A 57501-nucleotide genomic window follows, 5' to 3' on the forward strand; every position below is an offset into this window, starting at 1 on the left:
CGAAACCGCTCATCGTACTTCGTCATGAAAAACACCCCAAAGGTTGGATCGGTGTCCAACTTTTGGGGTGCAGTTCAGTCACGAATATGACGCCGGCTTTTTTATGAATAACGACAAAGCAGGCCGATAAGCCGGATTCTGTGCACGCGCCGCCCGAAGACGATCGCGCGTGGCAGCCATTCCTCTAGGCGCGCCATTGCTGACGCGCTCAAGCTTCCTACCCGCAGACGAAACGGGGGCCCCGTTCGGCATCGCGAGGATGCGCGCCTGCCTATTTGGAATTGCTCCGGGTGGAGGTTACCGTGCCGGAACGTCTCGCGACGTCCGCGGTGCGCTCTTACCGCACCGTTTCACCCTTACCTGATCTTCGGACTTGCGCCCGAAGCCATCGGCGGTTTGCTTTCTGTTGCCCTGTTCCGCGTGTTGCCACGGATGGCCGTTAGCCATCACCCTGCCCTGTGGAGTCCGGACTTTCCTCGCCCCCGACGCCCTGAAGCGCCGAAGCCGCGGCTGCCTGGCCTGCTTTGCGGAGTCGATTTTAGCACTGGATGCGCGTGCGGCGTCCGGGACGGAAGACAGTTGCGTCGCCGTAAAACTCGGGCGATTCGTTCGCGGGCCACCAGCCGGGCACGCCGAGAACCGGCAGCGGCGCGAACGCGCGGCTGTCGATCGGGCGCGCGAGCAGGCTCATCGACACGCTTTCGTCGAGCATCGCGCGGGCGGTGGATTCGTCGGCGGCGAAGTATTCCGGTGGAACGTCGACGATCCACGCGTGCCCCGTGCACGCCTTGTACGGCGCGACGAGCTTCTCCAGCAGCGCGTGACCGAAGAGGCGCGTCTCGCATCGTGTGCCCCATGACGCTCGTTCGTCGATGAACAGCGTGCGCCAGTCGAAGCGGCGCAGCGCATCCGCGAGTCGGGGGTCGGCGCATGGGAAGAGGACGGCGTTCTCGTCGAACAGCGTGAGCGCGTCGCGCATGCCGCCGCGCGTCGGGCCGACGCCGAGCGCGTCGATCTGATCGGCCTGACGTGTATTCAGCGCCGCCTTCGTGCGCGGATACGCAAACCACATCAGCGCGTTGAAGAAGTCGTGCAGATTGTGGCGCGTCGGCACGCGGCCGGTTTCCGCGATATGGCCTTCATAGGACGCGCCCGGCGGCAGTTCGTCCTGCGCGATGAATGCGAGCGGCTTGCCGCGGCCGGTGACGAGCGCGGCTTGCGTCGCGTCGCCGTTGAGTTCAGCGAGGTAGCTGGCGTAGCTATCGAGCGCGGCGGACTGCCAGCGCCTGCCGCGCGCTGCGACCGGCGCAAGCCACGGCCGCGTCCAGTCGATTGAATGAAACGCCACCGTCGCTCACTTCCCGTCGACGAACCGCCAGCCGATGGTCTCCCCGCCGCGCAACGGCACGATCTGCGTGTCGCCGGCATTGAATTCCGCCGGCAACGTCCACGACGCCCGCTCCAGCGTCACCGTCTCTGCGCTGCGCGGCAGCCCGTAGAAGTCCGCGCCGTGAAAACTCGCGAAGCCTTCGAGCTTGTCGATCGCGCCGGCCTTGTCGAAGGCTTCGGCGTAAAGCTCCAGCGCGTGCAGCGCCGTATAGCAACCGGCGCAGCCGCACGCGTGCTCCTTCAGTCCCTTCGGATGCGGAGCGCTGTCCGTACCGAGGAAAAAGCGCGGATTGCCCGATGTCGCCGCTTCGACCAGCGCCACGCGATGCGTCTCGCGCTTGATCACGGGCAAGCAGAAATAGTGCGGGCGGATGCCGCCGACCAGCATCGCGTTCCGGTTGAACAGCAGGTGATGCGCGGTGATCGTCGCGCCGATGGGTCCCTGCGCGTCCCGCACGTAGTCGGCGGCGTCCTTCGTCGTGATGTGCTCGAAGACGACCTTCAACTCCGGGAAATCGCGTCGCAGCGGCGTCATCACGCGGTCGATGAACACCTTCTCGCGATCGAACACGTCGATATCGCCGTCCGTCACTTCGCCGTGGATGAGCAGCGGCATGCCGCTTGCCTGCATCGCTTCGAGCGTTTTCGCGCACTTGGCGAGATCGGTCACGCCCGCGTCGGAATTGGTCGTCGCGCCCGCCGGATACAGCTTCACGCCGTGCACGAAGCCGCTTTCGCGCGCCCGATGAATCTCCTCGGGCGGCGTTTTGTCGGTCAGATACAGCGTCATCAGCGGCTCGAAGCGCGCCGCCGCGCCGTCCTTCGGCAGCGCCGCCAGGATGCGCTCACGGTACGCCGCGGCCATGTCCGTCGTCGTGACGGGCGGCTTCAGGTTCGGCATGATGATCGCGCGGCCGAACTGGCGCGCGGTGTGCGGCAGAACAGCCGCGAGCGTCGCGCCGTCGCGCACGTGCAAGTGCCAGTCGTCGGGGCGCGCGAGCGTGAGCGATGCGGGTGTCGTGGTCGAAGCGGTCGTGTCGGGCGAAACAGGAGTGGCGGACATGGCGTGATGACGGCGAAGACGTTGAAGGAGATGAGCAGACCGCAAGCAGGATGCGCCGAAACGATGCACCGTGAGCGGCGCGAGCCGGAAAAAATCGCCGTGGAAAACGCACAACGCGCGGCCGGCGCGTGGCGGTTCGATTTTTTCGACAATGGGCTCGGGTGATATGCTTGTCGGACGTATTGTAACAACCGGCCTTACGGCCCTAGCCCGTCTGCCTGAAGCAAATGTGCCAACTTCTCGGAATGAATTGCGCCGAACCGACCGACGTGACGTTCTCGTTCACCGGCTTCGCGGCGCGCGGCGGAGTGACGGACCATCACGGCGACGGCTGGGGCATCGCATTCTTCGAGGACAAGGCGTGCAGGCTTTTCATCGACCATCAGTCGTCCGCGAGTTCGCCGCTCGCCGAGATGGTGAAACGCTATCCGATCAAGTCGAAGAACACGATCGCGCATATTCGCAAGGCGACGCAGGGGCATATCCTGCTCGAGAACTGCCACCCGTTCCTGCGTGAACTGTGGGGGCGGCACTGGATCTTCGCGCACAACGGCGATCTCAACGGCCACGCGCCGGAACTGACCGGCGTGTATCAGCCGGTCGGCACGACGGACAGCGAACTCGCTTTCTGCGCGCTGCTGCAGGGCTTGCGCCGTGCATTTCCAAACTCGCAGCCGCCGCTCGACGAACTCTTCGATGCGCTCGCCACGCTCACGCGCGACATCACGCAATACGGCGTCTTCAATTTCTTGATGTCCAACGGGCAGGCGCTCTTCTCGCACTGCTCGACGCATCTGTACTACCTGGTGCGGAGCTGGCCGTTCTCGACGGCGCATCTGATCGACGCGGACATGTCGATCGACTTCGCAAAATATACGACGCCCGAAGATCGTGTGGCGGTCATCGCCACTTCGCCGCTGACGGACAACGAAGTCTGGACGCGCTTTGCTCCGGGCGACCTCGCGATGTTTCAGAAAGGCGCGCTCGCACGGACGGTCAATATTCCGGTGCCTGAGGCCGTGGCGAAGAAAGCCGCGGAACCGCTTGCGAAGGCGTGCGTCGGCTCGGCGTTGAAGATCGAAGAGATGCGGACGACGGCGGCGGTGGAATCGGAACTCGGCATCGAATAAAAAAGCGGCGTGTCCTTTCGAACGCGCCGCCCTTTTTTCTGCCGAAGCAGCACAACGCTCAGTGCAGAATCTTCGCCAGAAAGTCCTTCGCCCGGTCCGACTTCGGATTCGCGAAGAACGCTTCCTTCTGGTCGTCCTCCACGATCAAGCCCTTGTCCATGAAGATCACGCGATGCGCCACCTTCTTGGCGAAGCCCATCTCGTGCGTCACGCACATCATGGTCATGCCTTCCTGCGCGAGTTCGACCATCACGTCGAGCACCTCGTTGATCATCTCGGGATCGAGCGCGGACGTCGGTTCGTCGAAAAGCATCGCGATGGGGTCCATCGACAACGCGCGCGCAATCGCCACGCGCTGCTGCTGACCGCCCGACAACTGTCCCGGATACTTGTCCGCGTGCGCGCGCAGGCCCACGCGGTCGAGCAGCTTCAGACCCTTCTGCGTGGCTTCGTCGTTCGAGCGGCCAAGCACCTTGATCTGCGCGAGCGTCAGGTTCTGCACGATGGACAGATGCGGAAACAGCTCGAAGTGCTGGAACACCATGCCGACCTTCGAGCGCAGCTTCGACAGGTTCGTCTTCTTGTCCGTCAGCGACTGGCCGTTGATCGTGATATCGCCCTTCTGGAACGGCTCGAGTCCGTTGACGGTCTTGATGAGCGTCGACTTGCCCGAACCCGACGGGCCGCACACCACGACGACCTCGCCCTTCTTGACTTCGGTCGTGCAGTCGGTCAACACCTGAAACTGCCCGTACCACTTGGAAACGTTTTTGATGGAGATCATCTTGCGACCTTTTTCTGAAGACTTTTGACGAGGGCCGACGCCAGCACGCAAATCACGAAATAACACGCCCCGGCGAACAGGACCATTTCGACGGTCGTCCCGTCGCGGTCACCGATGTTCGTCGCCGTGCGGAAGAAGTCCGCGAGACTGATCACGTAGACGAGCGACGTATCCTGGAACAGCACGATCGCCTGCGTGAGCAAAAGCGGCACCATCGCGCGGAACGCCTGCGGCAGCACGACGAGCTTCATCGCCAGGCCGTAGTTCATGCCGAGCGCGAATGCCGCATTCACCTGCCCGCGCGGCACCGCCTGAATGCCGGCACGAATGATTTCCGAATAGTACGCGGCTTCGAAGAGCGAGAACGCGACCATCGCCGATGCGAGGCGAATGTCGATATCCGCCGACAGCCCGAGCACGTTCTGCAGCAGTTGCGGCACGATCAGGAAGAACCACAACAGCACCATCACGAGCGGAATCGAGCGGAACAGCGTGACGTACGCGCCCGCGAACCATTGCAGCGGCTTGACGCCCGACAGGCGGAACAACGCGATGACCGTCCCGAGCAGGATGCCGACGACGATCGCCAGCACCGTGATCTGAAACGTGATGACGGCGCCGGTCCACAGCGTCGGCAACGCGCCCGGAATACCACTCCAGTTGAACTGATGCATTACTTGCCTCCGATGTAGCCAGGCAGCCGCGTCTTCGCTTCGACCCAGCGCATCAACAGCATCACGATGAGGTTGATGAGCATGTAAGCGAGCGTCACCGCGATGAACGATTCATACGTCTGCGCCGTGTAGTCGACGAGCTGCCGCGCCTGCGCGGACAAGTCGAGCAGACCGATGGTCGACGCCACCGCCGAGTTCTTGAAGACGTTCAGGAATTCCGACGTGAGCGGCGGCACGATGATGCGGTAAGCCACCGGCATCAGCACATAACGATACGTCTGCCATTCCGTGAAGCCCATCGCGAGGCCCGCGTTGCGCTGTCCGCGCGGCAGCGCGTTGATGCCCGAGCGCACCTGCTCGCAGACGCGCGCGCCGGTGAAGAGTCCGAGACAGATGATCGACGACGAAAAGAACTGCGCGGAAGGCGGCAGTTGCTTGAACCAGTTGCCGATGGATGCCGGCAGCAGCTCCGGTATCACGAGATACCAGATGAAGAACTGCACGATCAGCGGGACGTTGCGGAAAATCGCGACGTAGACGGTGCCGATGCCCGCCAGCGTGCGATTCGGGACCGTGCGCAAGATGCCGAACAACGAACCGACCACCAGCGCGATCACCCAGGCCGCCAGCGACACGGTAATCGTCACCCAGAAGCCGGATATCAGCCAGCCCAGGTAAGTAGTGGGCTCGCCGGTGGAAACCGGACTCAGCAGGATGCCCCAGTTCCAGTGATAAGACATGGACATACTCCAAAAAGAAACGGAAGAAGCAAGGCTCCTTCCGTTTCGTTCGTTCCGCTAGCCGAACCGGTTAGTCGATCGCCTTGTCGTTCGGGCTCTTGTACAGAGCCTTCATGTCGTCGCTTTCCGGGAAGTTAAGGTTGAGGTTCTTCGGCGGAATCGGGCTTTCGAACCACTTCTTGTAGATCTTGTCGGCTTCGCCCGACGTTTCGACCTTCGCGATCGCGTCGTCCACCACCTTCTTGAACTCGGGGTCGTTCTTGCGAATCATGCAGCCGTACGCTTCATGCGATTGCGGCGCGCCGACGATCACGAAATCGTTCGGATTGTTCGACTTCGCGCGCTCGCCCGCGAGCAGTGCGTCGTCCATCATGAACGCGACCGCGCGGCCGGTCGACAGCGTCAGGAACGACTCGCCGTGATCCTTCGCGCTGATGATGTTCATGCCCATGTTCTTGTCCTGATTCATCTTGCGAAGCAGGCGCTCGGACGTCGTGCCGGCGGTCGTCACGACCGTCTTGCCCTTCAGGTCCGCCCAGTCCTTCACGCCGGAGTCCTTCTTGGTCATCAGGCGCGTGCCGATCACGAAGATCGTGTTCGAGAAGGACACTTGCTGCTGACGCTCGGCGTTGTTCGTGGTCGAGCCGCACTCGATGTCCACGGTGCCGTTCTGCACGAGCGGAATACGGTTCTGCGAGGTGATAGGCGTGAGCTTCACCTTCAGGTTCGGCTGATTCAGCTTCTGCTTGACCGCTTCGACGACCTTCAGCGCGAACTCGTGCGAATAGCCCACGACGTTTTGCTTGTCGTCATAGTACGAGAACGGAATGGACGATTCGCGATGCCCCAGCGAAATCACGCCCGTGTCCTTGATTTTCTTCAGCGTGCCTGCGTCCTGCGCGTAAGCGCCCGTGGCGAACATACCAAGCGCAGCGACGAGCAGCGCAGCCTTTTTAAGTTTCATTTGTTCGATCTCCTATGGCGAAAAACGGGCCAAGTTTAGCAGGGTAATTATTCTGAAAGAATGATTGTTAACCGCTAGTCGTCTGATCTACGAGACGGTTGGCTGCAACTCGGCGCAACTGCATGTAGGCGCGCATATTACGCGAAAAAAATGAAAAAGCGGGAGGCATTCATGCGAATGCCTCCCGCTCGATTCAAAGCTCGTTTTCACGGCCGGTCACGCGGCCCACAGGCCGCGCCGCGCCGCGATTGCAACGGATGCTCCGCCGCACGCGATGCCCGCCGATCAGGGGTACAGGCCGCGCATTTCGCGCGCCATCAGGATGCGCGTACACGCAACGATGAACGCCGCCGTGCGTACCGATACCTGTTGTTCACTTGCAACCTGCCACACCGCTGCGAACGCTTCGCGCATCACGCGCTCGAGACGCAGGTTGATTTCGTCTTCGGTCCAGAAGAAGCTGGAGAAGTCCTGCACCCATTCGAAGTACGAGACGGTCACGCCGCCTGCGTTCGCGACCACGTCCGGAATGACGAGCACGCCCTTGTCGTGCAGGATGTCGTCAGCGGCGGTGGTCGTCGGGCCGTTCGCGCCTTCGACGATGATCTTCGTCTTGATCTTCGGCGCGTTCTCCTCGGTGATCTGCCCTTCCAGGGCGGCCGGGATCAGGATGTCGCTTTCGATCGTCCAGAACTCGTCGCGCGAGACCGGATCCGCACCCGCGAAGCCGCCGACGCCGCCGGTTTCCGCAACGTGCGCAGCCAGCGCAACGGTATCCATGCCCTTCGAGTTGAACAGCGTGCCGGTGTGATCCTGCACCGCGATGACACGTGCGCCCGCCTCCTGGAACAGACGCGCCGCAATGCCGCCGACGTTACCGAAGCCCTGCACCGCGATACGAGCGCCTTCGATCTCCAGACCGACGCGACGCGCCGCTTCCGTGCCGACGACGAACACGCCGCGGCCCGTCGCTTCCTTGCGGCCGAGCGAACCGCCGAGCGAAATCGGCTTGCCGGTGACGACGCCCGTCGCCGTCTGCCCCTGGTTCATGGAGTAGGTGTCCATCATCCACGCCATGATCTGCTCGTTCGTATTCACGTCCGGCGCGGGAATGTCGGTGTTCGGCCCGATGATGATGCCGATCTCGCTCGTATAACGGCGCGTCACGCGCTCGAGTTCGCCGCGCGAGAGCGTGCGCGGATCGACGCGGATACCGCCTTTCGCGCCGCCGTAAGGGACGTTCACCGCCGCGTTCTTCACCGACATCCACGCGGACAGCGCCATCACTTCGGAAAGCGTCACGTCCTGGTGATAACGCACGCCGCCCTTGCCCGGACCGCGCGACGTGTTGTGCTGCACGCGATACCCCTCGAAGTGCGCGACCGTGCCGTTATCGAGTTCGATCGGGCAATCGACGATCAAAATGCGCTTCGGGCGCTTGAGCGTTTCGAGCCAGCGAGAGAGGGAACCGAGATAAGGCGCTACGCGATCGACCTGCCGCAGATAATTACCCCAGGGGCCGAGATCGTCGGCATGCAGATACGAGGGGATGGACTGGTCTTGCTTCGGGGAGGACATTGATGCTCCAGCGGTTGTGGAATGCATGCATTGTCGAAAAACGGCGTTTCCAAATCCAATGCCGTTTCCTTATCCCATCATGCGTTTTGTGCATAACGTCCAACAGGCCTACGCCGCAGGCGTTTCCGCCGATGCCTTCAGCAATTCTTCTCCGACCGCATCCCATAGCGCGCGCATCAACGCCTGGCGAGGTTCGTCGCCTTGCGAGGCGAACTTGTCGCGATAGAGGCGGATTTCCATCGTCAGCGTGAACTGGCCGGCAGGCGTTCCGCGCGTTCCCCGGTCGAGCCGGATGAGCCGTCCTTCATCGACGGCGTCTTCCACCGCGCTATGCGGAAGGAACGCGATGCCGTGGCCCGCAAGCGCCATCGCCTTGAGGCCTTCGGCCATGTCGGTCTCATAGACCTTGTCGAGATGAAGGCGCGCCGGCGCGGTCGCGATGATGACTTCCGTCATGCGCCCGAGATACGCGTTCGGCGTGTACGACAGATACGGCACGGGCGCATCGGCGGTGGCGGGCAGCGTGTAGCGCGCGCGGCCCGCCTTGTTCGCGGCGGAGAACGGGCTGATCGGTTCCGCGCCGAGCGTGAGCATGTCGTAGCGTGCGGGATCGAGCGCGACGGGATGACTCGGATGGTGGTAACCCATCACGAGATCACAGCCGCCTTCGACGAGCGACAGCACCGCGTCGTGCACGTTGAGCGCGCGCAGCCGCGTGCGGATGCGTCCGAGCCGCGCCTCGATATGCTGCAGCCAGCGTGGAAAGTACGTGAGCGATAACGTATGCGGCACAGCGAACTCGATGGTCGCCGCCGGCGCGCCTCCCTGTCCGCGCAAGAGCGTGCGTGCTTCGTGGAACTGCGAGAGCATCGCGAGCGCCTGCTCGTAGAACACTTGTCCGGCTTGCGTGAGCCGCGTCGGATAGACGGAACGATCAATCAGTTCGGTGCCGAGCCACGCTTCGAGCGCCTGAATGCGCCGTGAGAACGCCGGCTGCGTGATGTGCCGAAGCTCGGCCGAGCGGCTAAAGCTGCGCGTCTCCGCGAGCGAGACGAAGTCTTCTAGCCATTTCAGTTCCATGCTGGGTCGCGCCTCGATATGCGAATGCGGCATTTTAGCGGGCGCGGGCGCTTCATTCGATGGCGCGGACAAGCCGCAGCGCACCATCGGCAGGCACCGGGCACGCGCACGGTGCGGCGTCGCCAATCTCATGTCCAGCCGCAAACGCAAGCCAGGACTCGCGTAGCGTCATCCGTGAAAACGTGCATCCGATTGGCATGATGCTTGCAAAAATCCGGGCCGCCGCGAAGGCATCTCTCAAGCGCGCACTTCGCTTCCACCGGAACACGCAATGTCCAATCTGATCGCGTCGCTCAAGAGCGGCAACTGGCGCTCGCTGCTCGCCTGTTTCCTCTACTTCGATACGGGCTTCACCGTCTGGGTGCTGTACGGGCCGCTTGCGCCGTTCATCGGCCGCGACGTGACGATGTCCGCCGCGCAGCAAGGCTTTCTCGTCGCGGTGCCGGTGCTGGCCGCCGCGATCCTGCGCGTGACGCTCGGCAATCTCTATCAATCGACCGATGGGCGCCGCGTCGCGCTGATGGGCGTGCTGCTTTCGTCGATACCGTCGATCGTGCTGCCGCTCGTGCCGGGCGTGCCGTCGTATGCGCTGCTGCTCGTGCTCGGCGTGTTCCTCGGGATGGGCGGCGCGAGCTTCGCCGTCGCGTTGCCGATGGCCGGCAGCAACTATCCGCCGAAGGTGCAGGGACTCGTGCTCGGGCTCGCTGCGGCGGGCAATATCGGCGCTGTGCTCGACGGCTTCCTGTTTCCTCATCTCGCCGATGCCTTCGGCTGGAAGCTCTCGACCGCCGCCGCACTGCCGCTGCTCGCGATCACGGCCGTCGCGCTATATGCCTGGGCGTCGGACGCCGGCGAGAAAACCGGCAGCACGATGCGCGCGCTTGCCAGCTTCGCGGTGACGCTGGCAAGCCTAGTCGTGCTCGTGCTCGCGGTGCACGGCGGCGTGTTCGGCGCGGGCCGCGCGGGCGTTCTGCTGCTCCCGTTGATCGGCGCGCTGATCGCGATTGCCGTATTGCCGCGCCGATATCGTTCGGTGCTGGCCGAGCGCGATACGTGGGTCATCATGCTGATTTACAGCATCACGTTCGGCGGCTTTGTCGGCATGTCTTCGTATGTGACGCTGCTTTTGACGTCGCTCTATCAGATGCCGAAGCTCGAAGCGGGGCTCTTCATGTCGCTGCTCGCGTTTCTTGGCGCAATCGTGCGGCCGTTCGGCGGCTATGTGGCCGATCGCGTGACCGGCGTGCGCGCGTTGCTCGTGCTGCTGGCGGTCATCGCCGCCGCCGACTTCGCGTTCGCGATCTGGATGCCGCCCGTGACCGGCGGCCTCGCGTTGCTCGTATGCCTGTATCTTGCGTTCGGGCTCGGCAACGGCTCGACTTTTCAGCTGGTGCCGCATCGCTGGAAGGGCAAGACGGGCTTGTTGTCGGGGATCGTCGGGGCGGCGGGCGGTATCGGCGGCTTCTATCTGCCGGTGATCATGGGTATCGCGAAGGAAAGCACCGGCAGCTATCAGATGGGCTTCGCGACGTTCGGCGTGCTGGCCACGTGCGCGTTCGGTGCGCTATTCATGGTGCGCGGACAATGGCTGCGCTGGTCGGCGCTGTCGGCGCAAGAGCGTGATGCAGTTGCGCTCAACGGCGCGCACGCGATGGAGTGATGCGCGACGCTCAAGGCCGGCGATTACCGTCGATTGCCGGCCAGCGGGCGAAGGCGAAGACCCACAGCATGATGAGGTTGAGCACCGGGATCAGTCCTGCGAGCAGCCACCAGCCGGAATGCCCGGTGCGCCGAATGATGCGCACATACGGATCGCAGGCCAGGAAGCCAATGCCGATAACGATAAGCCAGTGCCAGATGCTGAGACTTCACATTATTTCCTCGCAGATTCGTGTGGCGAAGCGGCGCGCTCGTGCGTCATCGTTACGCATGCCTAACTAATGGGCAGCGACTATTACAGCTTCGCGCAGTCGCGCTGGATTCGCGACTGCGCGCTCGTTATCCGATGTCAACGCGCACCGCATCCCCCTGCTCGACGACCGGCTCCTCCGCCCGCTGCTGCTGCAACGCCCACATCTGGGCGAACAAGCCGTCTGCCCGCAGCAACTCCGCGTGCGTGCCGCGCTCCACCACGCGTCCGTGATCCATCACGATGATCTGCTGCGCATGCACGACCGTCGACAAGCGATGCGCGATGATCAGCGTCGTCCGCTCGCGTGCGATCGAATCGAGTTCGCGCTGAATCGCGCGCTCGGACTTCGAATCGAGCGCCGACGTGGCTTCGTCGAAGATCAGGATCGGCGGATTCTTGAGCAGGGTCCGTGCGATCGCCACGCGCTGCTTCTCGCCGCCCGACAGCTTCAGCCCGCGCTCGCCGACCGCCGTCTCGTAGCCCGCTGGCAGCCCTTCGATGAAGTCGTGAATATGCGCCGCCCGCGCCGCCGCGATCACTTCGTCACGGCTCGCGGATGGCCGTCCATACGCGATGTTGTAGTAGATGGAATCGTTGAAGAGCACGGTGTCCTGCGGCACGATGCCGATGGACGCCCGCAGCGAATCCTGCGTGACATCGCGGATATCCTGCCCGTCGATCACGATGCGCCCGCCCGTCTCGCGATCCAGATCGTAGAAGCGGAACAAGAGCCGCCCGAGCGTCGATTTCCCCGATCCGCTATGTCCGACGACAGCGGTCGTCGTACCCGCCGCGATGGTGAAATCGACCTCGTGCAGGATCGGCCGCGCCGCTTCGTACGCGAAGCTCACGCGCTCGAAACGCACCTCGCCACCGGTTACGTCGAGCGGCGCCGCATTCGGCGCATCGGGCACTTCGCGGCCCGCGCCGAGCAGGGTGAACATGCGGTCCATGTCGGTCAGCGCCTGCTTCAGTTCGCGATACACCACGCCGAGAAAATTCAGCGGGATATAGAGCTGCAGCATGAACGTGTTGATCAGCACCAGATCGCCGAGCGTGAGCCGCCCGGCCATCACGCCCTGCGTCGCGCGCCAGAGAATGAAGACGAGCCCGGTGCCGATAATCGCCTGCTGTCCGAAGTTGAGCATTGAAAGCGAACGCTGCGACTTGATCGCCGCCGCGCGATATCGCTGCAGATTCTCGTCGTAACGGCGCGTTTCCCATGCCTCGTTGCCAAAGTACTTCACGGTCTCGTAGTTGAGCAGCGAATCGATCGCGCGTGAGTTGGCCTTCGAATCCAGCTCGTTCATCGTGCGCCGGTAATGCGTGCGCCACTCCGTCACCTTCACCGTGAAGCCGATATACAGGCACAACGCGACGAGCGTGACGATCGCGTAATACGCTTCATATTTCGTCACGAAGAACGCGAGCACGAGACCGACTTCGACCAGCGTCGGCAAGATGCTGTAGAGCGAATACGACACGAGTTGCTGAATGCCGCGCGTGCCGCGTTCGATATCGCGCGACATGCCGCCCGTTTGCCGCTCCAGATGAAAACGCAGCGACAGCGAATGCAAGTGACGAAACACTCTCAGCGCAAGCTGGCGAACCGCGCTCTCCGTCACCTTCGCAAAGAGCAGTTCGCGCAGTTCCGTGAAGAGTGAAGTCGAGAGCCGAACGCCGGCATACGCGACCACCAGCAGTCCGATACCGCCGATCAGCACGATGCTTGGCGCATCGTTGGCGCGGCCGAGCGCGGTGAGATGTTGCACGGACGCCAGGCTATCGACGATGCGTTTCATCACGATCGGCACGCCCAGATTGGCGACTTTGGCGCCGATCAGGCACGTCAGCGCGAACACGACGCGCCATTTATAGGTGGTCAGATAAGGCAGCAGCGAGCGGATAGTCTGCCAGTCGTTGCGCGGACCTTGCGCGACTGGCCCCGGCTCGGAATTCGAAGAGCGGCGCATGAGTTCGAGTTGTGAAGGCGCGTCACGCGAAACATCACGTCACGGCGCGGCGTGCGGACGCCTTATGTGGAGCGGGCGCACGCCGTGCGTGCTTCCCGTACAATTTGTCGAAGGCCGCGTCGCTCATCCAGTGCCGATGCGCGCGGCCTTTCCCTATACATAAGCATTGTCGCAGAAGGTTCAGGGCCACGCTCGCGCCCGCCTTCGCATCGAGCGACAGCAATCGGACTGCCTTTCATGCCTGAAGAATCGAAACTTCCTCAAAAGCCCGTGACCCTGCGCGTCGTGCCGCAGCCCGCCGATTCCAACATGCACGGCGACGTGTTCGGCGGATGGATCATGGCGCAAGTGGACATTGCCGGTTCGATTCCGGCAAGCCGCCGCGCGAACGGGCGCGTCGCGACCATCGCGGTGAATTCGTTTCTGTTCAAGAACCCGGTATTCGTCGGCGATCTGCTGAGCTTTTACACCGACATCGTGAAGACGGGCAATACGTCGATCACCATCTACGTCGAGGTCTATGCGCAGCGCATGAGTCTCGCGGAAGAAGTCGTCAAGGTGACGGAAGCGACGCTGACGTACGTCGCGACCGACAACGATCGCCGGCCGCGTGCGCTGCCGCCGCTGGATTGAAGCCCGTTCACCGTTAATTCAATAGCACGCCCTGCTGCAGCAGCCCCGGAATGGCGTCATGCGGCATCGGGCGCGAGAACAGGAAGCCCTGCATTTCGTCGCAATCGCGCTCGCGCAGAAACTCATGCTGCGCGGGCGTTTCGACGCCTTCCGCGATCACCTGCAATTCGAGCGAATGCGCGAGCGCGATGATTGCCGAGGTGATGGTTTCATCGTCGCCCGACGAGCCGATATCCGCGACGAACGAGCGGTCGATCTTCAGCCGATGCACCGGAAAGCGCTTCAGATACGACAGGCTCGAATAGCCGGTGCCGAAGTCATCGATCGCAATGCCGATGCCGAGCGCCGATAGCTCCGACAGCATCGCCACCGCGTCTTCGGCGTTGCGCATGATCGCGCTTTCGGTCAGCTCCAGCTCCAGATAGCGCGGCTCCAGTCCCGTCTCTTCCAGCACGGAAGTGACGAGCGTCGCGATGTCGCGCTGCTGAAAATGCCGCGCCGACAGATTCACCGACACCCGCGCGGGCGGCAGACCCGCATCCTGCCACGCCTTGTTCTGCCGGCACGCCTCGCGCAACACCCATTCCGACAACGGCCCGATCAGCCCGCTCTCTTCCGCGACCGGAATGAACGACGCCGGCGACACGAGCCCCTGTTCGGGATCGTGCCATCGCACGAGCGCCTCGATACCGACGATCGCTCGCGTCGCCATATCGACTTGCGGCTGATAGTGCAGCAGGAACTCGCCGTCGCGCAGCGCGCGCCGCAGCCGCCGCTCCAGATTCATGCGCGCCCCGACGCTCGCGTTCATCTCCGGGTGATAGAACTGGTACGTGTTGCGCCCGAGATCCTTTGCGCGATACATCGCGAGATCCGCCTTCTTGAGCACGGTCTCGGCGTCGTCGCCATCTTGCGGGAAGAGACTCGCGCCCATGCTGCAGCCGACGTAAAGCTCGGTTTCGTCGAGCCAGACGGGTTCGGATATCGCCGCACGCGTGCGCTCCATCCAGGCGATGAGATCCGCTTCGTCGGTGATGTCCGGCAGCACGAACACGAACTCATCGCCGCCGTGGCGCGCGACGGTATCGCTCGATCGCGCCGAGCGCGCGAGCCGTTCGCCGATCACCGCGAGCAGGCGATCGCCGACGCTGTGCCCGAGGCTATCGTTGACGTTCTTGAAGCCGTCGAGGTCCATGAACACGACCGCGATCTTGGTCTCGCGCCGCCGCGCCTGTTCGATCGCCTGTTGCAGCCGGTCGCGCAGCAGGTTGCGATTGGGCAGCCGCGTGAGCGTGTCGTAGTTCGCCTGGTATTCGAGTTGTTCCTGATAGTCCATCAGGTCGGTCACGTCGTTGATGATGCCGATGTGATGCGTCGTCAGCCCTTGCGCGTTCGGCACCGGCGCGACGAAAAGCTGGTTCCAGAAAAGCGCGCCATCCTTGCGATAGTTCCGCACGACGACGCTCGTCTCCATGTCCGCCGAGAGCGCGCGGCGAATCGACTTCAACCCTTCCTGATCCCGGTCCGTGCCATGCAGGAAGCCGCAGTTGCGGCCGATGACCTCGGCGGGATCGTAGCCCGTGATGCGCTTGAACGCCGGATTCGCATACTCGATCACGTTCGCGCCGTTCACGACGCCGGTGATGAGAATTGCGTTCACGCTCGCGTCGAGCGCACGGCTTTGCAGACGCAGCGCGAGTTCGGCGCGCTTGCGCTCCGTCACGTCCTGGTACGAACCGAGCACGCCGATGGTATGCCCCTCGCCATCGAGCAGCGGCAGCAGGCTCGTGACGACCGTATGCAGCGTCTCGCCGACGAGCACGTCACGCTCGAAGTGCATCTTCGGCACGGTCGTCTCGATGACTTCCTGATCGTCGGCGCGCACCGTGTCGGCGGCGGCGGACCACGGCAGGTCATCGTCCGTCCTGCCGATGACCTGCTCGTTGTACGCGAGCCCCGCATCGCGGGCAAACGCGTTGTTGCAGCCCAGATAACGCGATTCGCGGTCTTTCCAGAACACCCGCTGCGGAATGTTGTCGATGACCGCTTCGAGCATCTCGTTCGAGCGGCGCGCCTCGGCTTCCGCGTTGATGCGGTCGGTCACGTCGTTCGCCAGCATGAACAGCCCCGGCCGGTTCGAATAGGTCAGCGCGTGATGCGAGACGTCGGCGCTGCTGGTCGAGCCATCGCGATGCCGGTAGCGCCACACGCCGCTCGAGCGCTGGCCGCGCGTCGCGCGGTCGCCGGCCTCCGCGCCGCCGCGGGCGAGCCGCGCCGCGAAACGGTCGAAGTCGTCGGCGACATGCAGATCGCGCAAGGTCATCTCCATGAACTCGGCTTCGGCGTAGCCGTAATGCTGGACCGCGGCGGGATTCACGGCGATGAAGCGCATCGTCTCCCGATCCACGATCCACATCGGCACCGGATGCGCCTCGAACATGCCGCGGAACCGCTCGTTGCTGCGATGCTTCGCCCGCGCGATGCCGAGCTTTTCGCGCGACGAACGCTCGTGGCTCGCGAACAGGTAGATGAGGACGCCGCTGCCGGCGAGCATCGTGAAGGCGAGCAGCAGCATCGCGCCGCCCGAGCCGGTCGCGGAGCGGTCGAGCGCGGCGATGGTCGCCGTATCGATACGCGAACGCACGGCGGCCAGTTGTTCGTCGACGGCCTGCTGGTCCGCGCCGAGCGAAACGAACGCGGCGTCGACCCAGGTGCGCGGTTCGTCGGGAAGCGCGCGGCGGGCGCGTTCGTCGGCGAGCGTGGCGTCGGTGCGCATGGTGGCGACGCGCGCGACGAGCGCATCGAACGCGCCGGTGACTCCGGGTTCCAGCGCGGTCTGGGCGCGCAGTCCGCTTTCGAGCGCGTCGAGATGCGCTTCACGCGCCTCGTGTTGCGCCACCGGCTCGACGACGCCCGTCGCCTCGAATCGGCTCAGTTGCGTAAGCGTTTCGCCGAGCGCATCGCGATAGGCCGCGAGATCGCGCAGCAGACTCATCGAGCGCAGCGTGCGGGCATTGCCGTCGCGCAAGTCGGCGATTCGCTCGCACGCGACGAACGCATTCGCGCCGAGCGCGGCGAGCACCACGGCGATATTCACGAGCAAACGCCTGGAGAGGAAACGAGTCATGGGCGACGGGCCGATCCTGTTGTTCCGCGATGGACGCGCCGATGCCGTGCGCGCGCCCACGCAAAAGCGCGGCGTGAAGCCTGGGCTCACACCGCGAATAGTGGATCACGCAGATAACGGCAGGTTTTCGACGGTCTTTAGCGTCGCCGGAAAAGAAAAATTCCGCCCGCGTTATTCAGCCAGCCCGAACTCCCGCATCGCGGGAAGAAAGTCGTGATTGGCCTTGTTGGTATTGCGCGAGAGCTTGGCAAGCGCATAACGCTGGAACGGATCGAGCGCGGCCCAATGCGAAAGGCTCGGCGCGCTCACGCCCGACAGGCTGCTCTGACGGATAACGGTCTCCGGCACCGCGTCGGCGTGCGCCCAGACGGGTTCGGGATCGCGCGGGATTCTCTCAGGCGCGGCGTTCGCGTGCGTCTTCAGCATCTCTTCGAGCGCGAGATCGAAGTTCTTCTCAACGTCGGCTTCATCTTCGATCGGAAAGCGCGCGAGCAGCACGCGATCGTCGTAAGGAAGCATCTGCCATTGATCGAGCGTGATGCGCATGCCGAAGCGGTCGAGATTGAAGCGCACCGCAAGCGGAATGAAGCGCAGATTGTCCGAGGATTCAATCTCGAACTTGAAGAGACGGGCGGCGTCGTAAAGTCCCATGGCGATAGCCTCGTTGGTTTGAGGGGCGCGCGCCGGCGCGCATCGCCCGCTTAAGTTATTGTAGGGCCTGGTGTTGGGCTCGAACCGTGCATTGTGTGCCGCTGCGTGCGCCTGTGAACGAGCGCGGGCAGCCAGTCTATGGAGCAAGCCCTATACCCGGACTCTAACGAAGTCCTCGTTCGTGCAGCAACGGAGTGCAAGTCAAGTGAATCAACTCGAAACCGAAGATCAGCCGGGCTACATCGAGCGGCAGGTGCGCAGGCATCGGCGCGGCGAACTCGCCGTTGCAAGCGATAACGTCGGTCAGGAATGGCCCGTCGCGCTGGTGTTCAACGGCATCTCGCACGCGGTGATGATGTGCACGCCGCGCGATCTCGAAGCGTTCGCAATGGGCTTCTCGCTGACCGAGGGCATCGTCGAGCGTGGAAGCGACATTCACGATATCGAAGTCTATTACCGCGACGATGGCCACACGCTGCCGCATGCCGAAGTGCATCTGCAAGTGGTGCAGCAGGCGTTTCTTGCGCTGAAGGACAAGCGCCGCGCACTGGCGGGCCGTACCGGTTGCGGCGTGTGCGGAATAGAAAGTATCGACTTGCTGGATCTTGAGCCGGAGCGCGTGCCGGATACCGGCTTTCTGACGCGGCTTGCGCCCGATGCGATCGAGCGCGCGGCGCGCGAGTTGCCCGCCCATCAGCGTTTGACGAAGCTGACGGGCGGGCTGCACGCTGCCGCCTGGTGCGACGACACCGGCGCCGTGCGATTCGCGTTCGAAGACGTCGGACGGCATAACGCGCTCGACAAGCTCATCGGCCAGCTCGTGCTGCAGCGCGTGGATACGACGCAGGGCTTCGTGTTCCTGTCGAGCCGCGCAAGCTACGAGCTCGTGCGCAAGTCGGCGCGCGTGGGCGTGCCGATGGTCGTCACCATCTCCGCGCCGACATCGCTGGCCATTGGCATCGCGAAGCAGGCGGGCTTGCGGCTGGTGAGTTTTGCGCGCGAGAGCAGCTACGTGGAATACGACGTGGAATGACCGACTTCACTGGAACTTCGTGAAATCCGCCTTCCGCTTCTCGAAGAACGCCGCAAACGCCTCCCGCGCTTCCGGCGCGACGAGCATCCGCGAGAAGTGCGCCGCTTCCTCGTCCATGCGTGCGGGCACTTCAGCCGACTGCTCGCCTTTCATCAGCGCTTTCGTCGCACGCAGCGAAGCGGCCGGCAGCGCCGCGAGCTGCCGTGCGCGCTCGAACGCGTAGGCATCGAGTTCGGCGGCATCCATCACGCCGTTGACGAAGCCCATGCTCACCGCTTCATCGACGCTGAACGCTTCGCCCAGCAGCAGCTTTTCCGCCGCCCGCTGATACCCCGCGATGCGCGGCAGCAAGAGACTCGACGCCGCCTCCGGACATAACCCAAGCTGCACGAAGGGCAGCGAGAACTTCGCGTTCTTCGCGGCATAGACCATGTCGCAATGCAGGAGCATCGTCGTGCCGACACCAACCGCGACGCCCGATACCGCCGCGACGACGGGCTTCGGCATGCCGGACAGCCGCCGCAGGAACTGGAACACGGGCGCGTCCTGCTCCTTCGGCGGGTCGTTGAGAAAGTCTTCGAGATCGTTGCCCGCGCTGAACGCGCCGCCGTTGCCGCGCAGCAGAACGGCGCGCACGGCCGGGTCTTTCTCGGCTTCGTAGAGGCCGTCGGCCATTTCCTGATACATCGCCGCGGTGATCGCATTCTTCTTGTCGGGACGATTGAGCACGATGCTCAGCACGCCTTGCGCGCGTTCGATGACGATATCCATTCCGCTGTCTCCTTCCGATGGCGGCGTCCGCGAGCATTGCGCCCGCGGACGGTTCAAGGTCAAACGCGCTCGATGATCCCCGCCGCGCCCATGCCGGTGCCGACGCACATCGTCACCATGCCGTACTTCAGATTGCGGCGGCGCAGACCGTGAACGACCGTTGCCGAGCGGATTGCGCCGGTCGCGCCGAGCGGATGCCCGAGCGCGATCGCCCCGCCGAGCGGATTCAGCTTCGACGTGTCGAGACCGAGATCGTTGATGACCGCGAGCGATTGCGCCGCGAACGCCTCGTTCAGCTCGATCCAGTCCATATCGTCCTGCTTCAGCCCTGCTGCCTTCAGCGCGGCCGGAATCGCTTCCTTCGGCCCGATGCCCATGATCTCCGGCGGCACGCCGCGCACTGCGAAGCTCACGAAGCGCGCGAGCGGCGTCAGGTTGAACTGCTTCAAAATCTTTTCCGACACGACGATCAACGCGCCGGCGCCATCCGATGTCTGCGAGCTGTTGCCCGCCGTCACCGAGCCTTTGTTCGCGAACACGGCGCGCAGTTTCGCGAGACCTTCGAGCGTCGTGTCGGCGCGCGGGCCTTCGTCGAATGCGATCTCGCGCGCATTCACGCGCACTTCGCCGCTTTCGAGATCGGGGAAGCGCTCGTTGAGCATGTACGGGGCGATTTCATCGGCGAATTCGCCCGACTGCTGCGCGGCCAGCGCACGGCGATGCGACTCCACCGCGAACGCGTCCTGGGCCTCGCGGCTCACCTTCCAGCGTTCGGCCACTTGCTCGGCCGTCAGCCCCATGCCGTAAGCAATGCCGATGTCCTCGCTGCGATCGAAGATATGCGGCGACAGCGACGGCTTGTTGCCCATCATCGGCACCATGCTCATGGATTCGCAGCCGCCCGCGATGATCGCGTCGGCCTCGCCCACGCGGATGCGGTCCGCCGCCATCGCGAGCGCCGTCAGCCCCGATGCGCAGAAGCGGTTCACCGTCACGCCGCCGACCGTCTTCGGCAGCCCGGCGAGCAGCGCGCCCATGCGCGCGACGTTCAAGCCCTGCTCCGCTTCCGGAATCGCGCAACCGACGATCGCATCTTCGATCACGTTCGTATCGAGCCCCGGCACTTGCGCGACGGCCGATCTGATCGCGTGGACGAGCAGTTCGTCCGGGCGCGTGTTCCTGAACACGCCGCGCGGCGCCTTGCCGATCGGCGTGCGGCTCGCGGCGACGATGTATGCTTCCTGAAGTTGTTTGCTCATATCAAGCTCCGATGTTCCGCGCGCCTTAGTTGCGAACCGGCTTGCCGGTCTGCAACATGCCCATGATCCGTTCCTGCGTCTTCTGCGTGCCCAGCAGTTCGATGAACGCCCGGCGCTCGAGCGCGAGCAGCCATTCTTCATCCACGAGACTGCCGCCTTCGACGTCCCCGCCACACACCGCTTCCGCGATGCGGCTCGCGATCAGGAAGTCGTGCGCGCTGATGAAGCGTCCATCGCGCATGTTGACGAGCGACGCCTTGATCGTCGCTATCGCCGAGCGGCCCGCGACCGGCACTTGCTTCACGCGCAACGGCGCGCGATAGCCCGCGTCCGACAGCGCCCGCGCTTCCTTCTTCGCGATGTCGAGCAATTCGTGCACGTTGAACACGATGGTGTCCGATGGCTTCAGATAGCCCATCGCGCGTGCTTCGAGGGCGGAGCCGGAGACTTTCGCCATCGCCGCGTTCTCGAACGGCTTCTGCAGGAACTTGAGCAGATCGCTCGTTGCGTTGACGGCGCTGGCTGCTTCCGCTGCGCGCAACGCGGCTTCCTTCAGGCCGCCGCCCGCCGGCACGAGACCGACGCCCACTTCCACGAGCCCGATGTAGCTCTCGACATGCGCGACGCGTTTCGCCGAATGCAGCAGCAGTTCACACCCGCCGCCGAGCGCAATGCCCGATACCGCCGACACCACCGGCACGTTCGCGTACTTCACGCGCAACATGCCTTGCTGGAATTTCTTCACGAACGGCTCGATGCCCTTCGCGCCGCCCATCATGAAGGCGGGCATGGCTTCTTCGAGATTGGCGCCTGCCGAAAATGCGCCGCCCGGCGTGCCGAGCGTGAGCGACGTCGGCTGCCAGATGACCACGCCGCGATATTCCTTCTCCGCGAGTTCGATGGCTTGCGTAAGTCCGTCGAGGACGCCGGGACCGATGGTGTTCATCTTCGTCTTGAACGAGACGATCACGACATCGCCCTGAGCGTCGTCGAGCCAGGCGCGCACGGCGTCGGTTTCGAAGAGCGTCTTGCCGTAGGTCTTCGGATCGGCGCCGGTTTCACCGATGAGCGGTGCGCGGAACACCTGCTTGCCGTAGACGGGCAGCGTCGAGCGCGGCTCGAAGTGCTTCGACTTCGGCGACCACGAGCCTTCGTCGGTATGGACGCCGCCTTTCTCGGCGACCGGGCCGTCGAGCACCCACGCGGGCAGCGGTGCGCTCGAGAGCGCCTTGCCGGCGTCGATGTCTTCCTGTACCCACTTCGCGATCTGCTGCCAGCCGGCTGCCTGCCAGCTTTCGAACGGCCCCTGGCTCCAGCCGAAGCCCCAGCGGATGGCGAGATCGACGTCGCGCGCGTTATCCGCGATCGATTCGAGATGCACCGCGATGTAGTGGAACACGTCGCGGAAGATGGCCCACAGGAATTGGGCCTGCTTGTTGTCCGTCTCGCGCAGCAGCTTGAAGCGTTCGGCGGGCGGGCGCTTGAGAATGCGGCCGATGATCTCGTCCGCTTTTGCGCCGCCATCGACGTATTGCGCTGTTTTCGGGTCGAGGACCTTGATCGCCTTGCCTTCCTTGCGATAGAAGCCTGCGCCGGACTTTTGGCCGAGCGCGCCGTTCTTCACCAGTTCGGCGAGCACGGGCGGCGTCGTATAGACGGGGAAGAACGGATCGTCGGCGAGGTTGTCCTGCATCGTCTTGATGACGTGCGCCATCGTGTCGAGGCCGACGACATCGGCGGTGCGGAAGGTTGCCGATTTCGCGCGGCCGAGGCGTGCGCCGGTGAGATCGTCGACTTCGTCGAAGCGCAGGCCGAACTTTTCCGCTTCGGCGATGACGGCGAGGATCGAGAATACGCCGACGCGGTTCGCGATGAAGTTCGGCGTGTCCTTGGCGCGCACGACGCCTTTGCCGATGACGCTCGTGAGGAACGTTTCCAGTTGATCGAGGATTTCGGGTTTCGTCGATGCGGTCGGAATGAGTTCGACCAGATGCATGTAGCGCGGCGGATTGAAGAAGTGCACGCCGCAGAAGCGGGACTTCAGTTCTTCATCGAAGCCGTTCGACAGTTCGGTGATCGAGAGGCCGGACGTGTTGCTGGCGAAGATCGCGTGCGGCGCGATGTGCGGCGACACTTTTTTGTAGAGATCGTGCTTCCAGTCCATGCGCTCGGCGATGGCTTCGATGACGAGATCGCATTCTTTCAGTTTCTCGATGTCGTCGTCGTAGTTGGCCGCTTCGATGTATTGGGCGTCGTCTTTGATCCCTAGCGGCGCTGGGGACAGCTTCTTGAGGTTCTCGATTGCCTTCAGCGCGATGCCGTTCTTTGCGCCTTCCTTGGCGGGAAGATCGAACAGCAAGACGGGCACGCGGGCGTTGATCAGATGCGCAGCGATCTGCGCGCCCATCACGCCGGCGCCGAGCACGGCGACTTTGCGGATGTTCAAGGTGCTCACTTGGTGTACCTCTCGGGTTGGGTTTTTTGCTTTCGCGGCGCGTTGGGTTAACTTGATGCGGTGTCTTGCGTTTCTTTTCAGTAGCCGCCTCCCCGGCGGAGGGGTCACTTTCTTTGCCGCTGCAAAGAAAGTAACCAAAGAAAGCAGCTTTTTCTGAGCTGCCCTAAGCAACAATAGCGCAGCCACTTCGTAGAACATCGGTGGCACTCAGCTTGATAAAGCCTTGAATCACCCTCCGCGCCCACTGAACACAAACGTCCTGCGAGCCCCTTGGCTCGTTAACACCGAACGTATTTCACTGCCTCGCCACTTAGGTTGCTTCTGTACTTTCAATGCCGGGCAGTACTCAGCTTAGAAGTTATCGTCGCTCGTGCGGTTGCGTCCACGTCAACCGCCCGTTGGTTTTGTCGAGCCAAGGGGCTCGGAGGACGTGGCGCTCAGCGGGCGTGGAAGGTGATTCAAGGCTGCTAATTAATTCGAGTGCCACTGAAGTTCTACGGAGTGGTCACCCATACTGTGCTGCGGGCCAAAAAAGCTGCTTTCTTTGGTTACTTTCTTTGCAGCGGCAAAGAAAGTGACCCCCGCCCCGGGGAGGGGCACACTAATAGACCTACACGAATACAAGCTCAACGAGAAAAATCAAAACCAAGCCTCATCAAACTCCATCAAAGACTTAGCCCCTGAGCGCGCGGCGCGAATAGTAGAAGCGGTCTCAGGCAGCAGCTTGGCAAAGTAGAACCGTGCAGTAGCCAGCTTGGCAGCATAAAAAGCATCAGAAGAGGAACCTGCGCGATCCAGCGCCACCCTCGCCATCCGAGCCCAGAAATAAGAAAACACCAGATGCCCGACAGTCCGCATGTACGGCACGGCAGCAGCCCCGACTTCATCAGGATTCTGCATGGCCTTCATGCCGATCTCCATCGTGAGCTTCTGCACCTTCTCGCCGATATCGGCAAGCGGATTGATGAACTCCTGCATCTCGGGCTTGATGCCCTCTTCTTCGATGAATGCCGCCACGACCTTGCCAAAAGCCTTCATCTTCACGCCCATGTCGCCGAGAATCTTGCGACCAAGGAGATCGAGCGCCTGAATCGAATTCGTCCCTTCGTAGATCATGTTGATGCGCGCATCGCGCACATACTGCTCCATGCCCCATTCGGAAATGAAGCCGTGTCCGCCGTAGATCTGCACCGCGAGATTGGTGCCTTCGAACGCGTTATCGGTGAGAAACGCCTTGATGACAGGCGTCAGCAGCGCGACGAAATCCGCCGCCTCGCGGCGCACCGATTCGTCCTCGTGCGACAGTTCCTTGTCGATATTAAGCGCCGCCCAATACGCGAACGCACGCCCCGCCTCGGCATACGCCTTCTGCGTGAGCAGCATGCGGCGCACGTCCGGATGCACGATGATCGGATCAGCCGCCTTGTCCGGCGCTTTGGGACCGGTGAGCGCGCGCATCTGCAGGCGCTCCTTCGCATACGCGAGCGAGTTCTGATACGCGACTTCGGTCAGCCCCAGCCCCTGCATGCCGACGCCCAGACGCGCCGCGTTCATCATCACGAACATGGCGTTCAAGCCCTTGTTCGATTCGCCGACGAGCCAGCCCTTCGCGCCATCCAGGTTCATCACGCACGTGGCGTTGCCGTGGATGCCCATCTTGTGCTCGATCGACCCGCACTTGATGCCGTTGCGCTCGCCGATCGCGCCGTTCGCATCCGGAACGAACTTCGGCACGATGAAGAGCGAGATGCCCTTCGTGCCCATCGGCGCGCCGGGCAGACGCGCAAGCACCAGATGCACGATGTTCTCCGCCATGTCGTGCTCGCCGCTCGAAATGAAGATTTTGGTGCCGGTGAGCGCGTAGGAGCCATCGCCGTTCGGCTCGGCCTTCGTGCGCAAAATGCCGAGATCGGTGCCGCAATGCGGTTCAGTCAGGCACATCGTGCCCGTCCACACGCCTTCGACCAGCTTCGGCAGATACACCGACTTCTGCTCCGGCGTGCCATGCGCGTGCAGGCACTCGTATGCGCCATGCGACAGGCCGGGGTACATCGTCCAGGCCTGATTCGCGGAGTTCAGCATTTCGTACAGCGCATTGTTGACGAACGCAGGCAGGCCCTGCCCGCCGAATTCGGGATCGCAGCCGAGCGCGGGCCAGCCCGCCTCGACATACTGGCGATACGCCTCCCTGAAGCCCGACGGCGTCTTCACGACGCCATCGCCCTCATACGTGCAGCCCTCGCGGTCGCCCGACTGGTTGAGCGGAAACACGACCTCCGAGCAGAACTTGCCGGCTTCCTCGAGCACCTGATTGATGATGTCCGCATCCAGCTCGGCATGCTTCGGCATGCGCTTCAGTTCGGCTTCGACGTTCAGCAATTCGTGCAGCACGAACTGCATGTCGCGAAGGGGGGCGGCGTACTGTCCCATGAGTCTCTCCAGTTACTCGAGCTTGGTCGTTGCGCGCCGCCGAACCCTTCACGATTCAGCCAGCCCGCTAACGACTCCCGTGTTGATGCGAAGTCAGATTCGCCGACACACTCGCGCCTCCCAGTGCGCCCGGCTCGATTGCCTGCCGTGCGCCGCCATCGGCGGATATGTTCGACGTCTGATACGAAACGATCGTCTTCTCCAGCGCGTCCCGCGTCAGTTGCACGGCCCCCGGCATGTGCAGGAAACGCGCGTCGTGATGCAGGCCGAGCGTGAAGCTGTACAACTCGAAAAGCATCAGTTGCGGATCCGTCTCCGGTTTCAAATGCCCTTCGTCCTTCGCCTGGCGAATCGCCCGCAACAGCGCCTCGCGCCAGGTGGTCACGCTGTTCACGAGCTGCTCGCGCACCGCACTCGCCGCGCGGTCGTCATACTCGACCGCCCCGCTGATGTAGATGCAGCCCGTTGTCACTTCCTCGATGCGCTTCTCCATCCAGCGGCTCATCATCGCCCGCAATCGCGGCAAGCCGCGCGGTTCGCGCAAGCTCGGGAAGAACACTTCGTCCTCGAAACGGCGGTGGTACTCGCGCACCACTTCCACTTGCAAGTCCTCGCGTGAGCCGAAATGCGCAAACACGCCGCTTTTGCTCATTTGCATCCGCTCGGCCAGAAGGCCGATCGTCAACCCTTCCAGCCCGTCCCGGCTTGCCAGATCCAACGCTGCGTCGAGAATCGCGGCCCGCGTCTGTTCGCCTTTTCGCATGATCCCTACCGTCCTCTCGTGACCCGATTGAAAACGAACGGCCGTTCTATTATTGTCGCCGATCGCTGGTGAAACAAGCAATTTATTAGAAAGCCATTTCTAACTCTTAGTCGAAGTCAATGAGACGAATCTCGAACTCGACCCGATGATTGTCGCTTTTTATGCATGGACTGCATGTAAGTGACTGCCCGACTTCCCATTTCGTGGGAGCATACTTGACGCCCGGCATCTATTCTGCCCCGCTCCCGGCCTTTTCTGCTTTTAATCGTATTGGCCGATGGTGATCACTTTCATCATCGCGCGGTAGCTGTTGTAGGCGAGCCAACTCAAAACGCGTTCGGTCAGCGGACGCGAAGCGTAACGCTTTTCGTCAATGCGGCTACCTTCGTCAAACGCCTGAAGAATGGCGTCGTGCAATCCCGCGATCTCCGGGTGATTGACGAGCACCATGTTCGCTTCGTTGTTCAGGACGAGCGAGAGCGCGTCGAGGTTCGAGGAGCCGATCGTCGCCCAGTCGGCGTCCACGACAGCGACCTTGCCATGAAGCATCGTCTTCTCATATTCGGCGATGCGCACGCCGTGCTTCAGCAGGTTGCCATACAGAAAAGGAGTGGCGTAGTCGAGCGCGACGAATTCCTTGCGCCCGATCACCAGGGAAACGCGCACGCCGCGCCGCGCCGCATAGACGAGCGCGCGCCGCAGTTTGCGGCCCGGCATGAAGTAGGGATTGGCGAGCAGCACTTCGCGCTCGGCATGGGCGATGGCCCGCAGATAAGCCTTCTCGATGGCGCGGCGGTTCAGCAGATTGTCGCGCGCGACGAACGCGACGCACGGGCGGTCCACCGCATGGATTTCGCCGAGGCGCGCGCGCTGGCGTGCACGCCTCGCGCGGCGCGAGCTCCATCGGCTTTGCGACGGCTCGGGATCGCAGTCCGCCGTACGCGGCTCGCGCGGCTTGACGCCAAGCCGGATGCGGTCCCATTGCACGTCGAACGCATCGCGCACGTCCTTGACGACGGGCCCCTGCGCTTCCATCGCGAAGTCCCAGCGCGGCTCCTCGAGTCGCGTTCCGTTCTGGTCGAAGTCATCGACGATATTGATACCGCCGCAAAACGCGTAGGTCCCGTCGATGACCGCGAGCTTGCGATGCGTGCGCGAAAAGCCAAGCGGCCCGAACAGCAGATGCGGGTTGTAGATGCGATGATCGACGCCGCTTTCCTTCCACTGCGCAAACATCGGCAGATTGCGTTCGGTGCCGACGCCATCGGTAATCACGCGCACCGTCACGCCGCGCACTGCCGCACGCACGAGCGCATCGGAAACGGCGCGGCCGCTGTCGTCGTTGGCGAAGATATACGTTTCGAGCGACACGTACTCCTGCGCATGGTCGATCCGCTCGATCAGCGCAGGAAAAAACTGCACGCCGCCTTGAAAAATGCGCACCTCGTTGCCGACGGTGAAGCAAAGCCGTGGCGGACGCCGCCCGGAAAACAGCGCCTGGCGCAACCGTTTGAATTTGCGCCGCGGCCGCACACCGATCATCGGCTATGCGCCGCAAGGCGCTCGGGCAGCTGGAGGATCGCTTCGCGGTTCGACCACGAGAAGCAGCGGTCGGCGGCTTCGCGCAGCGGCAGCCAGAGGTGGGACGTGTGTTCGCGCGGCGCGAGTGTCACTTCCAGACAGTGCGGCACACAGAGACTGAACTGGTGTTCGGTGTTGTGCATGACGCCTTCCGCATAGCGATGCCGCCACTGCGGATAGATCTCGTACTGGATGCTGTGATGCCAGTCGAGCAGCGCGGCGTGCGGCACGAGCGGGCTGCCGACGATGATTCCCGTCTCTTCCTGCACTTCGCGTGCGGCGGTCTCGATGAGCGGTTCGTCGATCGTGTCTTTCGAGCCTGTCACGGACTGCCAGAACCCTTTGTGATCCGCGCGCTCGATGATGAGGACATCGAGGTCGGGCGTGTGAATGACGACCAGTACCGATTCGGGGATTTTGGGCGGCTTCTGCATGGCGTGAGGAACGCGCTTTCGTTATGTCTTTGGCCCGGAAACTGTAACGCAAAAAACGAAAAAGGCGCGGGCCAAAACGGTCCCGCGCCTTTCTCATTCGGACAAATGCGACGCTTACTGCGCCTTCTGCTCCGGCTGACGCAGACGGATATGCAGTTCGCGCAACTGGCGCTCGTCCACTTCGCTCGGCGCTTGCGTGAGCAGGTCCTGCGCGCGCTGCGTCTTCGGGAAGGCGATGGTGTCGCGGATCGAATCGGCACCCGACATCAGCGTGACGATGCGGTCCAGACCAAACGCGATGCCGCCGTGCGGCGGCGCGCCGTACTGAAGCGCGTCGAGCAGGAAGCCGAACTTGAGGCGCGCTTCTTCCGCACCGATCTTCAGCGCGCGGAACACCTTGCTCTGCACGTCTTCCTGGAAGATACGCACAGAACCGCCGCCGATTTCCCAGCCGTTCAGCACCATGTCATATGCCTTTGCGAGGCAGCGGGCCGGATCGGTTTCGAGGTACTCGAGGTGCTCGTCCTTCGGGCTCGTGAACGGATGGTGCGCGGCCACATAGCGGTTCTCTTCCTCGTCGTACTCGAACATCGGGAAGTCGATCACCCACAGCGGCTTCCAGCCGGTTTCCAGCAGACCGTTCGACTTGCCGAATTCCGAATGACCGATCTTCAGGCGCAATGCACCGAGACTGTCGTTCACGACCTTCGCGCGATCCGCCGCGAAGAAGATGATGTCGCCGTCTGCGGCGCCGGTGCGCTCTATGATCGCGGCGAGCGCGGCGTCATGCAGGTTCTTGACGATCGGGCTTTGCAGGCCGTCGCGGCCCTTGGTCTTGTCGTTGACCTTGATCCACGCGAGGCCCTTCGCGCCGTAGATGCGCACGAATTCCGTGTAGCCGTCGATATCGCCACGCGACAGCTCGCCGCCCTTCGGCACGCGCAGCGCAGCGACGCGGCCGTCCTTGGAGTTCGCCGGCATGCTGAACACCTTAAAGTCGACGTCGCGCACGGCGTCGGTCAGGTCGGCGAATTCGAGCTTCACGCGCAGGTCGGGCTTGTCGGAACCGAAGCGGCGCATCGCTTCCGAGTACAGCATCACCGGGAATTGCTCCGGCAATGCGACATCCATCGTCTCCTTGAAGACGTGGCGGATCATGTTCTCGAACAGATCGCGAATTTCCTGCTCGGTGAGGAACGAGGTTTCGCAGTCGATCTGCGTGAATTCCGGCTGCCGGTCGGCGCGCAGGTCTTCGTCGCGGAAGCACTTGGTGATCTGGTAGTAACGGTCGAAGTTCGCGACCATCAACAATTGCTTGAACAATTGCGGCGATTGCGGCAACGCGAAGAACTGGCCCGCGTTCACGCGCGACGGCACGAGGTAGTCGCGCGCGCCTTCCGGCGTGCTCTTCGTGAGCATCGGCGTTTCGATGTCGATGAAGCCCTGCGCGTCCAGATACTTGCGCACTTCCATCGCCACGCGATAACGCAGACGCAGGTTCTTCTGCATCTGCGGGCGGCGCAGGTCGAGCACGCGATGCGTGAGGCGCGTGGTCTCCGAGAGGTTGTCGTCGTCGAGCTGGAACGGCGGCGTGACCGATGCGTTCAGCACCGTCAGCTCATGGCACAGCACTTCGATCTTGCCGCTCGTGAGGTTCGCGTTGGCCGTGCCTTCCGGACGGTTGCGCACGACGCCCTTCACTTGCACGCAGAATTCGTTGCGCACGCCCTCGGCGACGCTGAACATCTCGGCGCGGTCCGGATCGCAGACGACCTGAACGAGCCCTTCGCGATCGCGCAAGTCGATGAAGATAACGCCCCCGTGATCGCGGCGGCGATGGACCCAGCCGCACAGCGAGACGGTTTGGCCCAGCAGGGCTTCGGTCACCAGACCGCAGTATTCAGATCGCATCGACATGATGTGTGTGTGTTTCGTTGTTCGTTAATCAACGGCTCGCGTGCGGGTCGGCTCTTCGTCGGCTCGATTCCCGGCGCGCGCGCCGGCATTACATCGGCGGCTCGGTGGGGCGGCGCGCGGGCGCAACCGGCGCGAGCGGCGCGCTCGGGGCGGGGGCGACCACGCCCATCGAGACGATGTATTTCAGTGCCGCGTCGACGGTCATGTCCAGTTCGACGACCTCGCTCTTCGGCATCATCAGGAAGAAGCCGGAGGTCGGGTTAGGCGTCGTCGGCACATAGACGCTCACGTGATCTTCCTTCAGATGGTTCACCACGTCGCCGCCGGGGATGCCGGTCAGGAAGCCGATCGTGTAGGAACCCTTGCGCGGATATTCAATCAGCAGCGCCTTGCGAAACGCATTGCCGCTCGACGACAGCAGCGTGTCCGACACCTGTTTGACGCTGGTATAAAGCGGGCCGACGACAGGAATATGACGAACGATCGCGTCCCACCACAGCACGAGCTTCTGCCCGATGAAATTCTGCGTGAGCAGGCCGACGATGAAGATGAACGCCAGCGTCAACAATGCGCCCAAGCCCGGCAAGTGGAAACCGAAAACACGCTCGGGCTGCCACGCGGACGGCAACAGCAGCAGCGTCTGGTCCATCGTTCCGATCACGAGGCCGAGCACCCACAGGGTGATGGCAAGCGGCACCAGCACGAGCAGGCCGGTGAGGAACACAGTTTTGAGCGTAGTCTTTTTCGTCGTCACGTTGTAGTCGGTAAGGTCGCTGCGAGCGGTTGAGCGGGCTGGGCGTTGGATTAGCGCGGCGCTCGCGCTTGCTGCGGCTCGTGCGCCTCCCGGAATGCGCGGCGGTCCGGGCCGTCAGCCGCCGCGACTTCAGCCGCGCCGCGCGTCTCGCGCGTCAGGCCGCGTCCGACGAGCTGGACGATGCCGGCGCAGCGGCGGCGGGCGTCGTGCTTGCAGGCGTCGACGCATCGGATGACGATGCGGCGCCAGCGTTTGCGCCATCGCTCGCGGCAGCCGTTTCGCCGGCTTTCGCCGTCGCGGCATTCGACGAGCCGCCGTTATTGCCGCCGCGGAAATCGGTGACGTACCAGCCCGAACCCTTGAGCTGGAAACCCGCCGCGGTCACTTGCTTGGAAAATGCGTCCTTGCCACAGGCAGGACATTGCGTGAGCGGTGCATCGCTCAGTTTCTGGAGCACGTCTTTTTCGTGGCCGCAGGATGCGCAGCGGTATGCATAAATCGGCATGGCACTCTTCCTACAATGATCTGTCGACGCTTGCAAAGCCTTGAATTATAGCCGCAAACCGCCCCGGGCCCGGATTTTTGGGCGCGTGCAGCCGTACAGCTTCAAGTCAGATGAGGGCGCGGTCGACGGATTTCAAGCGCGCCGCCAGGTCAACCAGCGCTCGCGGCCTGCGAAGACGGGAAGCGAGCCGCTGACTTCGCGGTCGTCGATGAGTTCGAAATGCGGCGTGAGAAGCGCATCGAGTTCGTCGCGCTCGATGCCGAACGGCGGTCCTTTCGGCGTCGCGCCGATGAAAAAGAAGCCGGCCAGCAGCGCGCCCGGTTGCAACAGCGCCGCCATGCGGCCGGCATAATCCGCCCAGCGAGCCTTCGGCAGCGCGCACAGAAACGCGCGCTCGTAGATCCAGTCCGGCGCGAACGGCGGCTGATACGAGAAGAAATCGGCCTGTTCGACGATGTCCGCCCGCGCGCCCAACTGCCCGCGCGCCGCCGCGACGGCGCTTGCCGAAAAGTCGATCGCCCGCACAGTGCAGCCGCGCCCGGCCAAAAACGACGCTTCGTAGGCGCTGCCGCAGCCGGGAATCAGCACTTTGCTGGCGCGAGGCTCGGGCAGCGCAGCCACGAACGACTGAAACGCCTCCGGCACGCCGGCCTGATCCCAAGGCGTGAAGCGTTGGTCGAACCGCTCGTCCCAGAAGCCGGGCGAGTCGGGATCGCGGTGAGTGAAAGTCGGATCGCTCATGGATGCCCCATCCACACTTGTGCGATGACCATGCCCGCGCCCGCCACCGCAATAAGTCCGGCGACCAGCAGCGTCATTAGCAGCCGGTTCGTGCGCTTTTGCTCGGCGAGCAACAAGCGCATCGTGTCTTCGTTGCCGCTTCTCGGCACGTCATGCCGTTCCGCGAGCAGATGATGAATCAGCCGCGGCAGTTGCGGGATCGTCTTGCTCCACTGCGGCGCTTCCATTTGCAGGCGTTCGTACCAGCCACGCCAGCCGATCTGCGCATTCATCCAGCGTTCGAGGTACGGCTTCGCGGTTTTCCAGAGATCGAGTTCCGGATCGAGCGAACGGCCGAGACCTTCGACGTTGAGCATTGTCTTCTGCAGCAACACGAGTTGCGGCTGAATCTCGACGTTGAAGCGCCGCGACGTCGAAAAGAGCCGCATCAGCACCTGTCCCAGCGATATGTCTTTCAGCGCGCGATCGAAGTACGGCTCACAGACCGCGCGAATGGCGCTCTCCAGTTCCTCGACGCGCGTGCTCGGCGGCACCCAGCCGGACTCCAGGTGCAAAGTGGCGACGCGGTGATAGTCGCGTTTGAAGAACGCGAGGAAGTTCTGCGCGAGGTAATTCTTGTCGAAGTCCGACAGCGCCCCGACGATGCCGAAATCCAGCGCGATGTATCGCCCGAAGGTGGCCGGATCGAGACTGACCTGGATGTTGCCCGGGTGCATGTCCGCGTGGAAGAAGCCGTCGCGGAACACTTGCGTGAAGAAAATCTCGACGCCCTCGCGCGCGAGCTTCGGAATATCGACTCCCGCGGCGCGCAGCGTCTCGACCTGGCTGATCGGCACGCCCACCATCCGTTCCATCACCAGCACGGTCGGCGCGGACAGGTCCCAGTACATCTCCGGCACCAGCAGCAGGTCGAGCCCCGCGAAATTGCGCCGCAACTGGCTGCCGTTGGCGGCCTCGCGCATGAGATCGAGTTCGTCGTGCAGATATTTGTCGAACTCCGCGACGACTTCGCGCGGCTTCAGGCGACGGCCATCGGGCCACAGGCGTTCGGCCCAGATCGCGATGTCGCGCAGCAAGGCCAGATCGGAATCGATGACGGGCAACATGCCGGGCCGCAGCACCTTCACCGCGACTGGCTTGCCCGCGTGCTCGCCGTGCTTGATTTTCGCAAAGTGCACCTGCGCGATCGACGCGCTCGCCACCGGCACACGCTCGAATTCGTCGAAAAGCTGTTCGATCGGCGCGCCGAGCGCCTTCTCGATTAACGACACCGCCTGGTTCGAATCGAATGGCGGCACACGATCCTGCAACTTGGCGAGCTCGTCGGCGATATCGACGGGCAACAGATCGCGCCGCGTAGAGAGCACCTGACCGAACTTCACGAAGATCGGGCCGAGGCTTTCCAGCGCAAGTCTCAGCCGGATGCCGCGCTCGATGTCGAAGCGCCGGCCGAAGGTGGTGATGCGCATCAGATAGCGGACGCGGCGATCGTTGATGCCGCTCATCACCAGCTCGTCGAGGCCGAAGCGGACGATCGTGAAAAAAATCTTGAGGAAACGCAGAAAACGCATGGTTGGTTGGCTTCAGCTCGTTATTCGTGCGAGTCGCGCACGGACTCGCCGCCGGTCCGCGCTGAGGCGCCGCGGGCCGTGGGTTGTTGCTGGACTGCGTGTTCGATCCTCTCGATGCGCTTCTCGACGCGCGCCAGCGCATCGCGCGCACGCGAAAGCTCCGCGTTGAATGAGTCGAGCGCGCTCTTGCGCACGAGTTGCGGGCGTTCGTCGAGCAGATATTCGGCGACCGAATCCAGCACATTGCGGCTCGTGCGCCGCGTCTGTTCCTGCACCGTCCGGGCGATGCGGCCGACGCGATGCGCGGGGGCATCGCCGATCACGCGCGACAGGTCTTCCTCCGGGTCCCACCGCAAATGTTCGGCCAGCTTCGCAAGCGTCGTCGCGAATTCGGCATCGCCTTCGATGCGTACGTGCTTCATCACGGCCGCCTGTCCGCCTTGCAGGAATGCGGGAAGCGCGTCGAGCGGCACGGCGATGGTCACGTCGAAGACCGGCGTTTGCGTTTCGGTGATCGCCGCCAGAAGGCCGTCGGCTTGCGCGACGAGCGCAATCGAAACCGGCCCGCACACGAGCTTCACGCACTTGCCGGCATACGGCTTGACGCGCTCGCGCGCCCACGGCTCACGCACCAGCAAATGATTGACGACCGCCGCGAACGCAGTGGACGCGGTCCTCAAGGCGGGATTCGTGGCGGGACGGGATGATTCGTGTGCGTTCGTCATCGGCTCTGAGATGAAAAAACCCGCGCAAGCGGCAGCTCGCGCGGGTTCTATTCTACGGTTTATAACCGCGCAGGCGGCGCGGCCATGCCGTACGGTGAGGCTTTTTGAAACAATGACGTCAGTTTGCCGCTAGCGCGCGGGCCGCAGCGCCTTTGGGCGTTGCGGCCCGCCATCGATCAGCTTACCTGCTGGATACCGGCCAGCAGCCAGCCTTCGTTGCCCGCCTTCTGCTTCGACAGGTTCCAGATTTCGACGAACGGTTCAGCCGCCGCCCCTTCCGACTCGCGGATCAGGCCGTGGAAGCGCACGCTCGCGAGGTATTCGCCTGCGCGGTCTTCGACGCCGAGCAGGTCGGCGTTGAGCTGCACGACGTCCGTGCGGTTCGGCGTGCTGCCGCGTGCATCGACGTCCAGCTTCACTTCGGCGAACATTTCGGGCGTCGTGAATTCGCGGATGTCGTTGACGTTGCCGCGATCCCACGCGTCCTGCAGGCGCACGAAGTACACCTTCGCGTTACGGATGAACGCTTCGGTATCGAAGCCTGCCGGAACTTCCGGCTGCACGGCGGCCGTCGCCGGGGCATCGATCGCATTGCTGCCGAAACCGCCCGCCTGCGGCTGCAACGTACGCGACGGCTCCTGGTTCAGCCCGGTGCGTGCGGTCGAGTTGCCATAAGGCGAAGCGGAACCCGCGCCTGCGTAGGCCGGCGTGGCGTTGTTGCCCTGCCGCTTGCGCATGATGAAGCGGAACAGCATGACGGCGGCCAGCACGATCAACGCGATCATGATCATGTTCGCCATGGCGCCGGCGAAGGCTTCACCGAGGCCAAAGTGCGACAGCAGCGCCGCGATGCCGAGACCTGCCGCCAGACCGGCGATAGGCCCAAGCCAGCGATTACGCGCGGGCTGGGCTGCCGCCGGCGCGGCGGGCGCGGGTTGGGCGCGCTGCGGCTGCGCGGCCTGGCCCTGCTGCATAGACTGCGACGGCGGTGTCGCCTGATGCTGCTGCGTCGCCGTGGCGGACTGCCGGCCCATGCTGCGGCCACTGCCCATGCGCTTGGCTTCCGCCGTTTCCGCGAAGATTGCGCCGGCCGCAATAACGCCAGCCAGCGCCACGATTCCGGCCTTCCTGAAGAAGACGTTCAGGAAGCCCCGGGTTTGGGGTGAGCGCGAATCGGACATTTCGAATCCTTAAGTTGAGTGGAACATCAAAATTTTGTCCCGACGTGTAACGCTACCACGCCACCTGACAAATTGTAATATTCGACTCGATCCAAACCGGCTTGTTCCATCATTGTTTTCAAAGTTTCCTGGTCCGGGTGCATGCGAATCGACTCCGCCAGATACCGATAGCTGTCAGCGTCTTTCGCAACTTTCTGGCCCAGCCACGGCAACACCTTGAAACTAAAAAGGTCGTACGGTTTCTTGAGCGGCTCCCACACCTTGGAAAATTCCAGGACCAGCAAACGGCCGCCCGGCTTCAGCACGCGCTGCATCTCGGCAAGCGCGCGCTCCTTGTGCGTCATGTTGCGCAAACCGAAGGCAACTGTAATCACATTGAAATAATTATCCGGAAATGGAATCTTCTCCGCGTCGCAAAGCAGCGTCGGCGTGATGACGCCTTTGTCCACGAGCCTGTCGCGGCCCACACGCAGCATCGATTCGTTGATGTCCGTGTGCCAGACCTCGCCGGTTTCGCCCGCCTGCTTCGCGAAGGCCATGGCCAGATCGCCCGTGCCGCCCGCGATGTCCAGCACCTTGTAACCCGCCCGCACCTTGGCCTGCCCGATCGTGAAGTGCTTCCAGACGCGGTGCAGCCCGCCGGACATCAGGTCGTTCATCAGGTCGTAATTGCTCGCGACGGAGTGAAACACGCCCGCCACCTTTTTCGCCTTGTCCTGCTCGTCGACCGTGTCATATCCGAAGTGGGTCTTGCTCATCGCGCTCGTTCCTCGCCTGTTGTTCGTTATATGCCGTGCAATCGTCGCGCCGGCCATGCGGCGTTATGCCGCGAATCGTTTGTTCAGTGACAGTGGCCGCCCGACGCCTTCGCCGCCATCGGCGCGTCGCGGTCCATACCGGCGGCTTCCAGCTTCGCCAGATAGTCGCGCCACAGGGCGTCCTGCCGCGTCGCGAGATCGTAAAGAATGTCCCACGAATAAATGCCGGTGTTGTGGCCGTCCGAGAAATTGAGTTGCAGCGCGTAATGGCCGACCGGCTCCACGCCGATGATGCCCACCTCGCGCTTGCCCGTCTGCAGGGTCTCCTGCCCCGGCCCGTGGCCCTGCACTTCGGCGGACGGAGAATAGACGCGCAGCAGTTCGAACGGCACGCGATACGACTCGCCGTCGCCGTATTGCAGTTCGAGCACGCGGGATTTCGAATGCAGAACGACGCCGGTGGGAATCGGCGTCGTCGATGTCAGTCCGCTCATGATGAGCCTTGTCTTTTGAGATTAATGGTGGCCGAACGCCTGATTCAGCTCGTTGCGAATGGCTTCGCGCAAGAGCGTCGCCTGCGCGCGGCGTTTCGATAGCTGCGCTTCGGAGACCGTGCGCTGACGCGGCGCCCAGATGGGCAGCGGAAAACGGGAATCGTTGGAAAAGCGAGGGATGACGTGCCAGTGAACGTGCGGCACCTGATTGCCGAGGCTCGCCAGATTGATCTTCTCGGGCACGAGCACGCGGCGCATGACGCGTTCGACGCCGTTGACGGCGGTCATCACGCGCATGCGGTCCGCGTCCGGCAGATCGGACATTTCGGCGACGTGCGCGCCCCAGACGACCCGGCACAGGCCCGGCCAGTCCGGTTCATCGGCAAGGACGACGCGCAATGCGTCGTCCGCCCACAGCACTTCGCCGCCGTCTTCACGGCAAAACACACAGTCCATCGCGACCCTCTAACGAAATCGAACTTCGATTCCGCTATTACACCAGCACGCGCTCGATACCGCCATTATTCGCGCGTTCGACGTACTGCTCCATCCAGTTCTCGCCGAGCGTCTTGCGCGCGATTTCCACGACGATATAGTCAGCCTCGATGTTCGCGTCCTCGTTGTAACGCGAAAGCCCTTGCAGGCACGACGGGCAGCTCGTCAGGATCTTCACGTCCGTGCCGTTGGTCTGCGCGCCATCGCCCGCCGACAACACCGAGCCCGGCGCCGCGCCGGCCGTGCCCGCGGATGCGTTCATCGGGTTGATCGCGTTCGAACCGGCAACCGCTGCGATCGGAATGCCGCGCAGTTGCGCCGCGCCCTTGCGGATTTCCTCTTCCTTGCGGAAGCGCACTTGCGTCGAAATGTCCGGACGCGTGACCGCCAGCGTGCCCGACTCGCCGCAGCAGCGATCGTTCTTCTGGATCTTGTAGCCGTCGTTCTCCGAGCCCATCAGCTCGTTGACGAGCTTCACCGGGTCCATCGTCTTGATCGGCGAGTGACACGGGTCGTGATACATGTAGCGCGTGCCCTTCACGCCTTCGAGCTTGATGTTCTTCTCGAGCAGAAATTCGTGAATGTCGATGATCCGGCAGCCGGGGAAGATCTTCTCGAATTCATAGCCCGCGAGCTGGTCGTAGCACGTTCCGCACGACACGACCACGGTCTTGATATCGAGATAGTTCAGCGTATTGGCCACGCGATGGAACAGCACGCGGTTATCCGTGACGATCTTCTCGGCCTTGTCGTACTGCCCCGCGCCGCGCTGCGGATAGCCGCAGCACAGATAGCCCGGCGGCAGGACGGTCTGCACGCCCGCTTCCCACAGCATCGCCTGGGTGGCGAGGCCGACTTGCGAGAACAGACGCTCGGAGCCGCAGCCGGGGAAATAGAACACGGCTTCCGAATCGACAGTCGTCGTCTTCGGATTGCGGATGATCGGAACGATCTTGTTGTCCTCGATATCCAGCAGCGCGCGCGCCGTCTTCTTCGGCAGGTTGCCCGGCATCTTCTTGTTCACGAAGTGAATCACCTGCGTGACGGCGGTCGGCTTGCCGACCGTCGCGGGCGGCTTGGCCGTCTGCTTCTTTGCGAACCGCTTGAAGAGGTCGTTGCCGAGACGCTGCGCCTTGTAGCCGACGCCCATCATCGCGGTGCGCGCAAGGTTGATGGTTTGCGGATTCGTCGCGTTCAGGAAGAACATGCCCGCCGCGTTGCCCGCGTTGAACTTCTTCTTGCCCATCTTGCGCAGCAGGTTGCGCATGTTCATCGACACATCGCCGAAGTCGATCTTCACCGGGCACGGCGTCGCGCACTTGTGGCAGACCGTGCAGTGATCGGCTACGTCGTTGAACTCGTCCCAGTGCTTGATCGACACGCCGCGGCGCGTCTGCTCTTCGTACAGGAACGCTTCGACGAGCAGCGAGGTCGCGAGAATCTTGTTGCGCGGGCTGTACAGGAGGTTCGCACGCGGCACGTGCGTCGCGCAGACCGGCTTGCACTTGCCGCAGCGCAGGCAGTCCTTGATGGAATCGGAGATTGCGCCGATATCCGACTGCTGCATGATGATCGATTCATAGCCCATCAGCCCGAACGACGGCGTGTAGGCGTTGCGCAGGTCCGCGCCTTCGAGCAGCTTGCCGGCGTTGAAGCGCCCTTGCGGATCGACGCGCCGCTTGTACGCGCGGAACTCGCCGATCTCGTCTTCGGTCAGGAACTCCAGCTTCGTGATGCCGATGCCGTGCTCGCCCGAGATCACGCCATCGAGCGAACGCGCGAGCTTCATGATGCGCGCGACCGCGCGATGCGCGTCCTGCAGCATCTCGTAGTTGTCCGAGTTCACCGGAATGTTCGTGTGGACGTTGCCATCGCCCGCGTGCATGTGCAGCGCGACGAACACGCGGCCGCGCAATACCTGCTTGTGGATGGCCTGCGCTTCGTCGAGGATCGGCTTGAACTCGCCGCCGTTGAAGATCTGGCGCAGTTCCGCGCGAATCTCCTGCTTCCACGAGACGCGCAGCGTGCGGTCCTGGGCGAGATGGAACACGTTGGCGTCCGGCTGCACGTCCACGCGATCCGCGAACTTCTCCGCAAGCGCCTCGTAGCCCAGCCCGACGAGATAGTGCTGCGCCTCGCGCAACGGCATGTCGAGCTTTTCGCCGACAAAGTTCCAGCGGTTTCGCACGCGCTTGAGCAGATCGAGCGCCTGCTGCACGCGGTCTTCGAGCAGTTCCGCGCTGGGAATTTCGTTGGCGTCGTCGCTCTTGCCGAGCGGCAGCTTGCCGTTGCGGAAGAAGGTTTCGAGCGCGTCGAGCAATTGCAGCTTGTTCTTGATCGACAGTTCGATGTTGATGCGCTCGATGCCGTCCGTGTACTCGCCCATCCGATTAAGCGGGATCACGACGTCTTCGTTGATCTTGAACGCGTTCGTGTGCTTCGCGATGGCGGCCGTGCGCGAGCGGTCGAGCCAGAAACGCTTGCGCGCTTCGGCGCTCACTGCCACGAAGCCTTCGCCGCTTTTGCCGTTCGCCATGCGGACGACTTCCGACGTGGCCTGCGCGACGGCATCGGCATCGTCGCCGACGATATCGCCGATCAGGACCATCTTCGGGAACGCGTTGCGCTTGCTCTTCGTCGCGTAGCCGACCGCGCGCAGATAGCGCTCGTCGAGATGCTCCAGACCGGCGAGGATCGCGCCGCCCTGCTTCGACGTTTCGAACAGATAGTCCTTGATTTCGACGATGCTCGGAATCGCGTCGCGCGCCTGGCCGAAGAATTCGAGGCAGACGGTGCGCGTATGCGCCGGCATCTTGTGCAGAATCCAGCGCGCGGACGTGATGAGCCCGTCGCAGCCTTCCTTCTGCACGCCCGGCAGGCCGGACAGGAACTTGTCGGTCACGTCCTTGCCGAGCCCTTCCTTGCGGAACGTGCGGCCCGCGATATCGAGGTTCTCCGTGCGGATCAGCTTTTCGCCCGGCGCGCGACTCCCGTCGAACCAGTCGAGGCGGAAGCGCGCGACATCCACGTCGTGAATCTTCCCGATGTTATGGCCGAGCCGCGTGACTTCGAGCCAGTTGCCTTCGGGATCGACCATGCGCCACCACGCGAGATTGTCGAGCGCCGTGCCCCACAGGACGGCCTTCTTGCCGCCCGCGTTCATCGCCACGTTGCCGCCGACGCAGGACGCATCGAGCGAAGTCGGATCGACGGCGAACACGAAGCCCGCCTGCTCGGCCGCTTCCGTGACGCGCCGCGTGACGACGCCCGCGCCGGAGAAAATCGTCGCGACCTTGCGATCCACGCCCGGCAGGTCGGTCATCTCGACCGGCCCCAATTGTTCCAGCTTCTCCGTGTTGATGACCGCCGAGAACGGCGTGAGGGGAATCGCGCCGCCCGTGTAGCCGGTGCCGCCTCCACGCGGAATCACGGTGAGACCGAGTTCGAAGCACGCCTTGATCAGCCCGGCGATTTCGGCTTCGGTGTCCGGCGTCAGCACGACGAACGGATATTCCACGCGCCAGTCGGTCGCGTCGGTCACGTGCGAGACGCGCGACAAGCCATCGAAGCGGATGTTGTCCTTCTGCGTTTGCTTGCCCAGCACGCGCGACGCGCGGCGGCGCAAGTCCGCCATGCGGTCGAATTCGGCGGCGAAATCGTCGACGGCGCGGCGCGCGGCCGCGACCAGCAGTTGCACGCGTTCGGCGCGCTCACGGCTGCCGGCTTCGGCGCTGTGCTCGGACAAGTCGGCGCTGCGCCGCTTTTCGATTTCCGCGAGCCGGTGATTCAGCGCCTCGACGAGCATCGCGCGGCGCTTCGGGTTGTCGAGCAGGTCGTCCTGCAGATACGGATTGCGGCGCACGGCCCAGATATCGCCGAGCACTTCGTACAGCATGCGCGCGGAGCGGCCGGTGCGGCGTTCCGCGCGCAGCTCGTCGAGCGCGGCCCAGGCTTCGTCGCCAAGCAGCCGCATGACGATTTCGCGATCGGAAAACGACGTGTAGTTATACGGAATCTCACGCAGACGGGGCTCGACATCGAGCGCCAAGGCGGCATGGGCGCCGTTCGGATCGAAGGCTTGAGGTGCGTTCATGGTCGACGGTTCGGTGTATCGGCGCGTGTGCTTCGGAAAGCGGAAACGCCGACGATGCGCGTGGGGCGCAGATTTTCGATTGAGACTTTTCTTGCGAAGGCGGGTGAATGGCCGATATGTGGCGGCATGCCGGTGACGGCTACCCTCACGACGACGCCTTCGATGTGCCCAAGATCAGCGCCACGATCGCGTGTGGCGCGCGTGTCGCTCGGACGCGGCGTGACGCTCGCGGGCGGCGCGCGCCGACATATCGATCCGAAGCTGCCAGTGCATCTGCCGATCCTGATTGCTGATTTGTAAAAGGAAATTCTAACCCATCGCGAAAAAGGCCGTTTGCCGGCGCTAGCAGCCGAAAGACGTCTTTGCGCGTCTTTTTTCGACGCAAAATCGCGCATTTGCGCGCTTTTCACCGTCCGTCCGTCCGGTCGGTCGTGCTCGTAACCGGGAAAGCGTCCCTTTGCGGCTATCATTGACGTTTTCGCCCTGAAAAACCGCAGCTTCGGCCTGCCTGACGATTTCCCGCATGAAACATCCCGACTACCTGAAGAAAGTGCTGACCGCGCGCGTCTACGATGTCGCGCGAGAAAGCGAGCTCGAGCCCGCCCGCAATCTGTCGGCGCGGCTGCGCAATTCCGTCTATCTGAAGCGCGAAGACAACCAGCCGGTTTTCTCGTTCAAGATTCGCGGCGCCTATAACAAGATGGCGAATCTTCCCGCCGACGTGCTCTCGCGCGGCGTGGTTACGGCTTCGGCGGGCAATCATGCGCAGGGCGTGGCGCTGTCGGCGGCGCGGCTCGGCTGCCGCGCGGTCATTGCCGTGCCCACAACCACGCCGCAGGTGAAGATCGACGCGATCCGCGCTCACGGCGGCCCGACGGTCGAAGTCGTGCTGGCGGGCGAATCGTATAGCGACGCCTATGCGCGCGCCGTCGAGTTGCAGGAAGAACGCGGCCTGACCTTCGTGCATCCGTTCGACGATCCCGACGTGATCGCCGGGCAAGGCACCGTCGCGATGGAAATTCTGCGCCAGCATCAGGGTCCGATTCACGCGATCTTCGTGCCAATCGGCGGCGGCGGGCTGGCGGCGGGCGTCGCGGCGTATGTGAAATCGGTGCGCCCGGAAATCCGGGTGATCGGCGTGCAGACCGAAGATTCCTGCGCGATGGCGCGCTCGATCAAGGCCGGCGAACGCGTGACGCTCAGTGAGGTCGGCCTGTTCTCGGACGGCACGGCGGTGAAGCTCGTCGGCGAGGAAACGTTCCGCCTGTGCAGCGAACTGCTCGACGAAGTGCTGACCGTCGATACCGACGCGCTCTGCGCCGCGATCAAGGACGTCTTCCAGGATACGCGCAGCGTGCTCGAGCCGGCCGGATCGCTGGCGGTGGCGGGCGCGAAGCTGTATGCGGAGCGCGAGGGCATCGAAGGAAAAACGCTGATCGCCGTGACCTCGGGCGCGAACATGAATTTCGACCGCATGCGTTTCGTCGCGGAGCGCGCGGAAGTCGGCGAGGCGCGCGAAGCGGTGTTCGCCGTGACGATTCCCGAAGAGCGCGGCAGCTTCAGGCGATTCTGCGAGTTGGTCGGCGACCGCAGCGTGACCGAGTTCAACTACCGCATCGCGGATGCGCGGGCCGCGCATATCTTCGTCGGCGTGCAGATCAAGTCGCGCGTCGAGACGGCGCAGATGATGTCGTCGTTCGTCGAGCATGGCTTTGCGACCGTCGACCTGTCGCACGACGAACTCTCGAAGCAGCACATCCGCTACATGGTCGGCGGCCACTCGCCGCTCGCGCAGGACGAACGGCTGCTGCGTTTCGAATTCCCCGAGCGGCCGGGCGCGCTGATGAAGTTCCTTTCGTCGATGGCGCCGGACTGGAACATCAGCCTCTTCCATTATCGGAACCAGGGCGCGGATTACAGCTCTATTCTCGTCGGCATTCAGGTGCCGCAGTCGGACAACGCCGAGTTCGAGCGCTTCCTCGCGACGCTTGGCTATCCGTGGTGGGACGAGGGCGCGAATCCGGTGTACAAGCTGTTTCTCGCCTGAGAGCGCAAGCCGATGGCCTTCACGCTCGAAGACAAGCTCGTCGTCGCGATTTCGTCGCGTGCGCTCTTCGACTTCGAAGAAGAGAACCGCGTCTATGAGACGGGCGATCTCTCCCGTTACGAGGCGCTGCAACGCACGCGGCTGGACACGCCCGCGAAGCCGGGCGTCGCGTTCGGGCTGATTCGCAAGCTGCTCGCATTGAACGCGCAAGAGCAGCGCGTCGAAGTGGTGATTCTCTCGCGCAGCGATCCGATCAGCGGGCTGCGCGCGTTTCATTCGTGCCGCGAGCATGGCCTGACGATCGAGCGCGGCGTGTTCACGCGCGGCCGCTCGCCGTTCGCGTACTTGAAACCGCTGCGGGCGTCGCTATTTCTGTCGGCGAATCCCGACGATGTACGCGACGCGCTCGCGGCTGGCTTTCCGGCTGCACGCGCGTTGCCCGAAACGCCGCGCGCCGCGAGCCGTTATGCTGACGAGATCCGCATTGCGTTCGACGGCGACGCCGTGCTGTTTTCCGACGAAGCCGAGCGCGTATTTCAGGCGGATGGTTTGTCGGCGTTCGTCGGCCATGAGATCGACAAGAAGGATCTGCCGCTGCCGGGCGGGCCGCTGAAGCCGCTGCTGGCGGCGCTGAACAAGCTGCAACGCATCGCCGACGACAACGAGAAGGCGTCGTCGATGCACATCCGCACCGCGCTCGTCACGGCGCGCTCCGCTCCCGCGCACGAACGCGCGATCCGGACGCTGATGGCGTGGGACATCGAAATCGACGAAGCGATGTTCCTGGGCGGACTGGACAAGGGCGAATTCCTGCGCGAATTCGAGCCCGACTTTTTCTTCGACGACCAAATCCGCCACTGCGAATCGGCTCGCGTCGTGACTGCGACCGGGCACGTTCTCAGCGGCATAGCGAACGCATCATGACACCCGACCAATCTCCGCTCGGCAAGGCCGTCAACTACACCGAACAATACGATTCTTCGCTGCTCTTTCCGATCGATCGCAAGCGTGCGCGCGATGCGATCGGCGTTCCGGCGCGCCTGCCCTTTTTCGGCACCGATATCTGGAACGCCTACGAATTGTCGTGGCTGAACCGGAATGGCAAGCCGCAAATTGCCGTGGCGACGTTCTTCGTGCCGGCGGAATCGCCGAATATCGTGGAATCGAAGTCGTTCAAGCTTTATCTCGGCTCGTTCGCGCAGACGCGATTCGATTCCATCGATGAGGTGCGTGCCGCCATCAAGCGCGATGTTTCCGCGATTTGCGGCGCGACGGTTTCGGTGCTGCTCACGCCGCCGGCGGATTTCGGCAAGCTCTCGATGGAAGAGTTCGATGGTTTGTCGCTGGATCGGCTCGATCTGGATTGCGAAGTCTATTCGCCGGATGCATCGCTGCTGAAGGCGTCGCATGACGAAGCGCCGGTCGACGAGACGCTGTTCTCCAATCTGCTGAAATCGAATTGCCCGGTGACGGGACAGCCCGATTGGGGAAGCGTGCAGATTCGCTATTACGGCGGACAGATCGATCACGCGGGATTGCTGCGGTATATCGTTTCGTATCGCGAGCATACGGGGTTTCATGAGCAATGCGTGGAGCGCATTTTCATGGACATCATGCGGGAGTGTAAGCCGGAGAGGCTCGCGGTTTATGCGCGATATACGCGGCGCGGAGGGTTGGATATCAACCCGTTCCGGACGAATTTCAATTTGCCGATGCCGGATAACGCGCGGCTGGCGAGGCAGTGATTACTGGATGAGAGCAGGAGCGCGCAGGCGCGTCTCTGCTCTCATTGACCAGAGTGTGGCGAAGCTTGCGCGGACAAGGCATTCGCGCGCATGCCGCAGCTTCACCATTCGGTCGTCCGGATAGCTGACGGTGCGAGTCCCGTCGAATCGCTGACAGGTGTCGATTCAAGGAGTCGAATCGCACGGCACAGCGATAAAAGCAGCCTCGCCTCACCGAGACAAAGCGCCCGCACAGTCCGGTTACGCCCCAGGCTTCTTATAAGCCACGCAATCGACCTCGACCTTGCAATCGATCACCATCGACGACACGACACAAGCGCGTGCCGGCGGATTCGCACCGAAATACTCCTTGAACACCTTGTTGAACGAAGCAAAGTCGCGCGGATCGTCCAGCCATACGCCGCAGCGCACCACATGCTCCGTGCCGTATCCCGCTTCTTCGAGAATCGCGATCACGTTCTGAATCGCCTTGTGCGATTGCTCGACGATGCCGCCATTGATCACCTCGCCGTCCTGCATCGGCGTCTGGCCCGACACGAAGAGCCAGCCATCGGCTTCGACCGCGCGTGCGAACGGCATATGCGCGCCGCCTTGTCCCTTGCCGCCTTCCACGCCATAACGCTTCATCTTTCCACTCCTTCTCAACGCAACAGATTCTCAAAAGGCGCCGGCTGCATCCAGTCTGGATGCCGCACCGCGCGCCACGAAACGTCCCGCGCGCGCGCCCGTCACGGCCTGCTCGCGATACGTCAATACGCCATTCACCCACACCGCGTCGATGCCATCGGCCGCCTGCTGCGGCTTTGCGAACGTCGCGGCATCACGCACGCGCTCGGGATCGAACACGACCAGATCCGCGTGATAACCCACCTTCACTTCGCCACGCTCGCTCAGGCCGAAGCGTCGCGCCGACAAGCTCGTCATCTTGCGCACCGCTTCTTCGAGCGATATCAATGCCGTATCGCGCGCATAGTGGCCGAGCACGCGCGGAAACGCGCCCCACAAGCGCGGATGCGGCAGCGGATCGTTCGGCAAGCCATCGGAGCCGATCATCGTCGCGGGATGCGACAGGATGCGCCTCACGTCGTCCTCCGACATGTTGTGATACACCGCGCCCGCCGGTTGCAGGCGCTTCGCCGCTTCCTGCTGGCTCACGCTCCACTCGGCCGCCACCTCGCGAATCAGCTTGCCCGCCATCTCCGGATGCGGCTCCGACCACGTGATCGTGATGTCGATATCGCCCGTCACCTGCTTGAGATCGAGCGTCGATGAACTGCGGTTATACGGATAGCAATCGCAGCCAACCGGCTGTCCGTCGCGCACCGTCTCCAGCGACCGCAGCACTTCCACGCTGCGCCCCCAGTTCGACGGCCCCGCGCACTTCAGATGCGAAATCACCACCGGCACGCTGGCATGACGGCCGACGCCGTACGCTTCGTTCATCGCGTCGAGGATCGCGTCGAATTCGGTCCGCATGTGCGTCGTGTAGAGCGCGCCCGCTTTGCCGAGCGGCTCCGCCAGCGCCTGCACTTCCTCGGGCGGCGCATTGAACGCCGAGCCGTACGCGAGCCCGCTCGACAACCCCAATGCGCCGTTATCGAGCGCCTCTTCGAGCTGCGCGCGCATGCCGGCGATTTCATCGGCGGTGGCGGCGCGATCGAGCCGGTCCATGTGATTGTTGCGCAGCGCCGTATGGCCGATCAGCGCGCCGACGTTCACGGACGGGCGCGCGCCGTTCACGGCATCGACATACGCGGCGAAGGTCGGATACTGAAACGCGGATGCATCGCCGAGCAGGTTCATCGGGTCGGGCGGCTCGCCCTTCAGCGTCACCGGCGACGCGCTGATCCCGCAATTGCCGACGATCACCGTCGTCACGCCCTGCGTGATCTTCGGCATCATCTGCGGCGAGCGGATGACATGCGTGTCGTCGTGCGTGTGAACGTCGATGAAACCGGGCGCGAGCACCTTGCCGCGCGCATCGACGACCTCGCCGGCGGTCCAGGCCGACAAGCCGCCCGGCTCGGCCATCGCCACGATGCGTCCGTCGCGCACCGCGACATCGCGTTCGACGGCGGGCGCGCCCGTGCCGTCGATCACGCGCGCGCCGACGATCAGCGTGTCGGCCTTCTCCATGATCGCCATGATCAGTCTCCCAAAGGTTGACGCTCGCCGCCGCCGCGATGCGCGTCGAGCGCGTGCTTCATGCGGCGCAGCAGTTCGCGGCTGCGGTCGGCCTGTTTGACGGCCAGTTCCGTGACGAGCAGATCGAGCGCCATCATCATCGCGTAACGCGACGACGACGGCTTGTAGATGAAATCCGTTTCGATTGCGATGACCGGAATCAGCCAGTCCGCAAGCGCGCCGAGCGGCGAGGCCGGCGCGGTCAGCGCGATCACGCGCGCCCCGTACTCGCGTGCGAGCCGGCAGCTTTCGAGCATTTCGGGCGTCTGCCCGGTCACGGACAGCGCGACGACCACCTGCTCTTTCGACAGCGTCGCGGCCACCATGCGTTGCAGCAGTCCATCCTGATAAGACGCCACCGGACGCCCGAGCCGCACGAGGCGAAAGCGCATTTCGTCGGCGAGCGCGGTCGAGCCGCCGCCCATGCCGAACACGTAGATCATCGACGCGGCGGCGAGCGCGTCGGCGGCTTCGCCGATCGGCGCGGAACGCAGCGCACCCTGGTTTTGCGCGAGCGTCGCCTGCACTTCGTCGAAGATGCGGGCAGCGAGCGACGCGGGCTCGGCGTCGCCCTGATCGGTGTCGATTTTCAGGAACCGCTGGCCAACCGCCGCCGCCTGTGCGAGCCGCAACTTCAGTTCGCGCACGTCTTCGCAGCCGACGGCCTTCGCGAAGCGCGTCACCGTCGCGATGCTGACCTCGGCCTTGTCCGCGAGCGCGCCGATGCTCGCCCGCGACGCGCCCGTGAGATCGTCGAGAATCAGCGCGGCGACCTTGCGTTCGGCGCTGCGCAACTCCGGCGCGCGTTCGGCAATGCGCGCGACGATATCGAAACTGAGCGGGTCGGCGTGGCCGTTCATCGTGGGGTCGGGTTTACGCTGTGCGCGTGTTACTAAATAACAATTCCATCGCCGATGCTACTTTGGGTACCATAGTGCCGTCAACCGCAGCGTCATTAAGCATCGACAGAAATGCACCCAAACGCACGATGGAGCAGTAGCACATGAAAGTTACAAACTATCAGAACGCGACAATCGACCCGTTCGGCAAAGGCCTCGGCATGGTGCCGGGCACCGGCATCCAGTTGAAGGATGCGGGCCGCCTGCAATGGAACCTGCTCGACGAAGAGGTGAGTTTGCCGGCCGCCGTGCTGTACGCGGAACGCATCGAGCACAATCTGAAGTGGATGCAGGCGTTCGTCGGCGAGTACGGCGTGAAACTCGCGCCGCACGGCAAGACGACGATGGCGCCGCAACTCTTTCGCCGTCAGCTCGACACTGGCGCATGGGGCATCACGCTCGCGACGGCGCATCAGGTGCGCGCGGCGTATCGCGGCGGCGTGCATCGCGTATTGATGGCGAATCAGCTCGTCGGCAAGCGCAACATGGGCATGATCGCGGAGTTGCTGACCGATCCGGACTTCGAGTTCTTCTGTCTGGTCGATTCAGCCGATGGCGTCGATCAGCTCGGCGCGTTCTTCAGCGATGTCCGCAAGAAACTGAACGTGCTGATCGAGCTTGGCGTGCCGGGCGGACGCACCGGCGTGCGCGACGATGCGCAACGCGAAGCCGTGCTCGCGGCGATCGCGCGCTGGCCGGGCACGATCGAACTCGCGGGCGTGGAACTGTACGAAGGCGTGTTGCAGGATGAGTCGAAGGTGCGCGAGTTCCTGAAGAGCGCCGTCGATATCACGCGGACGCTGAGCGCGGAAGGCCGCATTGCACGGACGCCGGCGATTCTGTCAGGCGCGGGTTCGGCGTGGTACGACGTCGTCGCCGACGAATTCGCGAAGGCCAACAGCGACGCGATCGAAGTCGTGCTGCGCCCCGGCTGCTATCTGACGCACGACGTCGGCATCTACAAGAAAGCGCAGAACGAAATTTTCGCGCGCAATCCGATTGCGAAGAAGATGGGCCAGGGCCTCAAGCCCGCGCTGCAATTGTGGGCCTACGTGCAGTCCATTCCGGAGCCGGATCGCGCGATCATCGGGCTCGGCAAGCGCGATTCCGCGTTCGACGCGGGCATGCCGGAGCCGGCGAAGCATTATCGTCCGGGCAACGAGGCGCCGCGCGATGTGTCGGCGGACGAAGGTTGGGAAGTGTTCGGCCTGATGGATCAGCACGCGTATCTGCGCATCAAGCCGGGCGACGACGTGAAAGTGGGCGACATGATTGCGTTCGACATTTCGCACCCGTGCCTCACGTTCGACAAGTGGCGTCAGGTGCTCGTCGTCGACGCGAAGTATCGCGTGACCGAGGTCATCGAAACGTTCTTCTAAGCTTTATCTTCGATGCTCGCCGCCGCGTTCGATGCGGCCACGTCCTGAATGCGCGCTTCGAGCATGTGAAGCGCGCTGGACAGCGCTTCGATCGCGTCGTCGGGCATCGCGGCCATCGTGTCGTGCAGGAACGCGTTGCGGCGCGGCAGACCTTGTTCCGTCGCCGTGCGGCCCTCGTCCGTCAGCGCGACGTTCGATACGCGATTGTCCCGCGCATCGACGCTGCGCACGACCCAGCCGAGCGCCTCGAGCGCCTTCAACTGGCGCGTCAGCGCGCCCGGATCGACTCGCAGTCGCTCGACCAGCATCTTCTGCGACACCACGCCGGCGTGCTCGTGCAGCGCGAGGAGGATGCGCCAGCGCGGCATCGGCTGGCCCACCGCCGACTCGAACGCCGACATGAATGCGCGATACGTGCGTCCAAACTGTTGCACCACGGCGATACGATCCTGTTCGTTCATGCTCGTGCCTCCTCGGTCTTCATTCGGCGAGAATGACCGGTTCTTGCGGCCCTTTCAAGCGCACCGGCGGCACGCGGCGCGATTGCCACACGGACAGCACCGCGACCACCGCCGCCACCGCGAGGCCGATGTGGATCGCCGCGACGAGCGCCTCGCGCGCCGCTTCGAGCAGCATCGCGCCGTCATGGCCGGCTGCACTCAGTTGAGCGAGCACGGTGCGCTGACCATCGAGATTGATGAGAATTTGCGGATCGGACAGATCGGCGAGCCACTGCATCGCGCGATCCTTTGCAAGCGCAAGCTCCACGCCGCTCGCATACAGATGACTCACGAGCGTGCCGGTCAGCGCCGTGCCGATCATCCCGCCGATCATGCGCAGCGATTGCAGCAGCGCCGTCGCAATGCCGAGATGCTGGCGTCCCGCGGTCTGCTGCGCGAATACGGTGAGATTCGGCATCACGAAGCCGAGCCCGAGGCCGCCGAGCAGCATGAAGACGAGGAGCAGCGCGCGAGGCATCGCGTGGGTGGCCACGACCACGCCGAGGCACGACACGACGAGCAGGCTGAAGCCGATGTAAAGCATCAGATTGGCATTCGACAGCCGCGTCACGATGCGTCCGTTCAGAATACTGCCGATCGTGATGAACACGACGAGCGGCGTAATCATCAGGCCCGCGTCTTTCGGCGACATGCCGAATCCACCCTGAAACAGCAGCGGCGCGTAGAAGAGCAGCGAAAACATGGTGAAGCCGCCCATCACCGCGAGCGTGAATAGCGCGGCGAGGCTCGGGTTACGGAACATGTCCACCGGCAGGATGGCGTAGCTGCAACGCGTTTCCCATTTCCACAGCGCATACGCCGCCACCACGCTTGCTGCGAGCAAGGCCAGCGTTTCGACGCTGAGGCCGTGTTTCGGCAGCAATTCGACGAACAGTTGCAACGCGCCGAGCGCCACGGCGATCAGCACCGCGCCAGGCCAGTCAAGCCGCATCTTTCCTTCGTGCGCCACGTGCCGGAGATGCGGAAGAAAACGCCACACGAAGAACAGCGACAGCACGCCTACCGGCAAATTGACGTAGAAGACGGAGCGCCAGCCGGCGTACTGCGTGAGAAAACCGCCGAGCGACGGCCCGACGGCATTCGCGATGCCGAAAGCCGAACTCATCAGCACTTGCCAGCGCAGGCGCACGACATTGTCCGGAAAGAGATCGGCGATGCACGCGAACGCCGTGCCGACCAGCATCCCCCCGCCGATACCCTGCAAGCCCCGCGCAAGCACGAGGAACATCATGCTGTTGGCGAGCCCGCACAACACGGACGCAACGGTGAACACGACGATCGATGCGATCACGAACGGCTTGCGGCCGTAGTAATCGCCGAGACGCCCGAAGATCGGCACGGTGATGACGGATGTCAGAAGATAGGAGGTCGCGACCCACGCGTAGAGGTCGAAGCCCCTAAGCTCGGCGACGATGGTCGGCAGCGCAGTGCCGACGACGGTCTGGTCGAGCGCGACGAGCATCGTGACGAAGGAGATGCCGAGCATCGCCATGAGCGATTCGCGGAACGGCAAAACCTGCCCACTCGAATGATGCGCGGCTGTATGAACGGCCATTTTTTGCAAGCACAATTGTTGACTAGTCAACGGAAAGTGAATCATAGCACGCTGTTGCGCTCTAAGCTGCGTGGTCAACTTCTCATTTCTATACAAGAAACATCGCATGGAACCGACGCCGATCATCACATCGCCGCTTACGCCCGAGGACTTCGCCGCCCTCTCCCGCGCCAAGGAAGCACTCGAAAGTCCGTCGCTGACGATGAAGCTCGCGAGCGTCATCGGCGCGCCGATCGAAAAACTCATGGGCCGCCTGCCCAACGCCGCTCAGGAAAAAATCGACGAGGCGACGCAGCTCGCACTCAAGAAATGCCTGCAGATCGCGCTGCGCACGCTCGGCAAGGGCTCGTCGGCCGGTTCGCTGCTCGCGCCGCCGCCGGACAAACCGAGCAACCTGCTCCACAAGCTCGCCGTCGCGACGACCGGCGCGGCGGGCGGCGCGTTCGGGCTGTTCGCGTTGCCGGTGGAGTTGCCGGTCACGACGACGCTGATGTTCCGCTCGATCTGCGACATCGCGCGAAGCGAAGGCGAAGACGTGCATCGTGTCGACACGCAGTTGCAATGCCTGATGGTGCTCGGCATGGGCGGCACGCGAAAAGACGACGACAACGCGGACCTCGGCTATTTCATCGTGCGGGGGGCGCTCGCGCAGTCCGTATCGCGCGCAACGACCGAGATTTCGGCAAAGGGGCTGGCGGGGCACGGTTCCACAGCGCTGCTCAAATTCCTGCAGACGATCGCATCGCGTTTCTCGGTGCAGGTCAGCGAGCAGGTCGCCGCGAAGTCCGTTCCGGCGATCGGCGCGGTGCTCGGCGCGATGGTGAACACCGTGTTCATCGACCACTTTCAGCAGATGGCGCACGGCCACTTCACCGTTCGGCGGCTCGAGCGGCAGTATGGGACGGCGGCGGTCGAGCGCGCGTATCAGACCATCGAGGTCATGGGCGGGCGGTGAGTGCGCGCGGATGCGGATGTCACTGCGTCGATGAACTGGGCCGCCTGTGACAATGCCTCGCGCGCTTCGGGCATGAAAGGCGCCCAGATCTGAAAGATGTGCGGCACGTCGCGCCAGATTCGGAGATCGACGCGTACGCCCGCGGTGCGCGCTTTGTCCGCGACGCGCGTCGAGTCGTCGAGCAGAAGTTCTGTGTCGGCGGCGTGGATCATCAGCGGCGGCAAGCCTTCGAACGTGCCGAACAGCGGAGAGGCGTAGGGGTGCCTTGCGTCGGCATCGCCCAGATATTGCGCTGCGACTTTCGGGAACACCGGCGCATGGAACATGGGATCGCGGCCCTCGTTCGTCCGCATCGATGCGCCGCTGCACGTCAGGTCCGTCCACGGTGAGAACAGCACGGCGCCGGCCGGCAGGGCATCGCCGGCATCGCGCAGGGCGAGCAGTGTCGCGAGCGCGAGGCCGCCGCCGGCTGAATCGCCCGCGATGACGATTGATTGCTGCGCAACGCCATCCGCGATCAAAGCGCGGTAAGCGGCGACGGCGTCATCGACTGCCGCCGGAAAACGATGTTCGGGCGCGAGGCGGTAATCGAGCGAGAAGACGTTGGCGTGCGCGCGCATGGCAAGGCCGAAGCTGATCGCGCGATGGCTCTGCGGCGAGCAGAAGTAATAGCCGCCGCCGTGCAGGTAGAGAATCGTGCTGCGCGGTTCGGCAGTACGGAGCCATTCGCCGTCGGCGCGTATCACGAGATGGTGGCTCTTGGGCACGCCCGGCGACCATATTCGCCGCGATGTGTACGCCCGGGCGCGATCGACGTCGAGCGTCGGCCTGGCCGTCTCAGGACGCATGCGGCGCCGCACCGCCCAGCACGCCAGCGCACTTTGCCAGCTCATCTCAGTTCGACGGCATCACCTGACCGCGAAGCTCGCCAGTTGGGTTTTCCTGCGTGTGAATATTGAAGTACCACTGGCCCGCCATGAGGTCGGTTACCTGCGGCTCGGTGAGTGTCGCCTGGCCTTTCATCGGGCTGGACAACGCGCGCTTATCGACCGGCACCTGCACTTTGGCGTTCTGGCCGACCGGCGCGGGGCCGTGGAAGTGAGCCATCGTGACCGGGCCGGATAGCTCGGCGTATGTCGCGGTCCAGGTGAGCTGGCGGGTCTGCGTGTCGAATGTGGCGTCGAGCAAGCCGTGGCCTTTGCTCACGCGCGGCGGGACTTCGCTCGAAGGCTGAAGGTTCGCTTTGAGCGCGACGACATCGGCATGCGCGACGGCCGATGCCGTCAGCGCCAGAACGATGGCTGCGGTCCGAAGGAAATGTGGCCTGCATGTCGAGAGCATTTTTCATCCTCCGTTTCTTTGCGCCGGACGCGCCGATGCGGGCGTCGGCTGCATCGTCATGGTAGTGCATTCGGATTTCAGACGCTGCTGTTCTGGTGCGCTGGCTTTCTGGTTACAAACGCGAAAAGGGCGCCTCGCGGCGCCCTTTTCTTGCTACTCAACTACAGAACTGCGTACTGCTCAGCCCGCTTTAGAAGCGGTGACGGATACCCGTCGTCACGAGAACCTGACGGCTGCTCGAGGAGTTCGGAACGCCGCTGATGCCGGCGTACGGCATCACGCCTTCCGGCAAACCGCTGGCGACTTGAACCACGCCTTCAGCATAAATGTCGGTGCGCTTCGACAGAGCGTAGTCCGTCTGCAGGCCGAACTGGTGGAAGCGAACATGAGTCGATTCGCCGGCCACAGTGCTGAACTTGGCGTTCGTGAACGTGTAAGCAGCACCCAGCGAGAGTGCCGGCGTCAGCGCGTAACGACCGTTCACTTCGTAGTTGTTGATGATGTTCGAAGCAACGTTGGACTCGTAGCTATCCTGACGGATTTGCGTCCACAGTGCACCGAAGGTCACAGCGCCGATCGAGTAGCTGCCGCCTGCACCGAAAGTGCGCTGGCGATCGATACCGGAGTTGAACAGTTGGCTGTCTTGCATGTTCGGCACGTCGACCGTAACGCCCGTGATCGCGCTGCCGTAGTTGCCACCGTTGTCATGCAAGTTCGCTTGCATGTATGCAGCGCCCAGCTTCAGGCCAGCATTCGCGTAACCAGCACCAACGCTGTATGCGCGGTTAGCTGCGAAGCTGCCAGCAGCATTCGAGAATGCATACAGGCCGCTGAACGTCAGGCCAGCGTAGTTCGCGCTCTGGAACTTGACGGAGTTGTTCTCACGGAACAGATCGCCGTTCAGGTTATCCAGATTGCCCGGATGTGCGAAGAACGTGCCGCCCCACGAGCCGGTTGCGCTGATCGGACCGAGGTAGTCGGTCACGGAATCCGTCTGGTGGCCGAGCGTGACCGTGCCTGCGTGCGTCGACAGACCAACGTACGCTTGACGACCGAAGCCGCTACCGCCCAGGCTGCCGCCGTTAGCAACGTCGAAGCCGCTTTCCAACGTGAAGATTGCCTTCATGCCGCCGCCCAGATCCTCGGCGCCACGCAGACCCCAACGGCTCATGTTGACGTTGCCGCCACGCATGTTCCACTGGCTGTCCTTGAGATGGTCTGCGCCTTTCCCAGCCTGCACATTATTCACATAAGTGAAGCCGGCATCGACCAGACCATACAGCGTAACGCTGCTCTGCGCGCTCGCGGCAGTTGCGAACGATGCGGCGACGGCCGCTACAATCAGAGTCTTTTTCATGTGTGTTCCTTTGGAAGAGTCATATGACTCGATAGGGTTGCTCGCGGCGTCTGGGCATGTTCGGGACCACATCCCGCCGTATGCCATCCACCGATATTCGGCAGCCCAAAGTGTATGGCTCCCCTTTTTGCCGCCACCACCCCAAAGGCACACAAAAATCTTTTCGAACAATTCGAAAAATCGAATTTCAATATGAGTTAACGCTTAGGCATCTTGCACTTACCGCAGTACCAAAATGTTGCCGCAATCGGTCTCACCTCCCCTTAGTTGCGGACACGCGACAGTGGTCTCATAGCCACATGCTGCAATAGTCAGAGTTCTCCGATTACGTTGGCCTTCACACCCGCATAACATCGCGCACGCGAAAGCGGCGCTTATCTGCCGCTCGCTCCGATCAAGGCAACAAGCACCTGTCCATCGCTCGAGGTTTTCTGCGCCATGAATCAGCTCCAGGCGATGCGCGTCTTTCTCAAAGTCTCCGAAACCGAATCCTTCGGTCGCGCGGCTGCGGCGCTCGATCTCTCCAACGCGGTCGTCACTCGCTACGTCTCACTGCTCGAAACTCACCTGAACACGCGCCTGCTGAATCGCACCACGCGCAGCGTGTCGCTGACCGAAGCCGGACGAGCCTATGCCGACGGCTGTCGCGCAGTGATCGAACAAGTGGAGACAATCGAGGCAACAGTCGCGAACAGTTCTGTCGATCCGTCCGGAACGCTCAAGCTCGTTGCGTCCGCTTCGTTTTCGTTGTTCGAATTGACGCCGATGCTGCGCGCGTTTCGCGATCGCTATCCGAGCGTCAAGCTGCGTCTCACCCTGTTGCACCGCCCTGTTGATCTCGTCGATGAAGGTTTCGATGCCGGCATTGTCGTGCCGCATCTCGTGAACAGCGGCACGCTCATCAACCGCCCGTTGTTCAAGGTGGCGGCAGCGCTCGTTGCATCGCCGGAATATTTGCAGCGGCGCGGCATGCCCACGCGGCCCGCCATGTTGTCGAAGCACGAGTTCCTCGCGCCATCGACCGACATTCACGGTTCGACGTGGACGTTCATCGGATCATTAGGAGTCCACGAAGACGTATCGCTTGATCCGGCGTACATGGTGAACAGTTCGCCCATGCTGCGTCAGGCGGCGGTGTCGGGGATGGGAATCGCCGTGCTGCCAGAAAGCTACGTCGCGCAGGACATCGAAACGGGCGTGCTCGTGCGCGTCTTATCAGACTATTCGATCAAGGATGCGGACAAGCAGGTGTCCATCGTCTACCCGGGCCGGCGGTATGTCTCCGCGAAGACGCGCTCCTTCGTGGATTTCGCGCTCGCGTACTTCCGCGATCGCGCGCCCGCCGAAGCGGGCCACGTCGCGACATTGGACTGAACTCTGAGCAGGGCGCACTGAGCTTGCATCGCGTCAGGTGATCGACGCCCCTTGCGCCTCAATACGTCCGAGCAATTCCTTGCATCGCGTGATCAGTGCACGGCCTTCGCTTCGCCTGACTTCGCAGCTTTTCTCTGGCAGATCACGACGGAACGCTTCGAGTGCATCGAGTAATGGCCGATATTGCAGGACGCTCACCGCGCCCACCACGCGATGATGCCAGTCGCGCAAATGGTCGACGGTGCCGTGGTCGAGCAGTTCTTCGAGCGCCGCCAGATCGTCGCGGAAGGACGAAACGAATGCATCGAGCAGCGCCTTGACAGTCGCTTCGCTGCCCCACAGTTGCGCCATGCCGCTGATATCGAGCGCTTCGACGGCATCGCCCGGTTGCGCGTGCGTGTCGTGCCTTTGCGCGTGGTGTCTTGGCCCCGGCCGCTCCGACGCCTTCCAGCGGTTCAGGTGCTCGCGTAGTGTCGCGAGGCGTGT

At 63.3% G+C, this 57501-nt stretch carries 50 protein-coding genes and 1 other RNA gene (1 of these 51 only partly in view); 11 read left to right on the forward strand and 40 right to left on the reverse strand.

Going from position 1 to position 57501, the window contains the following annotated elements:
- Positions 1-111: 111 nt before the first annotated feature.
- The 3 genes from rnpB to pyrC all read right to left on the reverse strand — a co-directional run bounded on the left by rnpB (position 112) and on the right by pyrC (position 2452).
- Positions 112-526, reverse strand: an RNA gene (rnpB, locus tag AB6804_RS07575) — RNase P RNA component class A.
- Between the two features lie 12 nt (positions 527-538).
- Positions 539-1348, reverse strand: coding sequence for a DUF3025 domain-containing protein (locus AB6804_RS07580; protein WP_370885957.1), 810 nt, complete (start codon positions 1346-1348; stop codon positions 539-541).
- A 6-nt stretch (positions 1349-1354) separates the two neighbouring features.
- A complete protein-coding gene (gene pyrC, locus AB6804_RS07585) occupies positions 1355-2452 on the reverse strand; it encodes a dihydroorotase (RefSeq protein ID WP_370885958.1) in 1098 nt (365 codons plus the stop codon).
- Positions 2453-2458: 6 nt separating this feature from the next.
- Between pyrC and AB6804_RS07590 the strand changes: the two genes are divergently transcribed.
- Positions 2459-2617, forward strand: a complete 159-nt coding sequence (locus AB6804_RS07590) for a hypothetical protein (protein ID WP_370885959.1) — start codon at positions 2459-2461, stop codon at positions 2615-2617.
- A gap of 62 nt (positions 2618-2679) precedes the next feature.
- A complete protein-coding gene (locus AB6804_RS07595; RefSeq protein WP_075583096.1) occupies positions 2680-3582 on the forward strand; it encodes a class II glutamine amidotransferase in 903 nt (300 codons plus the stop codon).
- Positions 3583-3640: 58 nt separating this feature from the next.
- Here AB6804_RS07595 and AB6804_RS07600 read toward each other — a convergent pair whose 3' ends face one another.
- The 6 genes from AB6804_RS07600 to AB6804_RS07625 form a co-directional block, all read right to left on the reverse strand.
- Complete coding sequence (locus tag AB6804_RS07600; RefSeq protein WP_035961703.1) at positions 3641-4366, reverse strand: amino acid ABC transporter ATP-binding protein; 726 nt, start codon at positions 4364-4366, stop codon at positions 3641-3643.
- Complete coding sequence (gene gltK, locus AB6804_RS07605; protein ID WP_035961704.1) at positions 4363-5040, reverse strand: glutamate/aspartate ABC transporter permease GltK; 678 nt, start codon at positions 5038-5040, stop codon at positions 4363-4365. The genes AB6804_RS07600 and gltK overlap by 4 nt, the downstream gene beginning before the upstream one ends.
- Positions 5040-5780, reverse strand: coding sequence for an amino acid ABC transporter permease (locus AB6804_RS07610; RefSeq protein ID WP_244793521.1), 741 nt, complete (start codon positions 5778-5780; stop codon positions 5040-5042). The genes gltK and AB6804_RS07610 overlap by 1 nt, the downstream gene beginning before the upstream one ends.
- A 70-nt stretch (positions 5781-5850) precedes the next feature.
- Complete coding sequence (locus AB6804_RS07615) at positions 5851-6744, reverse strand: glutamate/aspartate ABC transporter substrate-binding protein (RefSeq protein ID WP_244793522.1); 894 nt, start codon at positions 6742-6744, stop codon at positions 5851-5853.
- A 285-nt stretch (positions 6745-7029) separates the two neighbouring features.
- On the reverse strand, positions 7030-8322 hold the full coding sequence (locus AB6804_RS07620; protein WP_370885960.1) for a Glu/Leu/Phe/Val dehydrogenase: 1293 nt from the start codon (positions 8320-8322) through the stop codon (positions 7030-7032).
- A gap of 108 nt (positions 8323-8430) precedes the next feature.
- Entirely contained in the window at positions 8431-9402 is a 972-nt protein-coding gene (locus AB6804_RS07625; RefSeq protein WP_370885961.1) for a LysR substrate-binding domain-containing protein, read from the reverse strand.
- Between the two features lie 271 nt (positions 9403-9673).
- Between AB6804_RS07625 and AB6804_RS07630 the strand changes: the two genes are divergently transcribed.
- Positions 9674-11062: an MFS transporter gene (locus tag AB6804_RS07630; protein ID WP_370885962.1), complete on the forward strand. Its 1389-nt coding sequence runs from the start codon at positions 9674-9676 to the stop codon at positions 11060-11062.
- Positions 11063-11072: 10 nt separating this feature from the next.
- On the opposite strand, the gene AB6804_RS07635 is transcribed toward AB6804_RS07630, so the two are convergent.
- Together AB6804_RS07635 and AB6804_RS07640 are read right to left on the reverse strand one after the other, a co-directional pair.
- Complete coding sequence (locus AB6804_RS07635) at positions 11073-11261, reverse strand: hypothetical protein (protein ID WP_370886263.1); 189 nt, start codon at positions 11259-11261, stop codon at positions 11073-11075.
- 139 nt (positions 11262-11400) lie between these two features.
- Positions 11401-13287 carry an ABC transporter ATP-binding protein/permease gene (locus tag AB6804_RS07640; RefSeq protein ID WP_370885963.1) on the reverse strand — a complete coding sequence of 629 codons (1887 nt, stop codon included), beginning with the start codon at positions 13285-13287 and terminating at the stop codon, positions 11401-11403.
- A 237-nt stretch (positions 13288-13524) separates the two neighbouring features.
- Here AB6804_RS07640 and AB6804_RS07645 point away from each other — a divergent pair, with 237 nt between their 5' ends.
- A complete protein-coding gene (locus AB6804_RS07645) occupies positions 13525-13920 on the forward strand; it encodes an acyl-CoA thioesterase (RefSeq protein WP_035961716.1) in 396 nt (131 codons plus the stop codon).
- Between the two features lie 13 nt (positions 13921-13933).
- Here AB6804_RS07645 and AB6804_RS07650 read toward each other — a convergent pair whose 3' ends face one another.
- On the reverse strand, positions 13934-17047 hold the full coding sequence (locus AB6804_RS07650; RefSeq protein ID WP_370885964.1) for an EAL domain-containing protein: 3114 nt from the start codon (positions 17045-17047) through the stop codon (positions 13934-13936).
- Between the two features lie 171 nt (positions 17048-17218).
- Entirely contained in the window at positions 17219-17698 is a 480-nt protein-coding gene (locus AB6804_RS07655; protein ID WP_370885965.1) for a nitrate reductase associated protein, read from the reverse strand.
- A 205-nt stretch (positions 17699-17903) separates the two neighbouring features.
- Between AB6804_RS07655 and fdhD the strand changes: the two genes are divergently transcribed.
- Positions 17904-18731 (forward strand): formate dehydrogenase accessory sulfurtransferase FdhD, encoded by an 828-nt coding sequence (fdhD, locus tag AB6804_RS07660; protein ID WP_370885966.1) that lies wholly within the window; start codon positions 17904-17906, stop codon positions 18729-18731.
- Between the two features lie 6 nt (positions 18732-18737).
- Here fdhD and AB6804_RS07665 read toward each other — a convergent pair whose 3' ends face one another.
- From AB6804_RS07665 to AB6804_RS07750, 18 genes are all read right to left on the reverse strand, one after another.
- Positions 18738-19502 carry an enoyl-CoA hydratase gene (locus tag AB6804_RS07665; RefSeq protein WP_370885967.1) on the reverse strand — a complete coding sequence of 255 codons (765 nt, stop codon included), beginning with the start codon at positions 19500-19502 and terminating at the stop codon, positions 18738-18740.
- A gap of 59 nt (positions 19503-19561) precedes the next feature.
- A complete protein-coding gene (locus AB6804_RS07670; protein ID WP_244793530.1) occupies positions 19562-20761 on the reverse strand; it encodes an acetyl-CoA C-acyltransferase in 1200 nt (399 codons plus the stop codon).
- Between the two features lie 25 nt (positions 20762-20786).
- Entirely contained in the window at positions 20787-23216 is a 2430-nt protein-coding gene (locus AB6804_RS07675; RefSeq protein WP_370885968.1) for a 3-hydroxyacyl-CoA dehydrogenase/enoyl-CoA hydratase family protein, read from the reverse strand.
- A gap of 639 nt (positions 23217-23855) precedes the next feature.
- Complete coding sequence (locus AB6804_RS07680) at positions 23856-25646, reverse strand: acyl-CoA dehydrogenase C-terminal domain-containing protein (RefSeq protein ID WP_370885969.1); 1791 nt, start codon at positions 25644-25646, stop codon at positions 23856-23858.
- A gap of 67 nt (positions 25647-25713) precedes the next feature.
- Complete coding sequence (locus tag AB6804_RS07685; protein ID WP_035961729.1) at positions 25714-26409, reverse strand: TetR/AcrR family transcriptional regulator; 696 nt, start codon at positions 26407-26409, stop codon at positions 25714-25716.
- 261 nt (positions 26410-26670) lie between these two features.
- Entirely contained in the window at positions 26671-27951 is a 1281-nt protein-coding gene (locus AB6804_RS07690) for a phosphatidylserine/phosphatidylglycerophosphate/cardiolipin synthase family protein (RefSeq protein ID WP_370885970.1), read from the reverse strand.
- Positions 27948-28424, reverse strand: coding sequence for a dihydroneopterin triphosphate diphosphatase (gene nudB, locus AB6804_RS07695; RefSeq protein ID WP_370885971.1), 477 nt, complete (start codon positions 28422-28424; stop codon positions 27948-27950). Before nudB ends, AB6804_RS07690 begins: the two co-directional genes overlap by 4 nt.
- A gap of 114 nt (positions 28425-28538) precedes the next feature.
- On the reverse strand, positions 28539-30341 hold the full coding sequence (gene aspS / locus AB6804_RS07700; protein ID WP_370885972.1) for an aspartate--tRNA ligase: 1803 nt from the start codon (positions 30339-30341) through the stop codon (positions 28539-28541).
- Between the two features lie 88 nt (positions 30342-30429).
- Positions 30430-31095: a DUF502 domain-containing protein gene (locus tag AB6804_RS07705; RefSeq protein WP_370885973.1), complete on the reverse strand. Its 666-nt coding sequence runs from the start codon at positions 31093-31095 to the stop codon at positions 30430-30432.
- A 154-nt stretch (positions 31096-31249) separates the two neighbouring features.
- Positions 31250-31600: an FmdB family zinc ribbon protein gene (locus AB6804_RS07710; RefSeq protein WP_035961737.1), complete on the reverse strand. Its 351-nt coding sequence runs from the start codon at positions 31598-31600 to the stop codon at positions 31250-31252.
- Positions 31601-31732: 132 nt separating this feature from the next.
- Positions 31733-32341, reverse strand: coding sequence for a methyltransferase domain-containing protein (locus AB6804_RS07715; protein WP_370885974.1), 609 nt, complete (start codon positions 32339-32341; stop codon positions 31733-31735).
- Positions 32338-33912: a ubiquinone biosynthesis regulatory protein kinase UbiB gene (ubiB, locus tag AB6804_RS07720; RefSeq protein ID WP_370885975.1), complete on the reverse strand. Its 1575-nt coding sequence runs from the start codon at positions 33910-33912 to the stop codon at positions 32338-32340. Before ubiB ends, AB6804_RS07715 begins: the two co-directional genes overlap by 4 nt.
- A 20-nt stretch (positions 33913-33932) precedes the next feature.
- Positions 33933-34592, reverse strand: coding sequence for an SCP2 domain-containing protein (locus AB6804_RS07725; RefSeq protein WP_370885976.1), 660 nt, complete (start codon positions 34590-34592; stop codon positions 33933-33935).
- Between the two features lie 221 nt (positions 34593-34813).
- Entirely contained in the window at positions 34814-35818 is a 1005-nt protein-coding gene (locus AB6804_RS07730; RefSeq protein WP_370885977.1) for a Tim44 domain-containing protein, read from the reverse strand.
- 26 nt (positions 35819-35844) lie between these two features.
- Positions 35845-36576 carry a bifunctional demethylmenaquinone methyltransferase/2-methoxy-6-polyprenyl-1,4-benzoquinol methylase UbiE gene (gene ubiE, locus AB6804_RS07735; protein WP_370885978.1) on the reverse strand — a complete coding sequence of 244 codons (732 nt, stop codon included), beginning with the start codon at positions 36574-36576 and terminating at the stop codon, positions 35845-35847.
- A gap of 83 nt (positions 36577-36659) precedes the next feature.
- The gene (locus AB6804_RS07740) at positions 36660-37070 is read right to left on the reverse strand and encodes a gamma-butyrobetaine hydroxylase-like domain-containing protein (protein ID WP_244793540.1); all 411 of its coding nucleotides are present in this window, start codon (positions 37068-37070) and stop codon (positions 36660-36662) included.
- A gap of 21 nt (positions 37071-37091) precedes the next feature.
- Positions 37092-37526 carry an HIT family protein gene (locus AB6804_RS07745; protein ID WP_035961746.1) on the reverse strand — a complete coding sequence of 145 codons (435 nt, stop codon included), beginning with the start codon at positions 37524-37526 and terminating at the stop codon, positions 37092-37094.
- Positions 37527-37563: 37 nt separating this feature from the next.
- Positions 37564-41658: a DUF3683 domain-containing protein gene (locus AB6804_RS07750; protein WP_370885979.1), complete on the reverse strand. Its 4095-nt coding sequence runs from the start codon at positions 41656-41658 to the stop codon at positions 37564-37566.
- Between the two features lie 523 nt (positions 41659-42181).
- Between AB6804_RS07750 and ilvA the strand changes: the two genes are divergently transcribed.
- Genes ilvA through queF form a run of 3 tightly spaced genes read left to right on the forward strand, consistent with a single transcriptional unit; the run spans position 42182 to position 45450 of the window.
- Positions 42182-43705, forward strand: coding sequence for a threonine ammonia-lyase, biosynthetic (ilvA, locus tag AB6804_RS07755; protein ID WP_370885980.1), 1524 nt, complete (start codon positions 42182-42184; stop codon positions 43703-43705).
- A 12-nt stretch (positions 43706-43717) separates the two neighbouring features.
- Entirely contained in the window at positions 43718-44629 is a 912-nt protein-coding gene (locus AB6804_RS07760; protein ID WP_370885981.1) for a 5'-nucleotidase, read from the forward strand.
- Positions 44626-45450, forward strand: a complete 825-nt coding sequence (gene queF / locus AB6804_RS07765; protein ID WP_370885982.1) for an NADPH-dependent 7-cyano-7-deazaguanine reductase QueF — start codon at positions 44626-44628, stop codon at positions 45448-45450. The genes AB6804_RS07760 and queF overlap by 4 nt, the downstream gene beginning before the upstream one ends.
- Positions 45451-45690: 240 nt before the next feature.
- Here queF and AB6804_RS07770 read toward each other — a convergent pair whose 3' ends face one another.
- From AB6804_RS07770 to AB6804_RS07780, 3 genes are read right to left on the reverse strand one after another with little or no spacing between them, the layout of a single operon-like run.
- Positions 45691-46077 carry a RidA family protein gene (locus tag AB6804_RS07770; RefSeq protein ID WP_244793544.1) on the reverse strand — a complete coding sequence of 129 codons (387 nt, stop codon included), beginning with the start codon at positions 46075-46077 and terminating at the stop codon, positions 45691-45693.
- Positions 46078-46107: 30 nt separating this feature from the next.
- Positions 46108-47586, reverse strand: coding sequence for an amidohydrolase family protein (locus AB6804_RS07775; RefSeq protein WP_370886264.1), 1479 nt, complete (start codon positions 47584-47586; stop codon positions 46108-46110).
- Between the two features lie 11 nt (positions 47587-47597).
- Positions 47598-48494, reverse strand: a complete 897-nt coding sequence (locus AB6804_RS07780) for a MurR/RpiR family transcriptional regulator (protein WP_370885983.1) — start codon at positions 48492-48494, stop codon at positions 47598-47600.
- A 143-nt stretch (positions 48495-48637) separates the two neighbouring features.
- On the opposite strand from AB6804_RS07780, the gene AB6804_RS07785 reads away from it, so the two are divergent.
- Positions 48638-49912 (forward strand): amino acid deaminase, encoded by a 1275-nt coding sequence (locus AB6804_RS07785; protein WP_370885984.1) that lies wholly within the window; start codon positions 48638-48640, stop codon positions 49910-49912.
- On the opposite strand, the gene AB6804_RS07790 is transcribed toward AB6804_RS07785, so the two are convergent.
- Together AB6804_RS07790 and AB6804_RS07795 are read right to left on the reverse strand one after the other, a co-directional pair.
- Positions 49909-50373, reverse strand: a complete 465-nt coding sequence (locus tag AB6804_RS07790) for a MarR family winged helix-turn-helix transcriptional regulator (protein ID WP_035961925.1) — start codon at positions 50371-50373, stop codon at positions 49909-49911. The two genes, AB6804_RS07785 and AB6804_RS07790, sit on opposite strands and share 4 nt — an antisense overlap.
- A 19-nt stretch (positions 50374-50392) precedes the next feature.
- Entirely contained in the window at positions 50393-51988 is a 1596-nt protein-coding gene (locus AB6804_RS07795) for an MFS transporter (RefSeq protein WP_370885985.1), read from the reverse strand.
- Positions 51989-52094: 106 nt separating this feature from the next.
- On the opposite strand from AB6804_RS07795, the gene AB6804_RS07800 reads away from it, so the two are divergent.
- Entirely contained in the window at positions 52095-52943 is an 849-nt protein-coding gene (locus AB6804_RS07800; protein ID WP_370885986.1) for an EcsC family protein, read from the forward strand.
- On the opposite strand, the gene AB6804_RS07805 is transcribed toward AB6804_RS07800, so the two are convergent.
- The 3 genes from AB6804_RS07805 to AB6804_RS07815 form a co-directional block, all read right to left on the reverse strand.
- Entirely contained in the window at positions 52913-53836 is a 924-nt protein-coding gene (locus tag AB6804_RS07805) for an alpha/beta hydrolase (RefSeq protein ID WP_370885987.1), read from the reverse strand. The two genes, AB6804_RS07800 and AB6804_RS07805, sit on opposite strands and share 31 nt — an antisense overlap.
- Position 53837: 1 nt before the next feature.
- Positions 53838-54284, reverse strand: a complete 447-nt coding sequence (locus AB6804_RS07810) for a CHRD domain-containing protein (RefSeq protein ID WP_370885988.1) — start codon at positions 54282-54284, stop codon at positions 53838-53840.
- A 190-nt stretch (positions 54285-54474) separates the two neighbouring features.
- Complete coding sequence (locus tag AB6804_RS07815) at positions 54475-55641, reverse strand: porin (protein WP_370885989.1); 1167 nt, start codon at positions 55639-55641, stop codon at positions 54475-54477.
- A gap of 438 nt (positions 55642-56079) precedes the next feature.
- Between AB6804_RS07815 and AB6804_RS07820 the strand changes: the two genes are divergently transcribed.
- A complete protein-coding gene (locus AB6804_RS07820) occupies positions 56080-57015 on the forward strand; it encodes a LysR family transcriptional regulator (RefSeq protein WP_370885990.1) in 936 nt (311 codons plus the stop codon).
- 33 nt (positions 57016-57048) lie between these two features.
- On the opposite strand, the gene AB6804_RS07825 is transcribed toward AB6804_RS07820, so the two are convergent.
- Positions 57049-57501: the end of an ATP-binding protein gene (locus tag AB6804_RS07825; protein ID WP_370885991.1), read on the reverse strand. It continues 2424 nt past the right edge of the window; 453 of the gene's 2877 nt are visible here — the last part of the coding sequence; the start codon falls outside the window, past its right edge — the gene reads right to left on this strand; its stop codon occupies positions 57049-57051.

Origin of the sequence: Caballeronia sp. RCC_10 (assembly GCF_041360715.1) — a bacterium.
Lineage (GTDB): Bacteria > Pseudomonadota > Gammaproteobacteria > Burkholderiales > Burkholderiaceae > Caballeronia > Caballeronia grimmiae.

What these genes read in the sequence shown, in the direction of transcription:
- AB6804_RS07770 (WP_244793544.1), bottom strand. Translation starts at nt 46,077, where the DNA reads ATGAAGCGTTATGGCGTGGAAGGCGGCAAGGGACAAGGCGGCGCGCAT.
- AB6804_RS07615 (WP_244793522.1), bottom strand. Translation starts at nt 6,744, where the DNA reads ATGAAACTTAAAAAGGCTGCGCTGCTCGTCGCTGCGCTTGGTATGTTC.
- ubiB (WP_370885975.1), bottom strand. Translation starts at nt 33,912, where the DNA reads ATGCGTTTTCTGCGTTTCCTCAAGATTTTTTTCACGATCGTCCGCTTC.
- AB6804_RS07590 (WP_370885959.1), top strand. Translation starts at nt 2,459, where the DNA reads ATGACGGCGAAGACGTTGAAGGAGATGAGCAGACCGCAAGCAGGATGC.
- ilvA (WP_370885980.1), top strand. Translation starts at nt 42,182, where the DNA reads ATGAAACATCCCGACTACCTGAAGAAAGTGCTGACCGCGCGCGTCTAC.
- AB6804_RS07715 (WP_370885974.1), bottom strand. Translation starts at nt 32,341, where the DNA reads ATGAGCGATCCGACTTTCACTCACCGCGATCCCGACTCGCCCGGCTTC.
- AB6804_RS07595 (WP_075583096.1), top strand. Translation starts at nt 2,680, where the DNA reads ATGTGCCAACTTCTCGGAATGAATTGCGCCGAACCGACCGACGTGACG.
- AB6804_RS07650 (WP_370885964.1), bottom strand. Translation starts at nt 17,047, where the DNA reads ATGACTCGTTTCCTCTCCAGGCGTTTGCTCGTGAATATCGCCGTGGTG.
- nudB (WP_370885971.1), bottom strand. Translation starts at nt 28,424, where the DNA reads ATGCAGAAGCCGCCCAAAATCCCCGAATCGGTACTGGTCGTCATTCAC.
- AB6804_RS07610 (WP_244793521.1), bottom strand. Translation starts at nt 5,780, where the DNA reads ATGTCTTATCACTGGAACTGGGGCATCCTGCTGAGTCCGGTTTCCACC.
- AB6804_RS07750 (WP_370885979.1), bottom strand. Translation starts at nt 41,658, where the DNA reads ATGAACGCACCTCAAGCCTTCGATCCGAACGGCGCCCATGCCGCCTTG.
- AB6804_RS07790 (WP_035961925.1), bottom strand. Translation starts at nt 50,373, where the DNA reads ATGAACGAACAGGATCGTATCGCCGTGGTGCAACAGTTTGGACGCACG.
- pyrC (WP_370885958.1), bottom strand. Translation starts at nt 2,452, where the DNA reads ATGTCCGCCACTCCTGTTTCGCCCGACACGACCGCTTCGACCACGACA.
- AB6804_RS07745 (WP_035961746.1), bottom strand. Translation starts at nt 37,526, where the DNA reads ATGGACTGTGTGTTTTGCCGTGAAGACGGCGGCGAAGTGCTGTGGGCG.
- gltK (WP_035961704.1), bottom strand. Translation starts at nt 5,040, where the DNA reads ATGCATCAGTTCAACTGGAGTGGTATTCCGGGCGCGTTGCCGACGCTG.
- AB6804_RS07625 (WP_370885961.1), bottom strand. Translation starts at nt 9,402, where the DNA reads ATGGAACTGAAATGGCTAGAAGACTTCGTCTCGCTCGCGGAGACGCGC.
- AB6804_RS07795 (WP_370885985.1), bottom strand. Translation starts at nt 51,988, where the DNA reads ATGGCCGTTCATACAGCCGCGCATCATTCGAGTGGGCAGGTTTTGCCG.
- AB6804_RS07645 (WP_035961716.1), top strand. Translation starts at nt 13,525, where the DNA reads ATGCCTGAAGAATCGAAACTTCCTCAAAAGCCCGTGACCCTGCGCGTC.
- AB6804_RS07740 (WP_244793540.1), bottom strand. Translation starts at nt 37,070, where the DNA reads ATGAGCGGACTGACATCGACGACGCCGATTCCCACCGGCGTCGTTCTG.
- AB6804_RS07800 (WP_370885986.1), top strand. Translation starts at nt 52,095, where the DNA reads ATGGAACCGACGCCGATCATCACATCGCCGCTTACGCCCGAGGACTTC.
- AB6804_RS07685 (WP_035961729.1), bottom strand. Translation starts at nt 26,409, where the DNA reads ATGCGAAAAGGCGAACAGACGCGGGCCGCGATTCTCGACGCAGCGTTG.
- AB6804_RS07630 (WP_370885962.1), top strand. Translation starts at nt 9,674, where the DNA reads ATGTCCAATCTGATCGCGTCGCTCAAGAGCGGCAACTGGCGCTCGCTG.
- AB6804_RS07780 (WP_370885983.1), bottom strand. Translation starts at nt 48,494, where the DNA reads ATGAACGGCCACGCCGACCCGCTCAGTTTCGATATCGTCGCGCGCATT.
- AB6804_RS07805 (WP_370885987.1), bottom strand. Translation starts at nt 53,836, where the DNA reads ATGAGCTGGCAAAGTGCGCTGGCGTGCTGGGCGGTGCGGCGCCGCATG.
- queF (WP_370885982.1), top strand. Translation starts at nt 44,626, where the DNA reads ATGACACCCGACCAATCTCCGCTCGGCAAGGCCGTCAACTACACCGAA.
- AB6804_RS07665 (WP_370885967.1), bottom strand. Translation starts at nt 19,502, where the DNA reads ATGGATATCGTCATCGAACGCGCGCAAGGCGTGCTGAGCATCGTGCTC.
- AB6804_RS07820 (WP_370885990.1), top strand. Translation starts at nt 56,080, where the DNA reads ATGAATCAGCTCCAGGCGATGCGCGTCTTTCTCAAAGTCTCCGAAACC.
- AB6804_RS07775 (WP_370886264.1), bottom strand. Translation starts at nt 47,586, where the DNA reads ATGGAGAAGGCCGACACGCTGATCGTCGGCGCGCGCGTGATCGACGGC.
- AB6804_RS07710 (WP_035961737.1), bottom strand. Translation starts at nt 31,600, where the DNA reads ATGCCGATTTATGCATACCGCTGCGCATCCTGCGGCCACGAAAAAGAC.
- AB6804_RS07810 (WP_370885988.1), bottom strand. Translation starts at nt 54,284, where the DNA reads ATGCTCTCGACATGCAGGCCACATTTCCTTCGGACCGCAGCCATCGTT.
- AB6804_RS07690 (WP_370885970.1), bottom strand. Translation starts at nt 27,951, where the DNA reads ATGATCGGTGTGCGGCCGCGGCGCAAATTCAAACGGTTGCGCCAGGCG.
- AB6804_RS07680 (WP_370885969.1), bottom strand. Translation starts at nt 25,646, where the DNA reads ATGGGACAGTACGCCGCCCCCCTTCGCGACATGCAGTTCGTGCTGCAC.
- aspS (WP_370885972.1), bottom strand. Translation starts at nt 30,341, where the DNA reads ATGTCGATGCGATCTGAATACTGCGGTCTGGTGACCGAAGCCCTGCTG.
- ubiE (WP_370885978.1), bottom strand. Translation starts at nt 36,576, where the DNA reads ATGAGCAAGACCCACTTCGGATATGACACGGTCGACGAGCAGGACAAG.
- AB6804_RS07730 (WP_370885977.1), bottom strand. Translation starts at nt 35,818, where the DNA reads ATGTCCGATTCGCGCTCACCCCAAACCCGGGGCTTCCTGAACGTCTTC.
- AB6804_RS07670 (WP_244793530.1), bottom strand. Translation starts at nt 20,761, where the DNA reads ATGAGCAAACAACTTCAGGAAGCATACATCGTCGCCGCGAGCCGCACG.
- AB6804_RS07600 (WP_035961703.1), bottom strand. Translation starts at nt 4,366, where the DNA reads ATGATCTCCATCAAAAACGTTTCCAAGTGGTACGGGCAGTTTCAGGTG.
- AB6804_RS07620 (WP_370885960.1), bottom strand. Translation starts at nt 8,322, where the DNA reads ATGTCCTCCCCGAAGCAAGACCAGTCCATCCCCTCGTATCTGCATGCC.
- AB6804_RS07655 (WP_370885965.1), bottom strand. Translation starts at nt 17,698, where the DNA reads ATGGGACTTTACGACGCCGCCCGTCTCTTCAAGTTCGAGATTGAATCC.
- AB6804_RS07760 (WP_370885981.1), top strand. Translation starts at nt 43,718, where the DNA reads ATGGCCTTCACGCTCGAAGACAAGCTCGTCGTCGCGATTTCGTCGCGT.
- AB6804_RS07815 (WP_370885989.1), bottom strand. Translation starts at nt 55,641, where the DNA reads ATGAAAAAGACTCTGATTGTAGCGGCCGTCGCCGCATCGTTCGCAACT.
- AB6804_RS07640 (WP_370885963.1), bottom strand. Translation starts at nt 13,287, where the DNA reads ATGCGCCGCTCTTCGAATTCCGAGCCGGGGCCAGTCGCGCAAGGTCCG.
- AB6804_RS07785 (WP_370885984.1), top strand. Translation starts at nt 48,638, where the DNA reads ATGAAAGTTACAAACTATCAGAACGCGACAATCGACCCGTTCGGCAAA.